Annotated in this window: 49 protein-coding genes (2 of these 49 running past the window's edge); 33 read left to right on the top strand and 16 right to left on the bottom strand. The window is 71.1% G+C overall.

Translation table 11 applies throughout. From position 1 onward, the window contains the following. Positions 1 to 587, bottom strand: partial view of a hypothetical protein gene (locus ACTWNK_RS19895; RefSeq protein WP_474305864.1) — the 5' portion only. The gene continues 319 nt to the left of window position 1, outside the view; only the first 587 of its 906 coding nucleotides appear in the window; the start codon lies at positions 585 to 587; its stop codon lies beyond the left edge, outside the window. 241 nt (positions 588 to 828) lie between these two features. Next, a complete protein-coding gene (locus tag ACTWNK_RS19900) occupies positions 829 to 1,215 on the bottom strand; it encodes a hypothetical protein (protein WP_474305865.1) in 387 nt (128 codons plus the stop codon). Between the two features lie 81 nt (positions 1,216 to 1,296). Here ACTWNK_RS19900 and ACTWNK_RS19905 point away from each other — a divergent pair, with 81 nt between their 5' ends. After that, positions 1,297 to 1,725 (top strand): MarR family winged helix-turn-helix transcriptional regulator, encoded by a 429-nt coding sequence (locus tag ACTWNK_RS19905; RefSeq protein WP_474305866.1) that lies wholly within the window; start codon positions 1,297 to 1,299, stop codon positions 1,723 to 1,725. 64 nt (positions 1,726 to 1,789) lie between these two features. Here ACTWNK_RS19905 and ACTWNK_RS19910 read toward each other — a convergent pair whose 3' ends face one another. The 3 genes from ACTWNK_RS19910 to ACTWNK_RS19920 all read right to left on the bottom strand — a co-directional run bounded on the left by ACTWNK_RS19910 (position 1,790) and on the right by ACTWNK_RS19920 (position 4,449). Continuing rightward, positions 1,790 to 2,662 carry a bile acid:sodium symporter family protein gene (locus tag ACTWNK_RS19910; RefSeq protein ID WP_474305867.1) on the bottom strand — a complete coding sequence of 291 codons (873 nt, stop codon included), beginning with the start codon at positions 2,660 to 2,662 and terminating at the stop codon, positions 1,790 to 1,792. A gap of 97 nt (positions 2,663 to 2,759) precedes the next feature. Next, complete coding sequence (locus ACTWNK_RS19915) at positions 2,760 to 3,911, bottom strand: alkaline phosphatase PhoX (protein ID WP_474305868.1); 1,152 nt, start codon at positions 3,909 to 3,911, stop codon at positions 2,760 to 2,762. Between the two features lie 88 nt (positions 3,912 to 3,999). Further along, positions 4,000 to 4,449, bottom strand: a complete 450-nt coding sequence (locus ACTWNK_RS19920) for a protein-tyrosine phosphatase family protein (protein ID WP_474305869.1) — start codon at positions 4,447 to 4,449, stop codon at positions 4,000 to 4,002. A 67-nt stretch (positions 4,450 to 4,516) separates the two neighbouring features. Between ACTWNK_RS19920 and ACTWNK_RS19925 the strand changes: the two genes are divergently transcribed. The 3 genes from ACTWNK_RS19925 (at position 4,517) to ACTWNK_RS19935 (ending at position 6,752) form a co-directional block, all read left to right on the top strand. Beyond that, positions 4,517 to 4,930 (top strand): YchJ family protein, encoded by a 414-nt coding sequence (locus ACTWNK_RS19925; protein WP_474305870.1) that lies wholly within the window; start codon positions 4,517 to 4,519, stop codon positions 4,928 to 4,930. Positions 4,931 to 5,059: 129 nt separating this feature from the next. Next, entirely contained in the window at positions 5,060 to 5,479 is a 420-nt protein-coding gene (locus tag ACTWNK_RS19930) for a YciI family protein (RefSeq protein WP_474305871.1), read from the top strand. After that, complete coding sequence (locus ACTWNK_RS19935) at positions 5,460 to 6,752, top strand: RNA polymerase sigma factor (protein WP_474305872.1); 1,293 nt, start codon at positions 5,460 to 5,462, stop codon at positions 6,750 to 6,752. Before ACTWNK_RS19930 ends, ACTWNK_RS19935 begins: the two co-directional genes overlap by 20 nt. On the opposite strand, the gene ACTWNK_RS19940 is transcribed toward ACTWNK_RS19935, so the two are convergent. The 3 genes from ACTWNK_RS19940 to ACTWNK_RS19950 all read right to left on the bottom strand — a co-directional run bounded on the left by ACTWNK_RS19940 (position 6,700) and on the right by ACTWNK_RS19950 (position 9,310). Continuing rightward, positions 6,700 to 7,206: a hemerythrin domain-containing protein gene (locus tag ACTWNK_RS19940; RefSeq protein ID WP_474305873.1), complete on the bottom strand. Its 507-nt coding sequence runs from the start codon at positions 7,204 to 7,206 to the stop codon at positions 6,700 to 6,702. The two genes, ACTWNK_RS19935 and ACTWNK_RS19940, sit on opposite strands and share 53 nt — an antisense overlap. 85 nt (positions 7,207 to 7,291) lie before the next feature. After that, the gene (locus tag ACTWNK_RS19945; protein WP_474305874.1) at positions 7,292 to 8,548 is read right to left on the bottom strand and encodes a cytochrome P450 family protein; all 1,257 of its coding nucleotides are present in this window, start codon (positions 8,546 to 8,548) and stop codon (positions 7,292 to 7,294) included. 21 nt (positions 8,549 to 8,569) lie between these two features. Next, positions 8,570 to 9,310 carry a TetR/AcrR family transcriptional regulator gene (locus ACTWNK_RS19950; protein WP_474305875.1) on the bottom strand — a complete coding sequence of 247 codons (741 nt, stop codon included), beginning with the start codon at positions 9,308 to 9,310 and terminating at the stop codon, positions 8,570 to 8,572. Positions 9,311 to 9,401: 91 nt separating this feature from the next. On the opposite strand from ACTWNK_RS19950, the gene ACTWNK_RS19955 reads away from it, so the two are divergent. The 11 genes from ACTWNK_RS19955 (at position 9,402) to ACTWNK_RS20005 (ending at position 19,987) form a co-directional block, all read left to right on the top strand. Further along, complete coding sequence (locus tag ACTWNK_RS19955) at positions 9,402 to 10,595, top strand: GNAT family N-acetyltransferase (protein WP_474305876.1); 1,194 nt, start codon at positions 9,402 to 9,404, stop codon at positions 10,593 to 10,595. A 67-nt stretch (positions 10,596 to 10,662) separates the two neighbouring features. Then, entirely contained in the window at positions 10,663 to 11,844 is a 1,182-nt protein-coding gene (locus ACTWNK_RS19960; protein WP_474305877.1) for a DUF5685 family protein, read from the top strand. Between the two features lie 574 nt (positions 11,845 to 12,418). Next, entirely contained in the window at positions 12,419 to 13,501 is a 1,083-nt protein-coding gene (locus ACTWNK_RS19965; RefSeq protein ID WP_474305878.1) for an ABC transporter substrate-binding protein, read from the top strand. Next, on the top strand, positions 13,498 to 14,253 hold the full coding sequence (locus ACTWNK_RS19970) for an ABC transporter permease (RefSeq protein WP_474305879.1): 756 nt from the start codon (positions 13,498 to 13,500) through the stop codon (positions 14,251 to 14,253). The genes ACTWNK_RS19965 and ACTWNK_RS19970 overlap by 4 nt, the downstream gene beginning before the upstream one ends. Beyond that, complete coding sequence (locus ACTWNK_RS19975) at positions 14,250 to 14,996, top strand: ABC transporter permease (protein ID WP_474305880.1); 747 nt, start codon at positions 14,250 to 14,252, stop codon at positions 14,994 to 14,996. The genes ACTWNK_RS19970 and ACTWNK_RS19975 overlap by 4 nt, the downstream gene beginning before the upstream one ends. After that, complete coding sequence (locus ACTWNK_RS19980; RefSeq protein WP_474305881.1) at positions 14,993 to 15,769, top strand: ABC transporter ATP-binding protein; 777 nt, start codon at positions 14,993 to 14,995, stop codon at positions 15,767 to 15,769. Before ACTWNK_RS19975 ends, ACTWNK_RS19980 begins: the two co-directional genes overlap by 4 nt. After that, the gene (locus ACTWNK_RS19985) at positions 15,753 to 17,114 is read left to right on the top strand and encodes an amidohydrolase family protein (RefSeq protein ID WP_474305882.1); all 1,362 of its coding nucleotides are present in this window, start codon (positions 15,753 to 15,755) and stop codon (positions 17,112 to 17,114) included. Before ACTWNK_RS19980 ends, ACTWNK_RS19985 begins: the two co-directional genes overlap by 17 nt. Next, entirely contained in the window at positions 17,099 to 17,899 is an 801-nt protein-coding gene (locus ACTWNK_RS19990) for an MBL fold metallo-hydrolase (RefSeq protein WP_474305883.1), read from the top strand. Before ACTWNK_RS19985 ends, ACTWNK_RS19990 begins: the two co-directional genes overlap by 16 nt. Continuing rightward, a complete protein-coding gene (locus ACTWNK_RS19995) occupies positions 17,884 to 18,735 on the top strand; it encodes a sulfurtransferase (RefSeq protein ID WP_474305884.1) in 852 nt (283 codons plus the stop codon). The genes ACTWNK_RS19990 and ACTWNK_RS19995 overlap by 16 nt, the downstream gene beginning before the upstream one ends. Beyond that, positions 18,732 to 19,298 carry a YceI family protein gene (locus tag ACTWNK_RS20000; protein WP_474305885.1) on the top strand — a complete coding sequence of 189 codons (567 nt, stop codon included), beginning with the start codon at positions 18,732 to 18,734 and terminating at the stop codon, positions 19,296 to 19,298. Before ACTWNK_RS19995 ends, ACTWNK_RS20000 begins: the two co-directional genes overlap by 4 nt. Then, positions 19,295 to 19,987, top strand: coding sequence for a GntR family transcriptional regulator (locus tag ACTWNK_RS20005; protein WP_474305886.1), 693 nt, complete (start codon positions 19,295 to 19,297; stop codon positions 19,985 to 19,987). Before ACTWNK_RS20000 ends, ACTWNK_RS20005 begins: the two co-directional genes overlap by 4 nt. A gap of 87 nt (positions 19,988 to 20,074) precedes the next feature. Here the strand turns inward: ACTWNK_RS20005 and pgi are convergent, their stop codons facing one another. From pgi to ACTWNK_RS20020, 3 genes are all read right to left on the bottom strand, one after another. Beyond that, the gene (gene pgi / locus ACTWNK_RS20010) at positions 20,075 to 21,715 is read right to left on the bottom strand and encodes a glucose-6-phosphate isomerase (protein WP_474305887.1); all 1,641 of its coding nucleotides are present in this window, start codon (positions 21,713 to 21,715) and stop codon (positions 20,075 to 20,077) included. Between the two features lie 12 nt (positions 21,716 to 21,727). Then, positions 21,728 to 22,924, bottom strand: coding sequence for a cytochrome P450 (locus ACTWNK_RS20015; RefSeq protein WP_474305888.1), 1,197 nt, complete (start codon positions 22,922 to 22,924; stop codon positions 21,728 to 21,730). Positions 22,925 to 23,078: 154 nt separating this feature from the next. Then, positions 23,079 to 24,020, bottom strand: coding sequence for a pirin family protein (locus ACTWNK_RS20020; RefSeq protein ID WP_474305889.1), 942 nt, complete (start codon positions 24,018 to 24,020; stop codon positions 23,079 to 23,081). A gap of 92 nt (positions 24,021 to 24,112) precedes the next feature. Between ACTWNK_RS20020 and ACTWNK_RS20025 the strand changes: the two genes are divergently transcribed. From ACTWNK_RS20025 to ACTWNK_RS20045, 5 genes are all read left to right on the top strand, one after another. After that, complete coding sequence (locus ACTWNK_RS20025) at positions 24,113 to 25,483, top strand: NtaA/DmoA family FMN-dependent monooxygenase (RefSeq protein WP_474305890.1); 1,371 nt, start codon at positions 24,113 to 24,115, stop codon at positions 25,481 to 25,483. A gap of 30 nt (positions 25,484 to 25,513) precedes the next feature. Continuing rightward, on the top strand, positions 25,514 to 26,683 hold the full coding sequence (locus ACTWNK_RS20030; protein WP_474305891.1) for an LLM class flavin-dependent oxidoreductase: 1,170 nt from the start codon (positions 25,514 to 25,516) through the stop codon (positions 26,681 to 26,683). Positions 26,684 to 26,754: 71 nt separating this feature from the next. Continuing rightward, the gene (locus tag ACTWNK_RS20035) at positions 26,755 to 27,195 is read left to right on the top strand and encodes a hypothetical protein (RefSeq protein ID WP_474305892.1); all 441 of its coding nucleotides are present in this window, start codon (positions 26,755 to 26,757) and stop codon (positions 27,193 to 27,195) included. Between the two features lie 107 nt (positions 27,196 to 27,302). Then, on the top strand, positions 27,303 to 29,369 hold the full coding sequence (locus ACTWNK_RS20040) for a phosphocholine-specific phospholipase C (protein ID WP_474305893.1): 2,067 nt from the start codon (positions 27,303 to 27,305) through the stop codon (positions 29,367 to 29,369). A 63-nt stretch (positions 29,370 to 29,432) separates the two neighbouring features. After that, on the top strand, positions 29,433 to 32,855 hold the full coding sequence (locus tag ACTWNK_RS20045) for a phosphodiester glycosidase family protein (protein ID WP_474305894.1): 3,423 nt from the start codon (positions 29,433 to 29,435) through the stop codon (positions 32,853 to 32,855). A gap of 73 nt (positions 32,856 to 32,928) precedes the next feature. Here ACTWNK_RS20045 and ACTWNK_RS20050 read toward each other — a convergent pair whose 3' ends face one another. The 3 genes from ACTWNK_RS20050 to ACTWNK_RS20060 form a co-directional block, all read right to left on the bottom strand. Next, positions 32,929 to 33,804, bottom strand: a complete 876-nt coding sequence (locus tag ACTWNK_RS20050) for a glycoside hydrolase family 16 protein (RefSeq protein WP_474305895.1) — start codon at positions 33,802 to 33,804, stop codon at positions 32,929 to 32,931. After that, complete coding sequence (locus ACTWNK_RS20055) at positions 33,801 to 35,699, bottom strand: acyltransferase family protein (RefSeq protein ID WP_474305896.1); 1,899 nt, start codon at positions 35,697 to 35,699, stop codon at positions 33,801 to 33,803. The genes ACTWNK_RS20050 and ACTWNK_RS20055 overlap by 4 nt, the downstream gene beginning before the upstream one ends. A gap of 97 nt (positions 35,700 to 35,796) precedes the next feature. Continuing rightward, positions 35,797 to 37,113 (bottom strand): glycosyltransferase family 2 protein, encoded by a 1,317-nt coding sequence (locus ACTWNK_RS20060; RefSeq protein ID WP_474305897.1) that lies wholly within the window; start codon positions 37,111 to 37,113, stop codon positions 35,797 to 35,799. Positions 37,114 to 37,591: 478 nt separating this feature from the next. Between ACTWNK_RS20060 and ACTWNK_RS20065 the strand changes: the two genes are divergently transcribed. The 10 genes from ACTWNK_RS20065 (at position 37,592) to ACTWNK_RS20110 (ending at position 50,971) form a co-directional block, all read left to right on the top strand. After that, positions 37,592 to 38,644: an FAD-dependent oxidoreductase gene (locus ACTWNK_RS20065; RefSeq protein ID WP_474305898.1), complete on the top strand. Its 1,053-nt coding sequence runs from the start codon at positions 37,592 to 37,594 to the stop codon at positions 38,642 to 38,644. 99 nt (positions 38,645 to 38,743) lie between these two features. Then, positions 38,744 to 40,606: a S9 family peptidase gene (locus ACTWNK_RS20070; protein ID WP_474305899.1), complete on the top strand. Its 1,863-nt coding sequence runs from the start codon at positions 38,744 to 38,746 to the stop codon at positions 40,604 to 40,606. Further along, a complete protein-coding gene (locus ACTWNK_RS20075) occupies positions 40,570 to 41,880 on the top strand; it encodes a serine hydrolase domain-containing protein (RefSeq protein WP_474305900.1) in 1,311 nt (436 codons plus the stop codon). The genes ACTWNK_RS20070 and ACTWNK_RS20075 overlap by 37 nt, the downstream gene beginning before the upstream one ends. Positions 41,881 to 41,889: 9 nt before the next feature. Next, positions 41,890 to 43,227: a serine hydrolase domain-containing protein gene (locus ACTWNK_RS20080; protein ID WP_474305901.1), complete on the top strand. Its 1,338-nt coding sequence runs from the start codon at positions 41,890 to 41,892 to the stop codon at positions 43,225 to 43,227. Next, complete coding sequence (locus tag ACTWNK_RS20085; RefSeq protein WP_474305902.1) at positions 43,220 to 44,068, top strand: serine hydrolase; 849 nt, start codon at positions 43,220 to 43,222, stop codon at positions 44,066 to 44,068. Before ACTWNK_RS20080 ends, ACTWNK_RS20085 begins: the two co-directional genes overlap by 8 nt. A 29-nt stretch (positions 44,069 to 44,097) precedes the next feature. After that, positions 44,098 to 45,726, top strand: coding sequence for a PucR family transcriptional regulator (locus tag ACTWNK_RS20090; protein WP_474305903.1), 1,629 nt, complete (start codon positions 44,098 to 44,100; stop codon positions 45,724 to 45,726). 187 nt (positions 45,727 to 45,913) lie between these two features. Next, positions 45,914 to 47,512, top strand: a complete 1,599-nt coding sequence (locus tag ACTWNK_RS20095) for an ABC transporter substrate-binding protein (protein ID WP_474305904.1) — start codon at positions 45,914 to 45,916, stop codon at positions 47,510 to 47,512. 2 nt (positions 47,513 to 47,514) lie between these two features. Next, positions 47,515 to 48,447 carry an ABC transporter permease gene (locus ACTWNK_RS20100; protein WP_474305905.1) on the top strand — a complete coding sequence of 311 codons (933 nt, stop codon included), beginning with the start codon at positions 47,515 to 47,517 and terminating at the stop codon, positions 48,445 to 48,447. Next, complete coding sequence (locus tag ACTWNK_RS20105) at positions 48,447 to 50,276, top strand: dipeptide/oligopeptide/nickel ABC transporter permease/ATP-binding protein (RefSeq protein ID WP_474305906.1); 1,830 nt, start codon at positions 48,447 to 48,449, stop codon at positions 50,274 to 50,276. The genes ACTWNK_RS20100 and ACTWNK_RS20105 overlap by 1 nt, the downstream gene beginning before the upstream one ends. Then, positions 50,273 to 50,971 (top strand): ABC transporter ATP-binding protein, encoded by a 699-nt coding sequence (locus ACTWNK_RS20110; protein WP_474305907.1) that lies wholly within the window; start codon positions 50,273 to 50,275, stop codon positions 50,969 to 50,971. Before ACTWNK_RS20105 ends, ACTWNK_RS20110 begins: the two co-directional genes overlap by 4 nt. 68 nt (positions 50,972 to 51,039) lie before the next feature. On the opposite strand, the gene menC is transcribed toward ACTWNK_RS20110, so the two are convergent. Together menC and ACTWNK_RS20120 are read right to left on the bottom strand one after the other, a co-directional pair. Further along, positions 51,040 to 52,140, bottom strand: coding sequence for an o-succinylbenzoate synthase (gene menC / locus ACTWNK_RS20115; RefSeq protein WP_474305908.1), 1,101 nt, complete (start codon positions 52,138 to 52,140; stop codon positions 51,040 to 51,042). Further along, a complete protein-coding gene (locus ACTWNK_RS20120; protein ID WP_474305909.1) occupies positions 52,137 to 52,904 on the bottom strand; it encodes a GNAT family N-acetyltransferase in 768 nt (255 codons plus the stop codon). The genes menC and ACTWNK_RS20120 overlap by 4 nt, the downstream gene beginning before the upstream one ends. A 235-nt stretch (positions 52,905 to 53,139) precedes the next feature. On the opposite strand from ACTWNK_RS20120, the gene ACTWNK_RS20125 reads away from it, so the two are divergent. The 3 genes in view from ACTWNK_RS20125 to ACTWNK_RS20135 are tightly spaced (at most 3 nt apart) and all read left to right on the top strand, a layout consistent with a single transcriptional unit that may run on beyond the window. Next, positions 53,140 to 54,954, top strand: a complete 1,815-nt coding sequence (locus ACTWNK_RS20125) for an ABC transporter substrate-binding protein (protein ID WP_474305910.1) — start codon at positions 53,140 to 53,142, stop codon at positions 54,952 to 54,954. A 3-nt stretch (positions 54,955 to 54,957) separates the two neighbouring features. Beyond that, positions 54,958 to 55,962, top strand: a complete 1,005-nt coding sequence (locus tag ACTWNK_RS20130) for an ABC transporter permease (protein ID WP_474305911.1) — start codon at positions 54,958 to 54,960, stop codon at positions 55,960 to 55,962. Continuing rightward, positions 55,962 to 56,647 carry the 5' portion of an ABC transporter permease gene (locus tag ACTWNK_RS20135; protein WP_474305912.1) on the top strand. 208 nt of this gene lie beyond the right edge of the window, so 686 of the gene's 894 nt are visible here — the first part of the coding sequence; its start codon is at positions 55,962 to 55,964; its stop codon lies off the right edge, out of view. The genes ACTWNK_RS20130 and ACTWNK_RS20135 overlap by 1 nt, the downstream gene beginning before the upstream one ends.

Below are 56,647 nucleotides of genomic sequence, written 5' to 3' on the forward strand. Positions count from 1 at the left end.
TGCCGGTTCAGCGGTGTGTTGGGGGTGATGGCGTAGCACTTCAGGTCGATGTGCCTGATGAGCCGCAGCACGTCGTCGGGCGGCGTCGCGTTGTTCTTGACGACCGGCACGCACAGTTGCTGCGGCGTGGTGAGCGAGACCTGAGTGCGCGGCAGGCTCTGCAGCAGCGGGTTGAGGTGGCTCAGCACCAGGCCGGTCGTCGCCGTGGCGCCGGAGATCTTGTAGCAGGCCAGGTCGATGAACTTGATGAAGTCGATCGCCGGGGACGGCGGCACCTGCGTGTTCTTGGAGACGGGCACGCACAGCTGCTCACGCTGGCCGAGTGTGACGGTCTCGGTGGGCAGGTTGGCGAGCACCGGGTTGAGGTGACGCAGCGTGAGCGTCGTGGCCGGAGGCTGGTACGGGCTGGTCTTGAAGCACTCGAGGTCGAGGTGGGCGGTGAGGTCCTTCGGCGTCGGCAGCGCGGGCGCCGCCGAGGCGGGCGGCACGCACAGGAACAGGAGGGACAGCACCGCGAAGGCAGTCGAGGCGAGGCGGAGGAACTTCGGTTTTCTACGACCGTGAATTCCGGTTACGGCTGGGTCCACTGGGGCTCCATAAAGCTGGGGGGTGGGCCTTCTTGACGCCGATTGTGTGCTGCCGTGACCGGACTTTCAATATTGCAGCAACATTTTTTGGAACGCGTTATTCGGATCGTCCTGACAGGGAATTATTGCCGTGTAGAAAAGTGTTGTCAGGGTGTTTGACAATCGAACTCCCGACATATTGCGATGTGCACAATACGACGACATGGACCCTGAGGTCAGGTCCGTGCACCGCCGCGCGCGATCAGCCTGGATCCCGCGCGGCGGTGCGCGCCTGCCGCAGGGCCGAGACGGCCAGCACGGCGACGGCCGCGGCGTCGAACAGTGCGCCCGGCGCCACGACCGGACCGGGCAGCGCCGCGACCAGCACCATGAACGCCGACTTGGTGACGATCGCCGCCACCCCCACCGGCACCCGTACGGCGGGCGCGAACGCCGACCAGACGACGGCCGCGCCGAGCACGCCCTGCAGCAGGCCCCTGTGCTGCAGCAGGGCGAGGAGCATGGGATCGGCGGGAACGGCCAGCCCGTACGCGGGCGTGAGCGTGCCCGGCCAGGCGAGCGCGAGTGCCGGCGTCATGGTCCCCACCCCGACGACCAGCAGGCTCGCCCGGATCACGCGCTCCCACATGCGCACCTCCACTGATAATCAGTAGTGCTGACAATCAGCCTAGCGAATTGAGTTGATCTGTAAAGGGCCTAGATTGGGTCCATGAGCAACCGGATCGACGGCCAGACCGGCTATCTGCTGGTCAAGCTGGGTGTGTCGGCAGGCGCGGTGTTCGAACACGCGCTGGCCCCGCTGGGACTGCGGGCCAAGCACATCCGTGTGCTCGGCTTCATCAGCGAACAGACCCTGTCGCAGCAGGACCTGTGCCTGCTGACCGGCCTCGACCGCACCACGATGGTGGCCGTCGTCGACGAGCTGGAGAAGCTCGGCCACGCCCGGCGCGAGCGCAGCGCCACCGACCGCCGCAAACACGTCGTCACCCTGACCGCCCAGGGCGGGCAGGCGCTCGGCGAGGCGATGGGACGGCTCGGCGAGGCGCAGGAGCAGTTCCTGGCCCCGCTCAGCCCGCCCGAACGCGACCAGCTGCACACCCTGGTGTCCAGGCTCTTCTCACCACACGCCCACGCCTGAACGACACGGGCGGGGCGTCAGGCGACGGCGCCACACACCCGCGCCTCAAGGACGCGGGCGTGCGTCAGGCGACGGCCGCGTCGCTCTCGCGCCCGGCCCTGGCCCGCAGCAGGAACCCGGCCCCGGCCGCGGTGAAGAACATCAGCACGCCGTACGCGGCGGCGGGCACGGCCATCTGCGTGTCGGCCAGCATGGAGACCGCCACCGTGATCGCGAGCGTCGCGTTGTGGATGCCGATCTCCATGCACGAGGCGATCGACTGTGCCCGCCCGACCCTGGCCAGGCGCGGCGCCCAGTACCCGACGGCCAGGCTGATCACACTGAACAGCAGCGCGATGAGCCCGACGGACTGGATGTAGCCGCCCAGATTGGCCCGCTCCTGCAGCAGCGCGCCCACGACGACCGCGACCAGGATGACCGCGGACAGGATCTTCACCGGCGTCGACATCCGGGCGGCGAAGCGGGGCAGCCAGGCCCTGATCGCCATGCCGACCGCCACCGGGACCAGCACGATGGCGACCACCCGCAGCGACTCGCCCGCGTGCAGCCCGAGCGGCGCGCCGTCGGCCGCGAAGTACCCGAGCGCGAAGTTCGTGATCAGCGGCAGCGTCAGCACGGCCAGGATGGAGTTGATCGCGGTCAGCGTCACGTTCAGCGCCACGTCGCCGCCGAACAGATGGCTGTAGAGGTTGGCCGTGGTCCCGCCGGGCGAGGCGGCCAGCACCATCATCCCGACCGCGAGCGCGGGCGCGAGATCGAAGGCGAGCACCAGGCCGAAGCAGACGACGGGCAGCAGCAGCGTCTGGCAGACCAGCGCGATCACGGTCGCCTTCGGATAGACCAGGACGCGGCGGAAGTCGGCGACGGTCAGGCTCAGGCCGAGGCCGAGCATGATGATCGCGAGGGCGAACGGCAGGACGGTGCTTGCGAGGTTCATGGGGGGTGAGTCCTCATTTCCTGGTGCTCGGGATGTTTCCTGGTGCTCGATCCTGGTGCCGGTGCCGCCCGGGCCGCAGGCGGAAAGGCGCAGGGGATCAGCGCCGGAAGGGGCCGCTGACCTCGTAGGTGATGCCGCCGGTGCCCGCCCGTTCGCCGCTGACGCCGCGCTGGGAGGAGAAATACAGGCGGGAGCCGTCGGGACTGAAGGCGGGCCCGGTGATCTCGGAGGCGTCGTGCCCGGTCAGGCGGACGACGGGAGCGATCACCCGGTCGGGCGTGATGATGTTGATCTCCATATTGCCGCCGTCCTCGGCGACGTACAGGTCTCCTGACGCGACTCCCGTGATGTTGTCGACCCCGTCGAGCGCCCCGTCGCCCGAGTAGATCGCGTTGACGGTCCTGAGCGAGGTGTCATAAGCCCACACCCGGCGATCGCCCTTGGCGGTGAAGTAGCAGACGCCGTCGGCGTAGTGGCAGCCCTCGCCGCCGTCGAAGTGCAGGGCGGCGTCCACCTGGTGCCTGGTCTGACGCCCACGCGGCCCGGGCATGGCGTCGGGCACCTGCTGCCACTGCACACGCTCGCCCTCCGTGCGGCAGAGCACCTCCAGCCGCCCGGACGACAGGTCGCCCCAGGCGTCGGGGATGAAACGGTAGAAGCAGCCGTCCTGCTCGTCCTCGGTCAGGTAGATCACCTGCCGGTCGGGATCGCACGCCGCCGCCTCGTGCTTGAACCTGCCCATCGCCGGACGCGGCACCGCCTGCTCGCGGCCGTAGGGGTCGCACTCGAAGACCCGGCCGCGGAAGATCTCCTCGCACGACAGCCAGGTCCGCCACGGCGTGCTGCCGCCCGCGCAGTTGACGTCGGTGCCGTCGAGGATGCGGTAGGCCCGTTCGATCCGCCCGTCCGACCCGAACCTGATCGCCGATGCGCCTCCCACCAGCGGCACCTCGGAGTTCGACACATAGATCCAGCCGTCGCCCGCACCGAAGCAGGCCCCGCCGTCGGGCGCCGGATGCCACACCGCCCCGCCGACGTACCGTCCCGACCTGGCCACCACCCTGCTCCGGAACCCGGCGGGCAGCGCCACCCCGTTGCCGTCGGGCGCGCCCAGCCGGCCGTAGGGCCCGGCTCCCGCCGCCACCCGGCCAGGAGCCGAGCCGATCGCCGCGCCCTGCCAGAGCGCACCCGCGAAGGCGACGGCCCCCACCCCCGCCGAAGCGGTCAGCAGGAACGTACGGCGATGCATGGCGGCTCCCACCCGTCGAGTGCGTCGTGTGCACACCATGCAGCTTTTCGCGCCGGATGGGAATCGGCCGGCCGGAAATTCCCGGCGACTACCCGGTACGGCGAGCGGCGAAGGCACGCACCCAGCGCCGCTGCCACGGCGTCTCGACCGCACGGGGACGGTGGTTGGCCCGCGTCCAGGCGACTGCCTCGTCGGCGCCGAGCCCGTCCATCGTGGCCAGACAGGCGATCACCGTGCCCGTCCTGCCGATGCCGCCCCCGCAGGCCACCTCGGCCCGTGTGCCCGCCGTGACCCGCTCGTGCAGGGCGACGACGGCCGCCTCGGCCGCCTGCCGGTCCGAAGGCAGCCAGAAGTCGGGCCACAGCAGCCATTCGTGCGCCCAGCCGATGCCCCCGTCGTGACGGCCGCGCAGCTTGGCCGAGCCGAGATAGAGCCCGAACTCGGGCTCCGGGCCTTGCGGCGGGCCGTCGCGCAGCCCACGCCCCCTGATCCAGCCGCCGCCGGGAAGGCGGAGGGCTCCCTCCAACATGATCGTCATGCGAGTCATTGTGCAGGACGGCCGCGCGTGCACAGGGCCGGAGGCGACCTCCTGACAGAATGACGACATGTCCCGACGCAGCACGCAACGGCCACGACCGCCGGGCCCCACCGCTCCCTGCCCGTGCGGCCTGCCCGCCGCCTACGCCGACTGCTGCGGCCGGTTGCACAGGGGAGAGGCCGGGGCGGTGACCGCCGAGCAGCTCATGCGCTCGCGTTTCACGGCCTTCAGCGTCGCCGACGAGCCGTACCTGCTGCGCAGCTGGCACGCCTCGACCAGGCCGCCGCGCGTGCCGTTCGAGCCGGGGCTGCGCTGGGAGCGCCTGGAGATCCTGGCGACCACCGACGGCAGCGCCTTCCACACCGAGGGCACGGTCCGCTTCAGGGCGCACTACGTCGAGGGCGGCAAGGCGGGCGCGATGGAGGAGCACAGCAGGTTCGTCAGGGCCGACGGCGCCTGGGTGTACGTCGGGCCGCTCTAGCGGGTAGGACGTCATCGCAGGTCAGAACGGTGCGAAAAAATCCCGCCGGATGTGTCGAAGGCGGCGGGACGGCTCCGACGTCTCCTGCGGGAAGGCGCCACACGGGCGCCGTCCGAAGGAGGGACACCGATGAAATACATGATCATGCTGTACGCCTCGCAGCGGGACTACGACGCGATGGCGGGCACGGCGGCGCCGGGCTCCACGCCGTGGACGGCCGACGACTTCGCCGCTATGGGGGAGTTCATGGAGGCCTTCCACAAGGAGCTGGTGGAGTCCGGCGAGCTGGTCGACGCCCAGGGGCTGGCCGCGCCCGTGCACTCCAGGCGGGTCGAGATGCGCGACGGCGTGTCCGTGGTGACCGACGGGCCCTACGCCGAGACGGTCGAGGTGCTGGCCGGGTACACGATCGTGGAGTGCTCCGGCTTCGACCGGGCCACCGAGATCGCCGCGGCCCTGGCGAACTGCCCGGCGCCGCCCGAGGTCAGGGCCAAGGCCCGGGCGGACGTGCGGCCGATCCTCGACGGACGTGGTGACCTCGACTCCTGACGAACCGGTCGAGAGCCTGCTGCGCGCACTGGCGCCGCATGCTCTCGGCGCGATCGTCCGCAGGTACGGGCACTTCGACACCGCCGAGGACGCCGTGCAGGAGGCGCTGATCGCGGCGGCGCTGCAGTGGCCGCGCGACGGCGTGCCCGGCCATCCCAAGGGCTGGCTGATCACGGTCGCCTCGCGCAGGCTCACCGACCTGCTGCGCGCCGAGCAGGCGCGGCGGCGCAGGGAGGACACGCTCGCCCAGTGGACGCTGCCGGGAGAGCGGCTCGCCCCCTCGGCCGACAGCCAGGAGGCCAGCACGGACGACACGCTCGTCCTGCTGTTCATGTGCTGCCATCCGGCGCTGAGCCCGGCCCTGCAGATCGCCCTCACCCTGCGCGCGGTGGGCGGCCTGACCACGGCGGAGATCGCCAGGGCCTTCCTGGTGCCGGAGTCGACGATGGGCCAGCGCATCAGCCGGGCCAAGCAGCGGGTCAGGGCCAGCGGCGTGCCGTTCCGCGCACCGGAGGGCGCCGAGCGGCGCGAACGGCTCGCGGCCGTCCTGCACGTGCTCTACCTGATCTTCACCGAGGGCTATGCCAGCACGTCGGGCCCCGCGCTGCTGCGCGCCGATCTCGCGGCCGAGGCGATCAGGCTGACCAGGACCGTACACGCGCTGCTGCCCCACGACGGCGAGGTGAGCGGCCTGCTGGCGCTCATGCTGCTCACCGACGCCAGGACCCCGGCCCGCACCGGCGGGAACGGCGCGCTGATCCCGCTGGCCGAGCAGGACCGCAACCTGTGGCGTGCTGGGCAGATCGCCGAGGGCGTCGCCCTGGTCACCGAGGCGCTGGCGCACGGCCCCACCGGCCCCTACCAGCTCCAGGCGGCGATCAACGCCGTGCACGACGAGGCGCCGAGCGCGGCGGCGACCGACTGGCCGCAGATCGCCGCCCTGTACGAGGTGCTGGTCCAGGTGTCGGGCAATCCGGTGGCCGCGCTGAACCACGCCGTGGCCGTGGCGATGGTGTCCGGCCCTCCGGCGGGCCTGGCCCGGCTGCAGGAGCTGGAGGCCGACCCCAGATTGGCGGCACACCACCGCCTGCATGCCGTACGGGGGCATCTGCTGGAGCTGGAGGGGCGCACGCGCGAGGCGGCGGGCAGTTACCGGCGGGCGGCGCGGCTGACCGGGAGCCTGCCCGAACGCGACTACCTCGACGCCAGGGCCGCGCGCCTCACGTCCGCAGGAACGCCGGGCCCGGCGGAAGGGACCACCGCGGCGGGCTGAGCTCGTCGAGCGCCGCCGCGATGCGTTTCTCCTCGTAGCGGAAGTGCGTGTGCAGCACGGCGGTGATGCCGTCGAGTTCGCGCCGCACGCGCAGGGCGGCGTCGGCGTCCGGTCGTTCGCCGAGGCCGTCGATCAGCTCTTGCAGGGTGCGCAGCGCGCCGGTGACGAAGGCGTGGTCGTGGGCGAGCTGTTCGATGACCGGGCGCAGCCGGGGGTCGTGCTCGGCCAGCAGGGGGAAGACGTCGTCGTCCTCGCCGGTGTGATGCCGGGTCAGCGCCGAGCAGAAGGCCAGGCAGTGCGCCCGCAGTTCCTTGGGCCTGACCCCGCCGCCGTCGAGGAAGGCGTCGAGGTCGTCGCTCAGGTCGGCCAGCTCGTCGCTGAGGTGGCGGTGCACGTCGATGAGTTGCGCCCCGAAGGCGGTGATCCGGTCGGGGGAGGTGCTTGAGTCGTTCACGCATGTCCAGAGGTACGGCGCCTCCATGCCCTCGGTGGTCTGTATGCCGGGTGCACTGCGACGCAGACCGGCGATTGCACCACCTTCATCGGTCGCTGTCAAGGCGCAACAGCAGTGCGGTCAGCCGCCAGGAGAAGGGCAGCAACTGGCGTTCGAGCTCGTCGGGCGCCACCGCGAGGGCCAGGCGCGGGAAGCGGCGCAGCAGGGACCCGAACGCCACCTCGCCCTCCTGCCTGGCCAGTGCGGCCCCCAGGCAGTAGTGCAGGCCGTACCCGAAGCCGACGTGCACCTCGCGCCTGCCGTCGGTCTCGCGGCCGATGTCGAAGCGCTCGGGGTCGTCGAACCTGCGCGGGTCGAAGTTCGCCGAGACCAGCACGGCGACCACCGCCTCGCCGCGGCGGACCAGCCGCCCGCCGATCTCCACGTCCTCGGCGGCGTAGCGCACCCGCGTCCCGTGCACGGGCCCGCTCCAGCGCATCAGCTCGTGCACCGCGAGCGGCAGCAGCCCGGGGTCCGCGCGCAGCCTGGCCAGCTCGCCGGGGTGGGTCAGCAGCGCGGCCGTGCCGTTGCCGATGAGGTGCGCGGTCGTCTCGTGCCCGGCCAGGACCAGGGTGAGCACCATCGTGATCAGTTCGGTGTCGCCGAGCCGGTCGCCGTCCTCGTCGTGCACCCTGATCAGGGCGCTGAGCAGCGCGTCGTCGGGCGCGGCGCGGCGTTCGACGATGAGCTCCCGGATGGAGGCGACCATCTGGCGCAGCGGCTCGACCATGGCGCCGGGCTCGAAGGAGAACAGCGCCTTCCCCCACCGGCGCCAGTGCGGCCGCTGCTCCTGCGGGATGCCGACCAGCTCGCAGATGACGGTGATCGGCAGCGGGTAGGCGAAGTGCTCCAGCAGGTCGACCACACCGTCGTCGGCCAGGCCTGGCAGCCCGTCGAGCAGCTCCTCGGTGATCGTCTCCACCCTGGGGCGCAGCTCGGCGATCCGCCTGACGGTGAAGGCGCGCGAGACGAGCCTGCGCAGCCTGACGTGGTCGGCGCCGTCGAGGTCGAGGATGCTGTCGAGGACGTACTTGGCGTGGTCGGCCGGGATGCCCCTGGCCTCGATCACCTTCTCGCGGATGTTGGTCACATCGGCGCCCACACCGGCCGGGTCGTTGCGGAACCTGGTGTCGCTCAGCACGGTCCTGACGTCGTCGTAGCGTGTGATCAGCCAGACGGGAGCGCCCTCGCCGGGGAAGATCGCGGGCGCCGCGCCGTCGCGCTCGCGCAGCCGCGAGAACGTGCGGAACGGGTCGGCCATCACCTCGGGGGCGAGCAGGTCGAGCGGTGCCTGTGTGCTCATGGTGCCTCCTTCGTGGATGCTTCAGATGAGCATGTGCCTGCCGATCTCCTCGTCGAGCCGGTCGAGCAGGCCCTGATAGAGCTCGATCACGTACGGCGCCGCCGCCTCGGCCGCGCCCGGCGCTGGAGCGCCCGGCGTCTCGAAGGCCGTGCGGACGACGTGGGCCAGCATCTCGGCGGTCTCGCCGATGCCCGGCATGTGGCCGGGCATGAGCGGCTCGATCGTCAGGAACCCGGTCAGCACGGCGACGAACGCATGCCGCTGCACGTCGGGCGAGGTCTCGGCGGTGACCAGGCCGTGCTCACGCAGCACGGCGAAGACCTGGTCGAACGTCCGCACCCGCTGGTCGAGCAGAGGGCCGAAAAGCCCGGCCGCGCTCCTGGCGAGGCTGCCGAGCGTCTCGGTCTCGCCCAGCACGACCGTGCGGACCACCGGGTCCTCGTGCACGGCAACATAGAACATGCCCGCCATGACACTGGGCAGCACGGCGGCCGGGTCGGCCCGCAGGGCGTTGACGAACGTGGTGAGCATCCGGCTCTGTGAGCGCATGAGCACCGAGATGAACAGCACCTCCTTGGTGGGGAAGTGCAGGTAGACCGTGCCCTTGCCGATGCCCGCCCGGCGGGCGACGTCGTCGACCGTCACCCGCCTGTAGCCCCACGCGACCAGCAGCTCGCCCGCCGCGTCGAGGATCCAGCCGGCCCGCCTGCCGCGCTCGGCCGCCCCTGCCGACTCTTTGACCGGATCGAGATTCTCAGTCATCTCGTCAACGCTAGGCGCGGCGGCGCGGACTGACAAGGGCGGGCGGAAAAGGGCTGGCCGCAACACCGGTCGTCTCTCTAGCCTGAAACACATGATCGTTGTCAGGGAGGTCGATGAGCGCGACCTCGGTCAGGTCTTCGACCTGGGCGACCTGGTCTTCCATGCCCGCACCGGCGACGAGGAGCGCGAACGGCGTTCCTATCTGCTGCGGCCCGCCGTACGCGTGGGGTGTTACGACGGGGAGCGGCTGGTCGGGTTCGCGGCGGCGCTGCCCAAGCGGCTGGGGGTGCCCGGGGGGTCGCTGGCGTGCGAGGCGCTCACGTATGTCATGGTGCAGCCCACCCATCGCAGGCGCGGGCTGCTCACCTCGATGATGCGATGGCTGTGGGAGCGGGCCGCCGCGCCGCTGACCGGGCTGTTCGCCTCCGAGGCGACGATCTACGGCAGGTACGGCTTCGGGCCCGCCGACCAGGCCGTCCACCTGGAGGTCGACGCGGACCGGCCGCTGGCGTTGCGCGTCACGCCCGACCCCGGGCCGTTGCGGCTGGTCGATCACGACGAGGCGCCCGGCGTGCTGGCGCCGATCTACGAGCGGGCGGCGGCCGGGCGCCCGGGGCAGTACGTGCGCGACGAGCGCTGGTGGCGCGAGCACGTGCTGTCGGCGCACGAGGACGCCGACGAGGACCTCGGACCCGCGCGTGTGGTCGTGCTGGGCGACGCCGGGTATGCCGTCTACCGCACCAAGGGCGGCCAGGACTCGGGCAGCGTGTACGTGGCCGAACTGGAGGCCGACAGCGCCGCCGCGCAGGCCGCGTTGTGGGTCTATCTGACCTCGATCGACCTGACCGCCCAGGTCACCAGCCTGGCCAGGCCGGTCGACGACCCGCTCCCGCTCATGGCCGCCGACCTCGACGCCGTCAGGGTCACCCGTACCTGGCCGGCCCTGTGGCTGCGGCTGGCCGATCTGAGGACGGCACTGGAAGGCCGGTCCTGGGCGCGCGACTGCGACCTGGTCCTGCGGGTGCACGACGGCGCGCTGCCCGCCAACGACGGGCTGTGGCGGCTGCGCACCGGCGGGTCCCGCGCCTCCTGCGAGCCGACGACGGCCGCTCCCGACCTCACGCTCGACACGCGTGACCTGGCCTCCCTCTACCTCGGCGGGATCGGCCCCGTCACCGCGATGGTCCGCGCCGGGCTGGTCGCCGAGCACACGCCGGGGGCGGGCGCACTGCTGGAGGAGGCGTTGCGGGTGCCGCTCGCACCGTTCACGGCGGACGAGTTCTGAGCTGCGGGGCGACACCCCATGGGCGGATATCTGTCACCCTTGGTGCCAGCCGTACCTAAGGGGTGCAATGTTTGGGATTGTCCGGCCGTGTCGGCATGGGCTGTGCGGGGGGCTGTTCAAGGAGTGGATGGCCCATCTGTGTGGGTTGTGCCTGGCGTTGCGTGATGAACACGGGCATGCCTCCCGGCTGGTGACGAACTACGACGGGCTGCTGGTCTCGGTGCTGACCGAGGCGCAGGCGCCCGCCTCCTCCCCGCACCGGCGGGCGGCGGCGTGCGCTCTGCGCGGGTTCAAGGGAGCGGACGTCGTCGAGGCCGAAGGGGTACGGCTGGCCGCCTCCGTCTCGCTCGTCCTGGCCGCGGGCAAGCTGCGCGACCACGTGGAGGACGGCGACGGCCTCTACCGCAGGCGCGTCGTCGCCGCGGCGGCCGGCCGGGTGGCGGACCGCTGGGCCGGGGCGGGCGAGCGCACGGCCGCGGCCGTCGGGTTCGACCCCTCGCCGCTCACCCGTGCGGTGACGGAGCAGACCAGGCTCGAACGCCTGCCCGGTGTGCGCCTGACCGAGCTGACCGCACCGACCGAGCAGGCGGTGGCGGCGGCGTTCGGCCACACGGCCGTCCTGGTCGGCAAGCCGCACAACGCCGATGCGCTGCGCGAGGCGGGCCTGCACTTCGGGCGGCTCGCCCATCTGCTGGACGCGGTGGAGGACCTGGCGGGCGACCGCGCGACGGGCGCGTTCAACCCGCTGGCGGCCACCGGCACCGGCCTGGCCGAGGCCCGCAAGCTGTGCGACGACGCGCTGCTCGGCCTGCGCCTGTCGATCGCCGACCTCGACCTCGAACGGCGCGCCCTGGTCAGAGCACTGCTCGTACGCGAGATCGGCCGTTCGGTCGACCGGACGTTCGAGGCGGCGGGCCGCCCGCCCGTACTCCCGCTCGCCGCACTCCCGCACACGCCGCACGAGCCCGGCCACGACGATCCGCACCGGCCGTCGCGCCGGGGCAAGAAGCGTCAAGGCCTGCCGCCCGACCCCGGGGGCCTGCTGTCGATGCTGTGCGCCGCCGCGACCTGTTGCAGCTGCGGCGTGTACCGGCCGCCGTGGGACGAGGAGAGCAGGCGCTCGTGCGCCGAGCGCTTCGACTGCAGCGGGTGCGAGGCCTGCGGCAACTGCGGTGACTGCTGCTCGTGCTGCGGCGAAGGCGGCTGCTGCGGAGGCGACGGCTGCTGCGGGTGCAGCTGCGACTGCTGAGGCGTCCTGGGCTTGCCGCGGCGCGGGGGATCGGGGTTGACGTCTCGGCATCGGCCTTGGGTGAGGCGTCTCGGTTGGTCCTGCGCAAGCCGTCCGGTGGTCTCGGTATCGGCTTTCCGGGCTCGTTCGGTCTGGATTCAACGCTGTTCCGGGTGCCCTCTTGTGGCCTGTATGGGCGCTTCCGGTGCTCGGGAGGCGCTCCTGGGCGGGTGTCGCCGCCTCCTGGCTGTGCCGGGTTTCTCGCCGTACGGCATAATCCCTGATCAGAGCACACGATCCTGCGCCGCGCCGCCGCGCCAGGCGCCATGTGACGCCCGGTCGAAAAGCCGATGAGATCAAGGTAAAACCTCAACGTCTCTTCAGGTCAAATTTCGACTTGTATGCAATCTGCTCATAACCTTTTGGCCACATTCCTGCCCTCATGCGCCCGATTTGTCTGTTTCGGCTGTGAAAGTTGCGACGGATGTGCCATATGTGGCATCTTAACCGCACTATCCCTACAAGCTTAGTGGGTAGTCAGGCCAACAACGGGCTTACCGTTGTATGCAATCCTGCGACCCCCCGGAGGTACCCGATGAGACGTCCAGCCGCCGCTGTCCTGATGACCGTGCTGCTGCTCGCGGGATGTGCGGACAACGCCGACAACGCCGCCACCACCCCCCAAGAAACCGCACAGGCCGCATCCAGCCCGGCCGCCAACTCCCCAGCCACCCTCGACGAGCTCAAGGCCAAGGTGCAGGGCAAGTCCCTGTCGATCGCCAGCGCGGCCTTCCCCAACCCCACCCTCACCGGTCTCTACAAGGTTCTCGAACTGCTCAAGAGCGACTTCGGCGTCCAGGCCGAGTTCAGGCTCATGGACTCCACCCCGCTCAACGCCGCGCTCATCGCCGGACAGGTACAGATCGGTCACGTCTCGCTCGGCGGCCTCGCGGCGGCCAAGGAGGCGGGCGCCGACCTGCTGGCCTTCGCCGGCAACGACCAGAAGAACCCGTTCCTTGTCGCGGGCAAGGGCTCGGCCAAGTCGCTGGCCGACCTCAAGGGCAAGCCGTTCGCCGTCTCCCAGAGCCTGACCTCGATCGTCGGCCAGACGGCCTCCCGATGCTTCGCCAAGGCGGGGCTCGACGTCACCAAGGACACCCAGCTGCTGCACCTGTCCAACATCGGGCAGATCGTCGAGTCGCTCGAAGCAGGCAAGATCGACGGCGGTATGTCGGCGACCTTCAGGCAGACCGAGCTCGACCTGGCCAAGCCCGGCGCCTACAGCGTGCTGTGCAAGGGCTGGGAGGCCAACCCCCAGCTCAACGACGTGTGGGCAGCCGACAAGAAGTGGCTCGACGCCAACAGCGACCTCGCCCTGGCCCTGGCCGTCTCCGAGATCAAGGCGGCGCGCTGGACGCACACCGACAAGGCCGGCTGGCTCGCCCTGGCCCAGGCCAACATCGAGGGCCTCACACCCGAGGCCGCCGAGCGCAACTACCAGACGCTCGTCGTGGAGCTCGACGACTGGCCGGTCAACGGCAGCCTCGACCAGACGATGTGCGACTACACCCTGGCCACCAGCAAGGAGTTCGGTGTCGTGAAGAACGACTACGCCTGCGCCGACGTGGTGACCTTCGACTACCAGAAGAAGGCCGTGGACTTCCTGGGCGTGCAATGAGCACGCCGGTACGCCACTGGCTGGTGCGAGGCGTCACGCTCGTCCTGCTGCTGACGATCTGGCAGCAGGCCGCGCAGCGGCTGCCCGCCGCGATCCTGCCCACCCCGGCGCGCGTCGGTGACGCGATCGTGCGCCTGGTGGGCGGGGGCGAGCTCGCCCAGGCCTGGGGAGAGACCGCGGTGCAGATCACGGTCGCCATGCTCGTCGCGATCGTGGCGGGCGTCGGGCTCGGTCTGCTCGTCGGGTGGTACCGCCGCCTCGACCAGCTCCTCTCACCGGTGCTCGGCGCGCTGTTCCTCACGCCGCGCATCGCACTCGTCCCGCTCATCGCCCTCTGGTTCGGCCTTCAGGACGTGGCCAAGATCGTGCTGATCCTGGCCTTCGGCTTCTTCGAGGTGTTCTTCACCGTGCGCGACGGCGTACGCGGCATGGAGCACTCCTACGTCGAACTGGCCAAGGCCTACGGCATCCCACCCGGCCGTATGTTGCGCCAGGTGGTGCTGCCCGCCGCCAGGCCGTACGTCCTGACCGGGTTGCGGCTCGGCCTGCTGCACGCGCTCGTCGGCGTGGTGCTGGCCGGGTTCTTCCTGGAGACCAGCGGGATCGGCGGGCTCATCTACAACCTGGGCGCCTCCTTCCGCACGGCCGAGCTGATCGCGGCCCTGCTGTCGGTGATGCTCGTCGGCCTGGCCGTCAACCTCGGGCTGCGCAGGCTCGAAGTGCGCATCACCCCCTGGCAGGTGACCCGATGAAGTTCAAGCCCCTGCAACTGGCCGGCATCGCCTTCCTGCTGGTGTCCTGGCAGCTCGCGGGCCTGCTCTGGCCCGACTTCACCTCCTCCCCGCTCCTGGTCGTCGAAGAGCTGGCACGGCTCACGCACGACGGCGACCTGATCGGGCTGGTCGGCTCCACCCTGGGCACGCTGCTGGCCGGATGGGCGGCGGCGGCCGTGATCGGCGTCGTCATCGGGTTCCTCGTCGGCAGGTACGAACTCGTCGCGGTCGCGCTCGAGCCGTACCTGGTGGCGCTGTACTCGGTGCCGCTCATCGCACTCGTGCCCCTGATGATCATCTGGTTCGGGATCGGGCAGGCCTTCCTGCTCGGCACCATCGTGCTGGCCACCGGCATCATGCTCGTCTTCCCCGCCGCCACCGGCACCAGGGAGAGCATGCGTGTCTACGACGAACTGGCCAGGGCCTACCAGGTGTCCGGGCGCAGGCTGCTGACCTCGATCGTGCTGCCGGGCGCACTGCCCTACATCGCGGCGGGGCTGCGCATCAGCGTGCAGCGGGCGCTGATGGCGGTGGTCGTCGGGCAGTTCCTCGTCGGCTACCCGGGCATCGGCACGCTGCTCAGCGACGCCAGGGCCAGGCTCGACGCCGACGAGGTGTTCGCGGTGGCGCTGGTGGCCCTGGTCGTCGGCGCGGTGCTCACCGGCCTGGTCGGCTGGGCCGACCGCAAACTGTCCGCTTGGCGCCCGGAGGTGGCCGCATGAGCACGATCGAGATCGACGGCGTCGGCAAGTCCTACACCGGCAAGAAGCAGAGCACCAAGGCGCTCGCCGGGGTCAACCTGACCATCGAGCAGGGCGGGTTCGTCAGCCTGCTCGGCCCGAGCGGATGCGGCAAGACGACCCTGCTCAAGGCCATCGACGGACTCGTCCCCATCACCGAGGGCGAGATCCGCATCGGCGGCGCCCCCGTCACCGGACCGGGACGCGACCGGGCCTTCGTCTTCCAGGACTTCAGACTGCTGCCCTGGCGGACCGTACTGGGCAATGTCACCTTCCCCCTGGAAGGCGTGATCCAGGACAAGGCCGAACGGGAGAAGATCGCCAGGCACCACCTGGACATGGTGGGCCTGTCGGACTTCGCCGGCCATCATCCGCACGAGCTGTCGGGCGGCATGCAGCAGCGCGTCGGCATCGCCAGGGCGCTGGCGGTCGACCCCGAAGTGCTGCTGATGGACGAGCCGTTCGGCGCGCTCGACGCCCAGACCCGCGAGCTCATGCAGGTCGAGCTGCTGCGGATCTGGGAGCTGACCAGGAAGACCGTCGTCTTCGTCACCCACAGCGTCGACGAGGCGATCTTCCTCTCCCAGAAGATCGCGGTCTTCTCCGCACGACCCGGGACCATCGCCGCCGAGTTCGAGGTCCCGTTCGCGCACCCGCGCGACGAGCACACCGTACGCGGCGACGCCCGCTTCACCGGACTGCGCCACGACATCTGGCGTCTGCTCAAGGGGGACACCCATGCCTTCTCCGAATGACCATCTGCTGATCAAGGGGGTGACCGCGCTCACCCCCGGCGCCGACCTGCACGGCGCCGACATCGAGGTACGCGACGGTGTCATCGCCGCGATCGGCCCTGACCTCCAGGCCCCCGGCGCCGAGGTGATCGACGCCACCGGCATGATCGCCATCGCCGGCTTCGCCGACTCGCACTGGCACCTGTGGGGCACGCTGCTGCGCGGCGTGATCGGCGACGGCCCCAAGAACGGCTGGTTCGCCCGCAAGGGCGCGCTCGCGCCGTACTTCACCCCCGAGGACACCCACCTCGGCGTACGGCTGGCAGCGGCCGAAGGCCTGGCGGCGGGTGTGACCACCGTGCACGACTGGGCGCACAACGTGCTCGGCCCCGAACACGCCGACGCCGATCTGCGGGCGTTGAAGGAGCTCGGCGTCCGCGCGCACTTCTCCTACGGCGCCCCGTCGGCGCACCCCTCGATGCCGGTCGAGGAGATGCGCCGGTTGATGGGCGACAGGGGCAAGGGCTTCGACGAGGCCATGGACTTCGACGACGTGGCCAGGCTGCGGTCCGAGCACGCCGGTCACCCGCTGATCTCCATCGGCGTCAACCTCAGAGGCCCGGCCCGCTCCTCGCGCCCGGTCTACCAGGAGGAGTTCAAGGCGGCCAGGTCGCTCGGCATCCCGCTGGCCATGCACTGCGCCGGTACCAAGGCGGAGGTCGAGCGCATCCACCAGGTGTCGCTGCTGGCCGACGACGACCTGCTCGGCCCCGACCTGTTGCTGGCGCACTGCCTGCACCTGCCGGACGCCGACCTGGCCCTGGTGGCCGAGCACGGCATCGCCATCACCGTCAGCCCGCTGTCGGAGCTGCGCCTGGCGATGGGCCTGCCCCCGCTGGTACGGCTGCGCGAGGCGGGAGTGAGCGTCAGCCTGTCGCTCGACACCACCGCCATCGCCGCGGGCGCCGACCCGTTCCAGGCCATGCGGGTGGCGCTCGGCCTGGCCAACACGGCCGTCGGCGACGCCGAGGCGGTGACGCCGCGCGAGATCCTGACGATGGCCACACTCGGCGGCGCCCAGGCGCTCGGGCTCGGCGACGTCACCGGGTCGCTGACCGTGGGCAAGCGCGCCGACATCGTCCTGATCAGGACCGACCGCCTGAACATGGCGCCCGTCGCCGACCCGGCGGTGGCCGTCGTGCACTCGGCCCAGCCGTCCGACGTCGACACCGTGCTCGTCGACGGGCAGGTGCGCAAGCGCGCGGGCCGCCTGACCGGCGTGGACGAGGCCGAACTGGTCGAAGCGTCCGAGCGGGCCCTCCGGGCGCTGTGCGATCGTGCGGGGTTCGCATGGCCTGGCGCGTGAAGGCGGGCCACGCCGAGATCTTCGCCCTGCGTGACGGCGAGCACCCTCTCAACCGCGACTGGCACTTCCCCGACGTGCCGGTCGAGGCCTGGGAGGGCCAGGACGAACGGCCGCTCAACTTCGGCGGCTTCCTCGTCCTCGTCGACGGCAAGGTCGTCCTCGTCGACACCGGCTGGGGGCCCTACCTGGGGCCCCCGGGCGGGCTGCACGAGCCCGCGGCCCTGCTGAACGAGCTCGCCTCGGCCGGGTTCCAGCCGGAGGACGTCGACCTGGTCGTCTTCACCCACCTGCACCCCGACCACATCGGCTGGAACCTGGTCCTCGACCCCGAACCGAGGCCGCGTTTCGGCAACGCGCGCTACCTGGTGCCGCGCCTGGACTGGCAGCACTACACGGCGCTGGCCACCAAGCACCCCAACATCGAGCAGCAGGCCATGCCGCTCGACGACCTGGGCGTGCTCGAACTCATCGACGACGGCCACCTCGTCACCCCCACGCTGCGCGCCACCGCCCTGCCGGGCCACACGCCGGGTCACACCGGCTACGTGGTCGGCGACCGCGACGCCTTCCTGCTCGGCGACCTCGCCCACCATCCGGTCGTACTGCAGGAGACCGGCTGGGTGCAGCGCTTCGACCACGACCCCGAGCAGGCCGTGGCCACCAGGGAGGCGGTGCTGCGTGAGGTCGAGCGCGACCGCACGCTGGTCGGCCTCGGGCACTTCCCGCATCCAGGACTCGGACACGTCATCAGAAAGGAGGGCCGCCGCGCATGGCAGCCCTGGTAGATCCGCAATGGCTGGCCGAACGGCTGGACGACCCCTCGACCGTCGTGATCGAGGTGCAGTACGAACCCGACATCGACGACTACTCCGCCGGCCACATCCCGGGGGCGCGTCACGTCTTCTGGAAGGACCTCACCTGGCACGAGGACGAGCGCGAGTTCCGCACGCCCGAGCAGGCGGCCGAGGTGCTCGGCTCGCTGGGCATCGGCCCCGACACCACGATCGTCCTGTACAGCGGCAGAGGGCAGTTCGCCGTCTACGCGTACTGGGTGTTCAAGGTGATGAACGGCCATGAGAACGTCCACGTGCTCAACGGCGGCAGAGGCGCCTGGGTCAGGGCGGGCCACGCCCTGACCACCGAGGTGCCCGACGTCAAGCCGGTGCCCTACGCCTCCAAGGGCGGCGAGCGCGACGACAGCAGCCGCATCCGCCGCGAGGAACTCCTCGGCCTGGTCGGCAGCCCCGGGACGCTGCTGCTCGACGGGCGCTACCCCGAGGAGTACCGGGGCGAGCGGGTCAAGCCGGGCGACGGCTTCGACCACGGCGCCGAACGCCACGGCCGCATCCCCGGCGCCGTGAACCTGTTCTTCAGGGACGTGCTGGACGAGAGCTTCACCATCCGCCCGGCCGACGAGCTGGAGCGGATCTTCCGTACGGCGGGCGCAGCGCCCGACCAGACCGAGCAGGTGGTGGCCTACTGCCGCCTCGGCCACCGGGCCAGCCTGCTCTGGTTCACCATGCACGAACTGCTCGGCTGGGACCACGTCCGCGTCTACGACGGCTCGTGGACCGAGTGGGGCAGCATCGTCGGATCACCGATCGAGAGGGAAGCACGATGACCACCGCCAATGGCTGGCCCGCCGCCGGAGTCTGGGAGCTGGACTCGCGTCACACCAGCGTGCACTTCACCATCCAGCACCTCGTGGTGGCCCGCGTGCGTGGCCGCTTCGACGGAGTGAGCGGCGAGTTCGAGGTCGGGGCCGAGCCGGAGAAGTCCAGGCTGACGGTCACCATCGACACCACCGCCGTCAACAGCGGCGTCGCCAGGCGCGACATGCACCTGCGCTCGGCCGACTTCCTCGACGTCGAGGCCCACCCGACCGCCACCTACGTCTCCACCGGCGTACGGCCGGGCGAGGACGGCTCCTTCGTGGTGGAGGGCGAGCTGACGCTGCGCGGAGTGAGCAGGCCGCTCGAACTGCAGGCGCACTACCTGGGCGCGCATGCCGACAACGGCGTCGCGCTGGTGGCGTTCAGCGGCAGTGCGCGGTTCGACCGTGAGGACTTCGGGATCACGTTCAACCGGGCGCTGGAGGCGGGCGGATTGGCCATCGGCAGCGAGGTGGAGATCGAGATCTTGGCGGAGGCGCTCCCGCAGGGCGCTGCCAGGCACGTCTCGTGACCCAAAGCCCACCACGTACCCCCACCGGCGAGGACGCCCTCGCCGGTGTGGTGGCGCGCTTGGCGGACGGCGCCCGCACGGTCGGGCAGCTGTCCTACGAAGTGATCCGCGAGTGCATCATCACCGGGGTCCTGACCCCCGGCACCCACCTGCGCCAGGAGGAGCTGGCCGAACGCATCGGCGTCTCCCGCATCCCCGTGCGTACGGCGCTGCTGCAACTGGAGTCGGAGGGCCTCGTCTCCTTCCACCCGCACAGGGGAGCGGTCGTGCGCACGCTCACGGTGGAGCAGGTGCGCGAGATCTACGAGCTGCGCACACTGGTGGAGGTGCACGCGCTGCGCAAGTCGATCGCCTCGATGACCTCGGCGCGTGCCGCCAGGCTGCGTGAGCTCGGCGAGGTCCTCGACGGGCCGCACGTGGCCGGAGGGCTGCGCGAGCAGCGGGTGGAGTTCTACCGCGAGCTGTACGACGGGGCGGGCAACTCCTTCACCATGGAGGTCATCGAGGACCTGCGCGACGTGGTGAACCGCTACCTGCTGGGCAGGCACGTCGCACACGGCCTGCGCTACCACCGTGAACTGGCCAGACTGGCCGCCAGAGGCGACGCCGACGAGGCCGAACGCGTCCTGCGCGGCTACCTGGAGGAGTACGGCAAACGCGTCGTCCAGACCGTGGCCGGCCAGGCCTGAACACCGCGTGCCCTTCCTCGTCGGCGGCGGGGAAGGGCACGCCCAGGCACAACGCCGGGTCCGCGGCGGATGAGGGCCGGGCCCGGGTCAGCGGCCGCGCAGTGTGCGGTAGCGGGCCACGAGGGCGGCCGTCGACGGGTCGGGGAGGTCGGTGGGGGGTTCGGGGGAGGTCAGGGCGGGGGCCAGGTGGCTGGCCATGACCTTGCCGAGTTCGACGCCCCACTGGTCGAAGGAGTCGATGCCCCACACGACGCCCTCGACGAACGTGGCGTGCTCGTACAGGGCGACGAGCTGGCCGAGTGTCGAAGGGGTGAGCTTCGGCGCGAGGATGGTCGAGGTGGGGCGGTTGCCGGGCATGACCTTGTGCGGGACGAGCGCGGGGTCGACGCCTTCGGCGGCGATCTGCTCGGCCGTGCGGCCGAGTGCCAGCACGGAGGTCTGGGCGAGCATGTTGGACATGAGCAGGTCGTGCATGCCCTCGACGTCGGCGTAGGGCTCGGCGAAGCCGATGAAGTCGGCGGGCACCAGACGGGTGCCCTGGTGCAGGAGCTGGTAGAAGGCGTGCTGGCCGTTGGTGCCCGGCTCGCCCCAGAAGATCTCGCCGGTCTTGACCGAGACGGGGGAGCCGTCCTCGCGCACCGACTTGCCGTTGCTCTCCATCGTGAGCTGCTGCAGGTAGGCGGGCAGGCGCGACAGACGCTGGCTGTAGGGCAGCACGGCCCTGGTCTCGGCGCCGAAGAAGTTGTTGTACCAGATGCCGAGCAGGCCGAGCAGCACCGGCATGTTGCGCTCGAACGGCGCGGTCCGGAAGTGCTCGTCGATCTCGTGGAACCCGGCCAGCATGTCGCCGAACGCCTCGCCGCCGATCGCGATCATCAGCGACAGGCCGATTGCCCCGTCGAAGGAGTAGCGCCCGCCGACCCAGTCCCAGAAGCCGAACATGTTGTCGGTGTCGATGCCGAAGGCGGCCACGCGCTCGGCGTTGGTCGAGACGGCGGCGAAGTGCCTGGCCACCGCCTTGTCGTCGCCGCCGAGCCCGTCGATCAGCCACTGGCGCGCCACCTTGGCGTTGGTCAGCGTCTCCTGGGTGCCGAACGTCTTGGAGGCGACGATGAACAGGGTGGTCGCCGGGTCGAGACCACGCAGTTTGCCCAGGAGGTCGGCGGGGTCGACATTGGAGACGAACCTGCACGAGATGCCGGCGTCGGCATAGTCGGCCAGTGCCTCGTAGGCCATCGCCGGGCCGAGGTCGGAGCCGCCGATGCCGATGTTGACGACGGTGGCGATCGGCTGGCCGGTGTGGCCGAGCCAGCGGTGGGTGCGTACCTCGTGGGCGAAGGCGGCCATCCGGGTGAGCACGTGGTGCACGTCGCCGGTGACGTCCTGGCCGTCGACGCGCAGCGGCAGGCTGCGCGGTGCGCGCAGGGCGACGTGCAGGACCGCGCGGTCCTCGCTGACATTGATGTGCTCGCCCGCGAACATCGCGGCGATCCGCTCGCGCACCCCGGCCTTCTCAGCGAGCGCGACCAGCAGCCGGAAGGTCTCGTCGGTGGCGCGGTGCTTGGAGTAGTCGAGGTACAGATCGCCCGCCGTCACGGCCATGCGCTCGCCGCGCCCGGGGTCGCCGGACAGCAGGTCGCGCAGGTGCTCGTGCTCGATGGCGGCGAAGTGCGCCGCCAGCGCCGCCCATTCAGTGGTGTCTCGAATATCTCCATGCATAGAGGCCATCTTCCCGTACCTTCACCAGATCAGGCGCAGCGACTCAGGTGAACGGTGGATGAGCGTCGCGAGCATCGAGGTGTCCGCATCGGCCAGGCGCAGGCCGGGCAGGCGCAGCGTGAGCAGTTCCAGTGTGATGCGCACCTGCTCGCGGCCCAGGTGGGAGCCGGGGCAGCCGTGCACGCCGTGCCCGAACCCGAGGCTCCTGGCCGCCTCGCGGGTGATGTCGAACGTGGCCGCCTCGCTCCATCGCCTCTCGTCGCGCCCGGCCGAGCCGTAGGCCACGAACAGCGTCGCCCCCGCGGGCAGGTCGGTGCCCGAGAGCGTCACGGGCCTGGTGACCGTACGGCGGAAGCCCTGCACGGCGGTGTCGTAGCGGACGACCTCGTCGATGGCGGCCGGGATGAGCTCGGGCCTGGCGCACAGCAGGTGCCACTGCTCGCGATGGGTGAGCAGGTGCAGCAGGCTGGTGCCGAGCAGGGCGCTGGTCGTCAGGTGCCCGGCGAGCAGCAGGTTCTGCAGGTTGGAGACCAGCTCGTCGCGCTGGGGCCTGGTCAGCTCGCCGTCGTCGGGCGCGAGGCCGCGTACGAGTTCGGAGGTGAGGTCGCCGGTGGGTTCGGCATGCCGTTTCCTGACATAGCCGTCGAGCATGTGCTGCAGCGCGACCACCTCGCGGGCCTTGGCGAGCTGCTCGTCCTCGGGCAGCTCCCTGAAGATCAGGTGTTCGGCGCTGTAGCTCCCGCTGATCGCCAGCGGCACGTCCGCGTCGTCGAACCCGAGCACCCGCCCTACGACCTCGCCGGGCAGCCGCCGCGCGAACCCCGCCATCCACTCCACAGCGCCGTCGCCCGCGAACCCGTCCACGAGCGCACGCGCCCGCTCGGTGATGTACGGCACGGCCGCGGCGACCCTGGCCGCCGACAGCCCGCGCACCAGCGGCCTGCGATAGCGCTGGTGCGCGGCGCCGTCGGAGGTGACCACGGTGGGCGACCCGCCGATCCCCTGGGCGAGCACGGCGAGCGCCGCCTGTCCCGGCATGACGTCGGGCCGCAGCGACCCGGCCGAGGAGTAGTCCTCCGGCCTGCCGAGCACCTCGCGCACGTCGGCGTAGCGGCTGACCAGCCAGGCGTCGAGCGCGGGGACGAAGGTGAGTCCCCGCGCGGCTCTGGCGCTCGCGTAGAGGGGGTAGGGATCACGTTGCAGAGCTTCAAGATCCATCCCCCCATAGTGCGGCGAACCGGGCGATCCGCGAAGTGGAATCTTGTTCGGCCCGGCGGCGCCCCAGAGGTGGTGGCCGGTCGTGGGATCGGCGTGCTCCCGCGACCGGCCCGTTCGTGGCCCGCGTGGCGGTGCGCCTCGCGGGAGCCCCGCGTCACCGGGGCAGGCGGCCCCTGGGCCGGAGCGGCGTGGTCGGCATCGGGGGCGCGGCCAGCCGGGGGCCGTCGAAGCCGACGACCTCGCCGAACGCCGAGCCCTCCTCCCACTCCTTCCTGAAGGCGAGGATCTCCTCGTGCGAGCGGCCGACGAAGTTCCACCACATGACGAGCTCCTCCTCCAACGGCGGGCCGCCGAGCAGCAGCACGCGGCCGGGCCCCCGCAGCACGATGCTCGCGCGGCCCATGCCCAGGTAGGCCATGCCGCCGGGCGTCACGGTCGTGCCGCCGACCGTGACCTCGCCCGACAGTGCGAGCACCGCGTACTCGTGGTGTTCGCGCAGCGGCGTGTCCACGGGGTTGCCGGGCAGGACGATCTCGGCCCCGACGAGTTCGGAGTAGGTGCGCGCGGGCGAGCGCGCGGAGTGGAACTCGCCGAGCAGCACCGTGACCTGGGCGCCGTCCAGGCCGAAGACGGGCAGGTCGTCGTGGTGCTCGAACGCGGGCGGGTCGTTGCGGCGCTCGTGGGGCAGTGCCACCCAGAGCTGGGCGCCGTGCAGGAGGCCGCCAGGCCGCGACTCCTCCGAGTGCGAGATGCCGCGCCCCGCGGTCATGAGGTTGAGCCCGCCCGGCCGTACCGGCTGGGCGTTGCCGAGGCTGTCGTGGTGCATGACCTCGCCCTCGACCAGCCAGCTCACGGTCTGCAGGCCGGTGTGCGGGTGCGGGGGCACGCGCATGGCGGTGCGCTCGGGGCCGTAGTGGTCGACGAAGCACCAGGCGGCGACCATGCGGCGGCCGCGCGTGGGCAGGGTGCGGGTGACGGTCATGCCGCGCGGGCCGCCGAGTGCGACCTGGTGCCCGGACAGGAGCTCAAGCTGCGGGCCCTCAGGCTCGCGGACGGCGCAGCGCGTCTCCTGGGGGTCGCGCTCCATGTTGCTCATGTGCCGACTCTACGTCGCACACCCGTTGACACTAATTCCTTCTTTTCCTACCCTTAAAATAGGTTTTAGGGCCGAGGTATGGGGAGACGGGCATGGCGGAGCGACCCTTGCGGCAGGTGCACCTGGCCGCGCACTTTCCCGGAGTGAACAACACCACGGTCTGGCACGACCCCCGATCGGGCAGTCAGATCGACTTCTCCTCCTTCGCGCACCTGGCGCGCACCGCCGAACGCGGCAAGTTCGACTTCTTCTTCCTGGCCGAAGGGCTGCGCCTGCGCGAGCTCAAGGGCCAGATCTACGACCTGGACGTCGTCGGCAGGCCGGAGTCGCTGACCGTGCTGGCCGCGCTGGCCGCCGTCACCGACCGCCTGGGCCTGGCCGCCACCGTCAGCGCCACCTTCAACGAACCGTACGAGATCGCCCGCCGCGTGGCCAGCCTGGACCACCTCAGCGACGGCCGGGCCGCCTGGAACGTCGTCACCACCTCCGACGCCTTCACCGGGATGAACTTCAGGCGCGGCGGCTTCCTCGAACGCGCCGACCGCTACACCAGGGCCGCCGAGTGCGTGCAGCTCGTCCGCACGCTGTGGGACACCTGGACGCCGGACGCGCTGGCGGCGCCGCAGGGCTCGTTCGTCCGCGAGGGCGGCATCCGGCCGTTCGAGCACTCGGGGCAGCACTTCGACGTCACGGGCCACTTCAACGTGCCACGCGCCCCGCAGGGCCACCCTGTGATCATCCAGGCGGGCGACTCCGACGAGGGCCGCGAGTTCGCCGCCGCCACCGCCGACGTCATCTTCACCATCCACAACACCCTGGAGGGCGGTCGCCGCTTCTACGCCGACGTCAAGGGCAGACTGGCCAGGTACGGCCGGACGCACGAGCAGCTCAAGATCCTGCCCGGGGCCGGATTCGTCCTGGGCGACACCGAGCAGGACGCCGTCGAGCGCGCGGCCGAGATCCGCAGGCAGCAGGTCAGCCCGCAGACCGCCATCGCCACCCTCGAACAGGTGTGGGGCCGCGACCTGTCCGCCTACGACCCCGAGGGCCCGCTGCCCGACGTCGAGCCGGACCCGGGCGAGGGCGTCTCCGAGGGACGTGTGCCGATCCCGGACCGGATCGCGGTGGCGGCCAAGTGGCGTGCGCTGGCCGAGGAGAAGGCGCTGACGATCCGCGAGCTGATCATCGAGGTGACCGGCAGGCAGTCGTTCGTCGGCACGCCCGCTTCGGTGGCGGCCAGGATCGACGAGTTCGTGCAGACCGAGGCGAGCGACGGCTTCATCCTCGCCCCGCACCTGACCCCCACCGGGCTCGACGACTTCGTCGACCAGGTGATCCCGCTGCTGCAGGAGCGCGGTGTGTACCGCACCGAGTACACGGGCGCCACCCTGCGCGAGCACCTCGGTCTCGGCGCACCCCAGCCCACCACGGTTCCCATCGACTGGGCCCGCGTCCGCCCCTGACCTGTCGTCCTCTCCCGTTTGGAGGCTCCCATGCCCTTCCCCACGCCGTCCTCGGCCTCGGGGCGGCCGCCCCTGCACCTGGCGGTCGCCCTCGAAGGCGCCGGATGGCACCCGGCGGCCTGGCGTTCAGGTCAGCGCGTGTTCGACGCGCGGTACTGGGCCGCGCTGGCGACCGAGGCCGAGAGCGGCCTGCTCGACTTCCTCACCATCGAGGACGGCCTCGGCCTGCAGTCCTCGCGCCCCTTCGACCTCGACGGCCGTCTCGACCAGGTCAGAGGCCGTTTCGACGCCGTGCTCGTCGCCTCTCGGCTCGCGCCGATCACCACGAGCATCGGCCTGGTCCCGACCGTCACCACCACGCACACCGAGCCCTTCCACGTGGCGATCGGCCTGGCCACCCTCGACCACATCAGCCTCGGCCGGGCCGGATGGCGCGCGCAGCTGTCGGGCAGGCCCGCCGAGGCGGGGCACTTCGGGCGCAGGAGCTTCCCCGACGAGCCGATCGACCTGTCCGGCGAGCACGTCCACAAGTTGTTCGCCGAGGCGGCCGACGTGGTGGAGGTCGTCCGCAGGCTCTGGGACAGCTGGGAGGACGGCGCCGAGATCCGCGACGCCGCCACCGGCCGTTTCATCGACAGGGACAAGCTCCACTACATCGACTTCTCCGGCCCCTTCTTCAGCGTGCGCGGCCCCTCCATCACCCCGCGCCCGCCGCAGGGCCAGCCGGTCGTCACGGCGCTCGCGCACGGCCAGTTGTCCTACGACTTCGCGGGGCCGTCGGCCGACGTCACCTATGTCACGCCGCACTCGCCCGAGGAGGCCGCCGAGATCATCGAACGGATCCCGGGCGAGGGGCACGTCTTCGCCGATCTCGTCGTCTTCCTCGACGCCGATCCCGCCGCGGCCAAGGCGCGCAAGGAGGAGCTCGACGCCCAGGACGGCGCCGAGCTGGTCTCGGACGCCCCCATCTTCACCGGGACCCCCGAGCAACTGGCCGACCTGCTGCTGACCTGGCGGGCGTCGGGCCTGACCGGCTTCCGGCTGCGGCCGGGCGTGCTGCCCGACGACCTGGAGGCCATCACCAGGGGAGTGGTCCCCGCCCTGCAGGCCCGAGGCGCCTTCCGGCGTGCCTACGAGGCCGACACGCTGCGCGGCCTGCTCGGGCTGCCCAGGCCGGCCAGCAGGTACGCGAAGGCGTGAGGGACGCGGGGGAGCGGGTGCGGCCGGGGGGTCTGCGCCCGCTCTCCCGCGGCGCATATCCTGCGAGGTCTATGTTTGACGAAAAGACGCAGGAGTCCCTGCGCCGGTTGCTCGATCTCGCCGAGCACCCGGCCACACCGCAGTCGGAGCGCACGCTGGCGGTCGCCAGGATCAGGTCGCTGGTGGGCGCGCCCGCCGAGCGGCGCAAGGAGGCGACCGGCTCGGGCCGCGACGCCGAACTGCTGCGCCGGGTACGACCGCTGACGGCGGCGGTGGACGAGGAGCTCGTCGACGCCGTGCACGCCGATCTGTATGCGTTCGGCACCAGGCACCGTGTGGTGGGCGAGGTGGCCGAAGAGCTGGCCCTGGTGCTCGAACAGTGGAGCACGGCCCCGGCGTCCAGGCGCCGCCGCCTGGACGAGACGGTCAAGGCGGCGGCGTGGCGGCTCTCGTACCTGCTGGAGCGCGGTGACGTGATGCGCAAACCGGCCTGGAAGCGGGCGGGCAGGTAGGCGGGTCGCCCTGCCGGGGTCATCCTGCGGACATCTGATGATCAGGGTCTGTCTTCTTTGTGGCGGGACGATGCGGTCCGTCTAAGAAAGACCCTGAAAGGCATCACATGTCCGCTGGATCCACTCGTCGTCGATTTCTCACCCTCGCGGGCGCCACGGCAGCCGCCTCGCTGCTGCCGCCCTCCGTGCACAGGGCGATGGCCATGTCCGTCCCCCGGGGCGGCCTGTCGGCGATCAAGCACGTCGTCTTCCTCATGCAGGAGAACCGCTCGTTCGACCACTACTTCGGCGCGATGCGCGGCGTGCGCGGGTTCGGCGACCGCAATGCGATCAGGCTGCCGGGCGGCGGCTCGGTGTTCGAGCAACCGCAGGGCACCGGCCGGGTGCTGCCCTTCCCCGTACGGGAGGCCGCCGGGCTGGTCGGCAAGGACCTGCAGTGGATCTCGGCCCTGGCCCACGGCTGGAACGACGGTCAGGCCGCCGCGGCCATGGGCTGGCACAACGGCTGGATCCCGGCCAAGTCGCCCGCGACCATGACCTACTACGGGCGCGAGGACATCCCGCTGCAGTACGAACTGGCCGACGCCTTCACCGTGTGCGACGCCTACCACTGCTCGGTGCTCTCCTCCACCAGCCCGAACCGCAACTACCACGTCAGCGGCCACACCGGATACGAGCCCGGCACCACCAAGCGGGCCATCGACAACGCCGCCTACAGCGAGAACACCCACGCGGGCTACTCCTGGGGCAATGCGGGCGAGATCCTCCAGGCCGCCGGGCACACCTGGCGGGTCTACCACGAATGGGACAACTACCAGGACAACAACCTGGAGTTCTTCGCCACCTTCCGCCAGATCGCGCGCAAGGCTCTGCAGGGCGACTTCAAGAGCATGGACGCCTTCTACGCCGCCGTCAGAGGCGCGAACGAGACCCGTCGCAAGGAGCTGCTCGACCGGCTGGAGCAGGGCGTGGCGACGCTGAGCGAGCACGAGCGCGCGCTGTTCGACCGGGCGCTGCGCCGGGTGCCGGCCAAGACGCTGGCCTCGGCCTTCCGCGCCGACGTCGAGGCGGGCACGCTGCCCGCCGTCAGCTACATCGTGCCGTCGGCCGCCGACTCCGAGCACCCCAGCGCCTCCTCGCCGATCCAGAGCGCGCGCATCACCTACGACATCCTGGACGCCATCGCCTCCACCCCCGAGGTGTGGAACTCCACCGCGCTGTTCATCACCTACGACGAGAACGACGGCTTCTTCGACCACGTGCCGCCCCCGCTGCCGCCCGCCGACCAGGTCGACGACTGGTACAACGGCAAGCCGATCGGCCTGGGCATCCGCGTGCCGATGACGATCGTGTCGCCGTGGACGGTCGGCGGGTACACCTGCTCGCAGATCTTCGACCACAGCTCGACCGTGCGCTTCCTGGAGACCTGGCTCGGCGTGCGCTTCCCCGACATCACCCCCTGGCGCAGGACGGTCGCGGGCGACCTCACCTCGGCGTTCGACTTCTCCGGCGGCGGTCCCCGTCCGGTTCCGGCGCGGCCCGGCCCCGTGCCCGCCTTCTCCGGGCGCTGGAAGCCCGCGCCTCCCGCCGAGCAGCGCATGCCTGAGCAGGAGCCGGGCACGCGCCCGGCCAGGCCGCTGCCGTACCAGCTCAACGGCTGGGCGCGCATCCTCGGGCCGAACCTGGAGGTGAGCGCGGCCAACACGGGGGCGGCCAGCGCGCACATGACGTTGTACCCGTACGCGGGGGAGTTCGCGACGCCGTTGCACCTGGATGTGCGGGGGGTGCTCGCGCGGAGTGTGCCGATCAAGGAGGGGCGCTACGACCTGGTGCTGACCGGGCCCAACGGGTTCAGGCGCGAGTTCGCCGGATCGCTTTCCGGCAAGGCGGCGAAGGTGCAGGTCAATGTGGTGCTCGACCTCGATCCCCGCAAGGTCAGGGTGGAGATCGTCAACCTCGGCGAGCGGCGTCTCACGCTGACGGTCGAGTCCCTGGCCCATGCGGGCGAGGCGGAACGCCTGACGCTGCCCGCCTGGCAGTACCGTCAGGTCGTGCGGCCGATCGAGCAGGCGCACGGCTGGTACGACCTGAAGATCACCTGCGCCGAGGACCCGGGCTTCGTCCGGCGGCTGGCCGGGCACGTGGAGAACGGGCGGCCCAGCATCACGGGGTGAAGTTTTCCTTCAGTTAACGAAGAATCTTGAAAAATACTACCGAGACACGATTTAGTCGACTACGTGCGATCTAGTCACCGAATCGCGGCCGCCGCCGCGCTGGCCCCGCTCCTCGCCCTCGGCGTGACGGGGCCGGCCATGGCCGACCCGCCCCCCGCTCCAGCACCGCTCGTGGAGGACGCGCCCAGCGCCTCCTCCTACCAGGCCGACTCCACCCTCCTGGTGGCGCCGACGGCCAAGCACCTGCAGACCGCGACCACCTCACGGCCGCTCGCGCCGGGAGTCACGCTCACCTCCTTCGACCGCTACGACGCCGCCGGATGGCTGCGCGCCGACGCCGTCGCGGCCGACCTGACCGGTGGTGTCACCGCCGGGTACCTCAACTCGGGCGAGGTCACCAGGACCGAGGCGCTGTCCGGCCCGGCCGGTCGCGCCAGGGCCGTCGCCGCCGTCAACGGCGACTTCTTCGACATCAACCGCTCGGGCGCGGCGCTCGGCGTCGGCGTCAAGGACGGCGAGCTCGTCCAGTCGCCGACCGGCGGCTGGCACCAGGCCGCGGCCGTCGACGCGAGCGGCGTCGGCCGGATCGTCTCCATGCACTTCGAGGGCACGGCCACCCCGCAGGGCGGCACGCCCATCGCGCTCAGCGCCTTCAACCAGCTCCTGGACGCGGGCGGCGTCGGCCTCTACACCTCGCTGTGGGGCTCCTACGACCGCGCCAAGATCGTCGGCACCGCCACCGAGCTCACCGAGGTCCTCGTCACCGGCGGCGTCGTCACCGAGGTACGGCGCGGCGCGGGCTCAGGCCCGATCCCCGCAGGCGTCTCGGTCCTGCTCGGACGTGACGCGGGAGCCGCCAAGCTCGCCGCGCTGAAGAGCGGCGACCGGATCGACCTGACCTACCGGCCCAAGGCGGGCGACGGCGGCGCCGCGCCCCGCACCGCGATCGGCGGCAGCGCCGTACTGGTCAGGAACGGCGTCGCCCAGACCTTCGACGACCCGGCCGCGCACCCGCGCACCGGTGTCGGCTTCTCCGCCGACGGCCGCAAGATGTACCTCGTCACGGTCGACGGCAGGCAGAGCGACAGCAGGGGCGTCACACTCGGCGAGATGGCCGCGCTGATGGCCGAACTCGGCGCGGCCGACGCGCTCAACCTCGACGGCGGCGGCTCCTCCACGCTGCTGGCCCGCGAGCCGGGCTCGGCGCGGGTCCAGCTGGAGAACCAGCCCTCCGACGGCTCCGAGCGGCCCGTGCCCAACGGCATCGCCCTGTACGCGCCGCAGGGCAGCGGCAAGCTCAAGGGCTTCTGGGTGGAGACCGCCTCCGACCCGGCCAAGGCGCCGGGCGTCGGCCCCGTGCGCGGCGGCCGGCCGGACCGCGTCTTCCCCGGCCTGACCAGGAAGCTCAGCGCCGCCGGGTACGACGAGACCTACGGCCCGGCCAAGGGCGAGCCGAACTGGCGCTCCACCCAGGCCGTGCACGGCTACGTCGCCCGCGACGTCTTCAGGGCGCTGCTGCCCGGCCAGACCAAGGTCGTGGCCGCCAAGGGCAGCGCCAAGGGCGAACTCGACCTGACCGTGCTGCAGCCGCTGACCCGCCTCGGCGCGACCGTCGACCGGGTCGGCCTGGCCGGGGCCGACGCCACCGGCTCCTTCGGCGTCGTGGGCTACGACCGCAACGGCAACTCCGCGCCGATCGAGCCCGCCGACGTCAAGCTCGGCTACGACGACGACCTGCTCACCGTCACACCCGCCGAGCACGGCTTCTTCACCGTCAAGGCCGACAGGCCGCTCGGCTCGGCGCTGGTCACCGTCCAGGTCGGCGCGTACAGGACGGTCGTGCCGGTCACGGTCGGCTACGAGGACGTCGGTGTCGCCGACTTCGAGAACGCCGCCTCCTGGACGTTCGCCTCGGCCCGCGCCACCGGCTCGCTCGCCGCCGGGCCGGGCCGCAGCGGCGGCGGGCTCAAGCTCGCCTACGACTTCACCCAGTCGAGCGCCACCCGCGCCGCCTACGCCAGCCCGCCCGCCCAGATCGCGGTCGCCGGCCAGCCGCAGGCGTTCGGCCTGTGGGTGGAGTCGACGGGCAAGGGCGAATGGCCGAGCCTGGAGTTCTACGACGCCCAGGGCCAGTCGCTCATCCTGCGCGGCGCGCATCTCACCCAGCAGGGCTGGACGTTCGTCGACTTCACCGTGCCGCCCGGCGTGGCCTACCCGCTCAAGCTGCGGCGCTTCTACGTCGCCGAGACCAGGGCCGACGCCGCCTACACCAACACGCTGACCATCGACGGCCTGGTCGCCAAGGTGCCGCCCTCGGTGCAGCCGCCCGCCGCGGCCAAGATCGCCGATCCGGTCGTGGCCTCGGGCGAGGCCGTGGCCAAGGCGCCGTGGCGTTTCGCGGTCATCTCCGACGCCCAGTTCGTGGCGCGTGCGCCCGACAGCGACATCGTGCGCAACGCCCGCCGTACGCTGCGTGAGATCAAGGCGGCCGGGCCCGACTTCGTGGTGATCAACGGTGACTTCGTCGACGAGGCCTCGCCCGAGGACTTCGCGCTGGCCAAGCGCATTCTGGACGAGGAGCTCAAGGGGGAGCTGCCCTACACCTACGTGCCGGGCAACCACGAGGTGATGGGCGGCAGGATCGACAACTTCCGTGCCGTGTTCGGCGAGACCTCACGGGTGTTCGACCACAAGGGCACCAGGTTCGTCACCCTCGACACCTCCAGGCTGAACCTGCGTGGCGGCGGCTTCGAGCAGGTCGCCACCCTGCGCGCCGAGCTCGACGAGGCGGCGCGCGATCCGAAGATCGGCTCGGTCGTCGTGCTGTTCCACGTGCCGCCGCGCGACCCCACGCCGGAGAAGGGCAGCCAGCTCGGCGACCGCAAGGAGGCCGCGCTGGTCGAAGGCTGGCTGGCCGACTTCCAGCGGGCCACCGGCAAGGGCGCGGCCTATGTCGGCTCGCACGTCGGCACCTTCCACGCCTCGCGCGTCGACGCCGTGCCGTACTTCGTCAACGGGAACTCGGGCAAGAACCCGGCCACGGCGGCCGACGACGGCGGCTTCACCGGCTGGACGCTCTGGGGCGTCGACCCGGTCACCGAGCGAGAGGCGGCGCACGTGCGGCGCAACTGGTTCGTGGACGCGCCGAGCTGGATCGGCGCCCAGGTACGGCCGCATGTCGACGAGCTGACCCTCACCGCGCCCGCGACGCTGGCCACCGGCCGCAGTGCCCAGGTCGGCGCGTCCGTCAAGCAGGCCGGGCGCACGGTCCCCGTCGCCTACCCGGTCTCGGCCGACTGGTCGGGCTCGCCCAACCTGTTCGTCGGCCCCCGGCACGCCGCCAGGCCGTGGCACGCCGCCGTCCTGGACCCGGCGAGCGGCACCCTGACCGCGCTGCGCCCGTCGGGCCAGGTCACGGTGGCCGTCACCGTCAACGGCGTCACCCGTCAGGCGGTCGTCGCATTGACGGCCAAGGCAGCCGCCTGACCCTCAGGAAATCAGCGGGCGCGGACCCGGGCACACGTGCCCCGGACCCGCGCCCGCCCCCGATTCCCCCGAGTCAGCCGCCCTCGCGGACGCTGACGCTCACGTGGTCGACCAGCATGGGCCGACCGGGTACGGTGGCCGGCGTCGGGCCGCCGCCGAAGGCGCCGGGCAGGCCGCCGCCCATCGCCACGTTCAGGATGAGGAAGAAGCCGTGGCCGGTGGCCTTGCGCCAGGTCCCGGCCCCCACCTTCGCCGCCGTGACCGTGTGGAAGAGCACGCCGTCGAGGTACCAGCGCACCTCGCGCTCGTCCAGTTCGATCGCGTAGTCGTGGAAGGACCCGTGACACGTGGGACACGGCCGCTCGCCCGACGACAGGCCGGTCGGCTCGTTGCACGGCCCGACGGGCAGCGTCCCGCAGTGCATGGCGCCGAACACGGCCGGTCTGCCGTTGACCGCCTCCAGCACGTCGATCTCGCCGATGGCGGGCCAGCCGGTGTAGCCCTCCCGCATCGGCGCGCCGAGCATCCAGAACGCGGGCCAGTACCCCGCCGCCTGCTCGCCCGCGACGTCGGGCAGCGCGATCCTGGCCGCCACCCGTACGACACCGCCGGGCGGCGGCCTGAAGTCGGCACGGCGCGTCTCGATACGGCCGGACGTCCACGCCTGGCCCTCGCGCAGCGGGGTGATCGCCAGCCGGCCGGAGCCGTCGAGCGCCACATTGTCCACCGAGTCGGTCATCGTCTCGACCTCGCCGGTGCCCCACTGGGGAGCCGGGCAGCCCGGATAGCAGGTGCCGATGTCGTGCAGCCAGCGCTCGGCCGAGACCGGTGTGCGGGCCGGGCCGTCGAAGTCGTCGCGGAACACCTCGCGCCAGCCGCCTTCGCCCTGCGCCGGAACGCATGCGCACAGCGCCGCCGCCAGCAGCGCCAGTGCGATGAGCCGCCTCACAGGACCGTGGGGATCAGGTCGAGGTCTTCCAGGTCCTGCTCGATCCTCGGCGCCAGCCGTACCACGAGGGTGTTGGTGAGGTGGGCGTCGTCGCGGTAGAGGACGACGCCGTCGCGTACGGCCGGGCAGGAGGCGGTCGGGCAGACCAGATCGGTCACGTCGAGACGCCACATACCGGGCCTGCGCCTGGCCGCGATCTCTTCGGCCAGCCGGTCGCGCCCGAGCCCGACGGCACGCGGGAACGCGCACGCCTCGCCCTTCGACAGGCAGGCGGGCACGTCGAAACCGGGTATCGGCGTGTCACGCAGGTACACCAGCGGAGCGCCGAGCCGCGAGAGCCGCCCGAGTGTGGCCTCCCACCCCTCCCGCACCGCATCCGCGTCACCGGTGTAGGCGTTGAGCGAGGCCAGGATGACCAGCCGTGGGGGAGAGGAGGCGGCCAGCCGGTCCAGGGTGTTCTCGCGCCAGGCGTCGCACTCGGCGTAGCGGCGGCCGAGCCTGGGGTCGACCACGGTCAGCCTGGCCAGCGGGCAGCCGGGCTTGGTCAGCACCTCAAGGGCCCAGCCCCGGCGCGCGGCGATCCGCTCGGCCATGGCGAACCACTGGCCGGCGTGCGAGTCGCCGATCAGGACGATGCGGTCCTTGCTCGCCGTGTCGCCGAACAGGCACGGCGGGCTCGTCGTCGCGGTCAGCTCGATCTCGCAGCCCTGGGAGTGCGGGTAGTCCGACCTGGCGGCGACCGCGTCGACGCCGACCTCCTTGACGACCGCCTGGGCGGGCGCGGTGTCGGGCACGGCCGCGCCGCCGAGCACCAGGGCGAACGTCACGGGAAGCGTCATCGCCGCCAGGCCGACGGCCAGACCGCGTCTGGGCAGCTCGGCCGCCACCGCGGAACGCCGTACCGGGTTCTCCACCAGGACCAGCGTCAGCCACGCGGGAAGCGCGCAGCCCAGCACCAGCGCCAGCCGGAGCGGCCAGGCCAGCTCGCCCGTCACCGCCTCGGTGAGCACGAGCACCGGCCAGTGCCACAGGTACCAGGAGAACGACAGCCGTCCCATCGCCCGCATCCACGGCAGCGCCAGCAGCGCCGAGACCGGGGAGCGGAACAGGATGACGGCCGCCGTGCCCAGTGTGGGCGCCAGCGCGGTCAGGTCGGGATAGGACCCGGCCCCGTCGAGCACGACCATCGCCCACCCCAGCGCCGCCGCCCCCGCGAGACCGAGCCCGGCCGAGGTCAGCCGCCCGGCCTTGGCCGCGTACGGCAGCGCCAGCGCGGCCAGCGCGCCGACGCCGAACTGCCAGGCACGGCTGGGCGAGGCCAGATAGGCCAGCGGCCCGGTCCAGGTCAGCGCCAGCCACAACGAGCCCGCGGTCATCAGGGCGGCGAGCGCCGCGACGGCCTTGCGCCGGTGACGCCGGGCCAGCAGCGCCGCCAGCAGCAACAGCGGCGCCCAGAGCAGGTAGAACTGCTCCTCGACCGCCAGCGACCAGAAGTGCAGCAGCGGCGAAGGGTCGCGGTCGGCCGCCAGGTAGTCGGTCTGGGCGGCGATGAAGCGCCAGTTGGCCAGGTACAGCGCCGAGGCGACCACGTCGGCCGCCACGTCGCTCGCCCGCAGCGCGCCGAGCACCAGCCAGGAGCCGAGCGCCGTGGCCACCAGCACCACGCCCGCCGCGGGCAGCAGCCGCCTGGCCCGGCGCGCGTAGAACTCCATGAGCGAGAAACGCTCCTGGCCGACCAGCAGCCCGGTGATGAGGAACCCGGAGATGACGAAGAAGACGTCGACGCCCGCGAACCCGCCGCCGAGCCCCGGCACGCTCGCATGGAACAGCAGCACGGCCAGGACCGCGACCGCGCGCAGCCCCTCGACGTCGGCCCTGAACGGCAGCGCGCTCATGGCGTCAGCGGGGGAAGCACGGCCCACCCGGTGGCCACGACGACGGCGAGCAGGAGCAACGTGCTGATGGCCAGGGCCTCTGGCCATCGCAGCCGGTTCATCGGGCGAACCTCCACAGGTCACGGACGAGCGGCAGGGCGATGTAGGTGCTGGCCGCGGCGAAGGCGGTCAGCGCCCAGTAGTGGTGCCAGCCGTACACGGGGGCCTTGAGCGCGATGCCGATCCACACGGCGGCGGTGGTCGAGGCCAGCCAGGCGACGGCGATCCTGCTGATCAGCGAGACGAGCCCGGATCTGGTCGCGCCCGCGCCGCTCGGCACCCAGGCCGACACGTGGGCCCTGGACCCGTGCCAGATGGCGAACAGATGGCAGTAGGCGTAGAGCGTCTGGGCCCTGATCACCTCGAAGCGCCAGCGGCTGACCGACATGGCGGGCAGCAGCACCAGCGCCACCCACAGCGGCCCGACGAACGGGATCATGTGCCAGGCCCGCACGTCCTGCGGGTAGAAGTAGAGCATGATCAGCCCCGGCAGCGGCACGGCGGCGATGTTGAGCGCGGAGACGAAGTAGCTGAGGAACCCGCTCCAGTACGACACGCGCACGCGCCAGGCCATCGGCGTGCGGTGGAAGTCGCGGCTGAACAGCAGGCTCATGCAGCCCATCGCCCAGCGGTACTGCTGGGCGATGTAGGTGCCGACGTTGTCCGGCGAAAGCCCCTTGGCCAGCAGGACGGGCACGTACTTGGTGCGGTAGCCCTGCTTCATCAGCGCGACGCTGGTGTAGATGTCCTCGCTGTGGTCGATCTTGGGGAAGCCGCCGACCGCGTCCAGCGTGGCGCGGCGGTACACGACGTTGGTGCCGACGCAGATCGCACCGCCGTCGGCGTCGCGCGAGGGCTGCAGCCAGCGGTAGAACATCTCCTGGGCCGCGCCCGCCGTGCGCTGGATCCAGGGCAGGTCGGCGCCGGTGTCGAAGTACTGCGGCGACTGGGCGATGCCGACCTGGGGGTCCTCCAGGTAGGGCACGAGGTGCTCAAGGAAGTCGGGCCTGGGGCAGAAGTCGGCGTCGAACACCGCGACGAGTTCGGCGTCGCTGATGGACAGGCCGTGGTTGAGGTTGCCCGCCTTCTTCAGGTGGCCCCGGTCCGGGCGTGAGCTGTAGCGGAAGCCGTACTCGCCGGCGAGGTCGGCGACCTCCTCGCGGGCGGCGTCGTCGAGCACCCAGACGATGACGGGAGCGTTCCACCTGAGGGCGGCCACATGGGTGAAGGTGTTGCGCAGGATCTCCAGAGGCTCACCTCTGGTCGGCAGGAAGACGTCCACGTCGGGCGCTTTCTCCGGCCGCCAGGAACGCACCAGCAGTTGGTGCGCCTCCCAAGTCGTGGCCCGTTGCCGTTGTCCGTCGATATATGACATGACCCAACCGGCCAGGTTCAGTACGAGCGCCAGCAGAAAGGGCAGCAGAACGGGATGGCGTAAAGAGAACAGAAACAGAGTGCCTGCGGTGAATGTCAGCGACAAGGGAACGGCGAGCAACACCCAGCGGTGTTGCGCACCGAAATAGAGTGATATTTCGGTGTCGTCGGGCGGCTCCGGAAGGTACGTCTGGAGCTGCTCCTGCGGCGGTCTTGACCGTGGTCTGGTGAGTGTGGCAGGCATGCCGGGAACCCCGATTCTCAGCAGCGAACAGGATAACTGTTAAGAAACTTATCCAATGCCATCCCCGGCCGTGCGGGCGGGTGGGCGAATAATGGGTTAACAGAATCGAGTTCGGCCCTGCGAAATGCCCCGTCGCCATTCCGTGAAGTGTTGAGTGTCCGGTTTTTGGGCCCCCCTTCCTGTGGTGGGAATCACATTCCGGAATGCGGACACGTGCGCCTCGGTTGCATCGTCTGTGGACGAGGTCGACGTCGTGGTCATCGGGGCGGGACAGGCGGGGCTGTCCAGCGCCTACTTCCTGCGCAGGTTCGGTCATGAGCCGCTGGTGCTGGACGCCGGTGCGGGGCCGGGAGGGGCGTGGCGGCATCGGTCGCCGAGCCTGACGATGGACAAGGTGCACGGTGTGTTCGACCTGCCGGGGGTCAGGCGGCGGGCCGAGCCCGACCTCGCCGGGGCCGCCGCGCTCGTCGTCCCGGCCTACTTCGCCGCCTACGAGGCCGAGATCGGGCTGCGGGTGGAGCGGCCGGTCGCGGTCCGGGCGGTGCGCAGGGGCGAGGGCAGGCTGGTGGTCGACGAGCGGTGGGCGGCGCGTGCCGTGGTCAACGCCACCGGCACCTGGAGCAGGCCGTACTGGCCCTACTATCCGGGGGCGCGTGACTTCGGGGGGCGGCAGCTGCACTACGCCTCCTACCGGGGGCCGCGGGAGTTCGCGGGCAGGCGGGTGGTCGTGGTCGGCGGCGGGGCGTCGGCGGCGCACGTGCTGGCCGAGGTCGCGGGCGTGGCCGCCGACACCCTGTGGACGACCAGGCGCGAGCCGGTGCTGCGCGAGGAGGAGTTCGACGAACAGGCGCGCAGACAGGCCGTCGCCCGGGTCGAGGAACGGGTGCGTCTCGGGCTGCCGCCGCAGAGCGTGGTCGGCGTGACCGGGCTCGGCGTCCGCACGCCGCTCGTCAGACGTGCGCTGGAGCTCGGCGCGCTGCGCAGGCTGCCGATGTTCGAGCGCATCACGCCCGGGGGGCCGGTGTGGGCCGACGGCACCACGCGCGAGGCCGACGTCATCGTGTGGGCGACCGGGTTCCGCTCGGCCCTCGACCACCTGACGCCGCTGCGCCTGCGCGAGCCCGGCGGCGGCATCCGCGTCGACGGCACCGCGGTCGCGGCCGAACCCCGCCTGCGCCTCGTCGGCTACGGGCCGTCGGCCAGCACGATCGGCGCCAACCGGGCGGGCCGCGACGCGGCACTCGGCGTCACCCGCCTCCTGGCGGCCGAGGACGCCACCACCGCCTGAGCCTCCGTCGCCCCCCTTTGGTCACACGGACAACCGGACCCCGGTGTGTTCGTCGTCACGTCCGAAGAAGAGCGGTGAGAAGCCGCCTACGGTTCGGGCATGGCCCGCCTTGACCTGGACGACCTCTATCGTCTCGCCACCCCTTCCGATCCTCGGTTGCGCCCCGACGGAGGCGCCGTCGCCTATGTGCGCACGACGGCCGACAGAGAATCCGACGAGAACCGGTCCGAGATCTGGCTCGCCGCGGCGCCCGCGGCGCAGCCCAGGCGGCTGACGGGTGGCCGGCGCGACTCCTCCCCGCGCTGGTCACCCGACGGCCGTCAGCTGGCCTTCGTCCGGCCGGTCGACGGCAAGGCGCAGGTGCACGTGCTGCCCATGGACGGCGGCGAGCCCCGTGTGCTGACCTCCGCCGCGCTCGGCGCCGGCACGCCGGTGTGGTCGCCCGACGGCACCAGGATCGCCTTCGCCGCGCCGGTCGGGGACCTCGACCCGCACCGCCCTGTCGTCGCCGACACGCTGGAGTACAAGGCCGACGGCACCGGCCTGCTGCGTGGCCTCACCGTCCACCTGTTCGTCACCGACGTGGCCACCGGCGAGAGCACCCAGCTCACCAAGGGCGAGTACCACGTGAGCGAGCCCTCCTGGTCGGCCGACGGGCGCGAACTGCTCTTCACCACCAACACCGACCCGGACCGCGACCTCAAGGTCGGCGGCTCGGCCTACAGCGTCGACGCGGGCGGCGGCGAGCCCAGACGCCTGACCGACGACGAGGTGATCTGCGCCGGAGCCTGGTGGTACGGCGAGCGCCTGATCCTGGCCGGCCTCTCGGGCGACCCCGTCGGCCACGTCCGCCTGTTCGAGCTCGGCCCCGGCGGCCTGAGCGAGATCGAGACCGGCCTGGACCGCAATGTGATGGTCGGCGCGCCCGGCTACCCCGGCGCCGTCCCCGTGCTCGACGGCTCCGACCTGCTGTTCTGCGCACGCGACGGCGGATTCACCCATCTGTACCGGCTGGCCGAGGGCTCGGCGCGTGCGGTCAAGGTGGTCGGCGGCGACCTCAACGTCTCCGGCGTCAGCATCGCCGCAGGCCACATCGCCTATGTCGCCGCGTCCCCGCACTCGGCGGGCGAGGTGTACCTGGACGACGAGGCCCTGACCGACCACCGGCTCGACGGCGTCGAGCTGTTCACCGCCCGCAGCCAGATCTTCACCGCTCCCGACGGCACCCCGATCGAGGGCTTCGTCCTGCGCGACGAATCGCGCACCGAGCCGGGCCCGCTGCTGCTGGACGCGCACGGCGGACCGCACAACGCCTGGACACCGGTGTTCGACGGCGTGCACCTCTACCACCAGGTGCTGGCCGCGCGCGGCTGGACGGTGCTCACCGTCAACCCGAGGGCCAGCGACGGCTACGGCGAGGCCTTCTACACCGCCGCGCTCGGCGCCTGGGGCGTGGCCGACACCGGCGACTTCCTCAGCCCGATCGACACGCTGGTGGCCGAAGGCGTGGCCGACCCCGACCGGCTCGGCCTGACCGGCTACAGCTACGGCGGCTACGTCTCGTGCTGGCTGCCCACGCAGACCGACCGGTTCAAGGCCGCGATCCCCGGCGGCTGCGTCAGCGACCTGACCAGCATGGGCGGCACCTCCGACGCGGGGTACTACCTGAAGATGTACGAGTGCGGCGGGCAGGACATCGCCGCCCAGTCGCCGCTCACCCACGTCGCCGAGGTCAGCACACCCACCCTGCTGCTGCACGGCGAGAACGACGACAGATGCCCGGTCGGCCAGGCCGAGCAGTGGTTCGCCGCACTCCGCGAGCGCGGGGTGCCCGCACGCCTGGTCCGCTATCCCGGCGGATCCCACCTTTTCATTTTGAACGGCCGACCTTCGCACAGGTTCGACTACAACGAGAGGATCATCGCGTGGCTGGAGCAATGGGTCACAGGCTCGCCGAGCTGATCGCCGCATACGAGGTGCCGGGAGCGGCCCTCGCGTACTACCACGACGGCGAGCTGCACGAGTTCGCCGCCGGCGTGCTCAACAAGGGCACCGGTGTGGAGGTGACCACCGACTCCCTCTTCCAGATCGGCTCGGTCACCAAGGTCTGGACCACCACGCAGATCATGCAGCTCGTGGAGGAGGGCCGCCTCACGCTGGAGACCCCGGTCAAGGAGGTGCTGCCCGAGTTCGAGGTGGCCGACGCGGAGCTGACGGAGCAGGTGACGATCTGGCACCTGCTCACCCACACCTCCGGCATCGACGGCGACCTCTTCCTCGACACCGGGCGCGGCGACGACTGCATCGAGAAGTACGTCGCCGCCTGTGCCGACCTGGCCAAGAACCACCCGCTCGGCGCCACCCAGTCCTACTGCAACTCCGGTTTCATCGTCGCCGGGCGCGTCATCGAGCGGCTGACCGGCAAGACGTGGGACCAGGCGCTGCGCGAGCAGATCATCGAGCCGCTCGGCCTGACCCACACCTGGACGCTGCCCGAGGACGTCATCCGCTTCCGTGCCGCCACCGGCCACGACGACGGCGCCCCCGTCACGACGTGGAGCCTCATGCGCTCGTGCGGCCCGGCCGGGCTGATCAGCGCCAGGCCCGCCGACGTGGTCGCCTTCGGCCGCGCCCATCTGGAGGGCAGGCTGCTGAAGAACCCCGAGGCGCTGTGGCAGCCGCAGGTCGCCATCCCCAACCCGCACGCGCTCGGCGGCCACTGGGGCATCGGCTGGATCCTGGACGAGTGGGAGGGCCGCACGGTCGTCAACCACGGCGGCAACACCATCGGCCAGTCGGCCATGCTGTGGATGCTTCCCGACTCGGGCACGGTCGTGTGCGCGCTGGTCAACGGCGGGCACAGCGGCGCCTTCTTCTCGGCCCTGGCGACCGAGCTGTTCGCCGAGCTGGAGAACCTCGCCGTCACCCCGACGCTCGGCCCGCCCGACGAGCCGGTCGAGGTCGACGTGCGACCGTACGCGGGCGTGTACGAGCGTGCGGGCTCGCGGATGACCTTCACCGAGGACGACGGCGTGCTCAGCGTGCTGATGGAGGCGACGGGCGCGCTCGCCGCCGCGATGAAGCCGATGAGCTTCGAGCTGATCCCGGTGGACGACTCCACCTTCGTCGGCCGCCCCGAAGGCTCGCCCGCGTGGCTTTCGGCCGTCTTCTACCGGCTCGACGACGGCTCCCCCTACGTCCACATCGGCGTGCGCGCCACCCCCAAGATCGCCTGAGGAGTGACGATGGAACTGCAGAAGCGTCTGGACGAGGCCCTCGCCAAGCACAACGTGCCCGGCGCCGCCATCGCCGTGTGGACCGGCACCGAGCTGCTGGAGGCGGGCTCGGGCGTGGTCAACCGCGAGAGCGGCGTCGAGACCACCCCCGACAGCCTGTTCCAGGTCGGCTCCACGACCAAGATCTGGACCGCCACGCTCATCATGCGCCTGGTCGACGAGGGGCTGATCGACCTCGACGAGCCGGTGCGCACCTACCTGCCCGACTTCGCGGTCGCCGACGAGCAGACCAGTCGTACCGTGACGATCCGCAACCTGCTCACCCACACCGGCGGCTTCGACGGCGACCTGTTCGAGGACACCGGCAGGGGCGACGACTGCGTCGAGCTGTATGTGAGGTTCCTGCACGACGCCGCCCAGGTGCACGACGTCGGTGAGCTGATGTCGTACTGCAACTCCGGCTATGTCGTGCTCGGCGCGGTCGCGGCCAAGGTGCACGGCGGCACGTGGGAGCAGGCCATGAAGGAGCGGCTGCTCGACCCGCTCGGCGTCACGCACGTGGGCCTGCTGCCGGAGGAGGCCATCCTGTTCCGCACGGCGGCCGGGCATCTCGGCCCGGACAACGTGCTCAACCGCAACTGGCAGATGCCGCGCTCCAACGCGCCCGCCGGTTCGACCATGTGCCTGGCCCCGCGCGAGCTGGTGCGGTTCGGCCGTATGTTCCTCGACGGCGGCGTCACCGCCGACGGCACCAGGCTGCTGAAGGCCGAGACCGTCCAGGCCATGACCACCCCGCAGGTCGACGTGCCCGGCGTGCGCGACCTGCTGGCCGACCAGTGGGGGCTCGGCTTCGAGCTGTTCGACTGGGGCGGCCAGGTCTACGGCCACGACGGCGGCACGGTGGGGCAGAGCACGTTCTGGCGCATCCTGCCGGGTGCGGGCGCCTCGATCGCCATCAGCGTCAACGGCGGCGACTTCCTCGGTGTGATCCAGGACCTGGTGCTGCCGATCATCGGCGAGCTGACCGACCTGGACATCCCCACCCTGCCGACCCCGCCCGAGCACCCCGAGGACGTCGACCCCGCGCCGTACACGGGGGCCTACGCCGCCGTGACCGCGCGCTACGAGGTGACGGCGGCCGACGGCGGTCTGGACGTCACGCTGGTGCCTGGCGAGTTCATGCGGCAGGCGGGCGTCAGCGGCAAGACCGACAGGTACCTCCACCTGAGCGGGCACTCCTTCATCCAGGCCGAGCCCGAGGGCGGCGGCCATGCGGTGATCACCTTCGTGCTCAAGGACGGCGTGGCCGCCTACCTGCACAACAGCAGGGCGGTGCGGCGTGCGTGAGCTGTTCGAGGCCGCGGGCGCCGAGGGGTTCGTGCACGTCAGGGAGATCGACGGCGACGGCGAGGTGAGCCACAACGGGGACGACCCGGTCGTGCTCGCCTCCGTGTTCAAGATCCCCGTCCTGCTGGAGTACGCCCGCCAGGCCGAGGCGGGCGTGCTGTCCAGGACCGAGCGGCTGCCCGTCACCCCGGCGCACCGCGACGGCGGCATCGGCACCTCCGGCTGCGACGACGCGATCGAGCTGTCCCTGCGCGACCTGGCCCACTTCATGATGTCGATGAGCGACAACGCCGCCACCGACGTGCTGATGGAGAAGGTGGGGGTGGACAACATCAACGCCACCCTCGCCGGGCTCGGCCTCAAGCACACCCGCCTGATCGGCGACTGCCGTACCCTCCTGGGCTCGGTGCTGTCCGATCTCGGGGTGAGCTCGGAGGAGGAGCTCGAAGGCGTCGACCCGGAGCGTTTCCGCGACCTGTCGTGCCGTGACCCGCTGCGGACCTCGGGCTCGACCCCGCGCGAGGTCACCTCGATGCTGGCCGCCATCTGGCGCGACGAGGCGGGACCCGCCGAGGCGTGCGCGGAGGTCAGGCAGGTCATGAGCCGTCAGATCTGGCCGCACCGGCTGTCGTCCGGCTTCGGCGACGAGGTGAAGATCTCGGCCAAGACCGGAACCCTGTTCGGGGTGCGCAACGAGGCGGGCGTCCTGGAGTACCCCGACGGCAGGCGTTACGCCGCCGCGGTCTTCGTGCGCACCGAGTCGCTGGGCATGCGCCAGCCCAAGGCGGACGCCGTCATCGGCGCGGCGGCCCGCAGGGCCATAGACGACCTGCGCGGCTGATGTCGCTGTTCACCCACTATCGTGAGGAGATGACGACTCGGCCTCGGGCCAGTCTCCGTCGGATCCTCGACGACCTGGGCAGCACTGTCCTCGACGTGGCCGCCTCGCCCGGCGGTCTGGATGCCGAGGTGACAGGCGTGCACATCTACGACCCCCTCGACGAGCTGCTGCTGCCCTCGGGCGGCCTGCTGCTCGGCGTGGGGGTCGACAGCGCCGAGCGCATCTGCGCCCTGCTGGAGGCGGCGCCCTCGGGCTCCGGCATCGTGATCAAGCAACCCGTCGCGGTCGACGAGCGGGTGCGGGCCAAGGTGCTGGAGACCGGGGTCGCCGTGCTCGGCCTGACCAGGGCCGCCTCCTGGTCGCAGGTGGCTGCGCTGCTGCGGTCCTTGCTGGCCGAAGGCGACCTCACCGAGCCGGGCGAGGCGCCGCCCGACGATCTGTTCTCGCTGGCCAACGCCCTGTGCGCGCTGCTCGACGCGCCGGTCACGATCGAGGACCGCTCCTCGCGCGTGCTGGCCTACTCCGGCCGCCAGGACGAGGCCGACCCCGGCCGGGTGGAGACCGTGCTCGGCCGCCAGGTGCCCGAGCGCTACCAGCGCATGCTGGACGAGCGGGGCTGGTTCAGGCAGCTGTACCAGAGCGCGGGCCCGGTTTTCATGGACATCCCGGACGGCCTGCCCCGGGTCGCCATGGCCGTCAGGTCGGGCGACGAGATCCTCGGCTCCATCTGGGCCGCCGTGCACGAGCCGCTCAGCGAGCAGCGCGAGCGTGCGCTGGCCGACGCGGCGAAGATCGTCGCCCTGCAGCTCCTGCGCCAGCGCGCCGGGGCCGACACCCGCAGACGGCTGCGCGCCGACCTGCTGTCGACCGTACTCGAGGGCGGCAGGGACGCCGCCGAGGCCGCCGGTCGCCTCGGCGTCGCCAGCGAACGCCTGTGCGTCCTGGCCGCCCAGCTCAGCACCGTCCCGTACGGCGAGCCCGGCCGGGGCGCGCGCGAGAGCGCCGAGGCCTATGCCGACTCCGCGCAGAACGAGTCGGACAGGCAGCGCTTCTGCGACGCGCTGTCGCTGCACGTCGGGGCCATCCATCCCAAGGCCGCGGCGGCGCTCGTCGGCTCGGTCGCCTACGCCGTGCTCCCGCTGCATGCCAGCGGCGAGGAGGAGGCCAGGGCGGTGCGGGTGGCGCAGAGCTTCCTGTCCAGGGTCGGGCCGCGCCATCCGGCCAACATCGGCGTGGGCAGGCTCGCGGCCAATCTGTCGGAGGTGGCCAGGTCCAGGGCCGACGCCGACAGGGCACTGCGCGTGCTGCGCTCACGCGGCGACGCGGGCGCGGTGGCGGGCTACAGCGACGTGCACTTCGAGTCGCTGCTGCTGCAACTGGGCGACCTGGCCTCGGCGGAGGAGCAGACGCCGAGCGGCCCCTACCTGCGGCTGATCCAGCACGACGCCGAGCACGGCACCGAACTCGTCGCCACGCTGCGCGCCTACCTCGACAGCTTCGGCGACGTCAACGCGGCGGCGTCGGCCGTGCACGTGCACTCCAACACCTTCCGCTACCGGCTGCGCAGGCTGGCGGAGATCAGCGGGCTCGAACTGGCCGACCCGGAGGCCAGGCTGGCCGCCATGTTGCAGATGCGTATCTTCGGCCGCGTGCACTGAGCCCGGTCGTCGCCGTCAGAGGCCTCTCCGGGGCGGGTGACACCGCCCGGGTGAGGCCTTTCGCATGCGGGCGGGGGGTCGTTGGGTCTTCCGCACCAACGCCTCGCACCCTTTTGTCGTAGTGGACGAAGAATCGGGCCAGGCCAAAAGGGAGGGTGGGGGCCACCCCCACCAGCCTGGAGTCCTCATGAACAGAACCACAACGGCGGCGGTCCTCGCCGCGACAGGACTGCTCGCCACCGCCTGCGGTGGCGGTTCGACCGGTTCGAGCGGGTCGGCGCAGGGTGGCGTCGCGGAGAACGCCACCTTCACAGCGGCGATCAACGCCGATCCCGGCGCGCTCGATCCGGCGCAGGCAGTGCTGTCGGTCACCAACAACGTCCTGACCTACGCCTACGACACCCTGGTCGCCTCCAAGGCCGACGGGACGATCATCCCGAGGGTCGCCGAGAAGTGGGACGTCAAGCCCGACTCGGTCACCTTCACCGTGCGACGCGACGTCACGTGCAACGACGGCTCCAAGGTGACGCCGTCCGACGTGGCCGCCAACTTCAACCACGTCGCGGACCCGGCCTCGAAGTCGCCGCTGTACGGGGTGTTCGTACCGGTGGGGCTCAAGGCCACGGCCGACGACGCGGCGGGCACGGTCACCCTGTCGACGCCCGAGCCGTTCGCCTTCATCCTGCAGAGCGCCCGTGACGTCTTCCTGGTGTGCGGCAAGGGGCTGAAGGACCGTTCCGTGCTGGCCAGGCAGACGTCCGGGTCGGGGCTGTTCCAGCTGTCGGAGGCCGTGCCCGGCGACCACTACACGCTGACCCGGCGCAAGGACTACCTGTGGGGGGCCGAGGGCGTCACCGACAAGACGCCTGGCCTGCCGGCCAAGGTCACATTGAAGATCGTGCCCAACGAGCAGACCGCGGCCAACCTGCTGCTGTCGGGCGGGCTGAACAGCGCCGTCATCATGGGCGCCGACCGGCCGCGCGTCGAGGCCGCTCCCGGGATGAACATCAACGTCACCGGCGCGGGCAACGGCCAGTTCTTCTACCACCAGGGCGATGACCGGCCCGCCAAGGACCCGGCCGTGCGCAAGGCGCTCACCCAGGCGGTCAATCTGAAGGAGCTGGCCGGCATCGCCACCGGCGGCACCGGCCGTCCCGTCACCAGCCTCGTCATGGAGCCGCGCCCCTGCCAGGGCGACAGCGTCACCGGCCACGTGCCCGCCTACGACGTCGCCTCGGCCACCGCCGCGCTGGACGCCGCAGGCTGGACGCTCGGCGCCGACGGCTTCCGGGCCAAGGACGGCAAGCGCTTCACGTTGCGCTACCTGTTCGTGACGACCAGGGGGCCGGGCATCCTGGCCGCTGCGGAGTACCTCGCGGCCGAGTGGAAGAAGATCGGCGTCGAGGTCAAGCTCAACGGCGTCATCGACACCAAGCTGCCCGAACTGCTCAATGTGACCGGCGACTGGGACGTCGTCTGGCTGCCGATCGGCGTCGCACTGCCCTCGCAGCTCACCGGCTTCCTGTCCGGTCCGGGAGCGCCCAAGGGCGCCAACTTCGCCCTCCTCGACAACAAGCGCTACAGCGAGCTGATCGCCAAGGCCGCGACGATCCCCGGCCCGGAGGGCTGCAAGCTCTGGGTGGAGTCGGAGTCGGCCCTGTTCGAGGCCGCCGACCTCGTGCCCGTCGCCGAGAACACCGCGATCGTCGCCGCCAAGGGCGCGAAGCTGCAGCTGCTGTCCGGCCTCGTGGTGCCCACCTCGATCCGGATGACGGAGGCGAGCTGACCTTGTTCCTGCTGCGCCGGCTGGCCAGGTTCGTCGCGGGGCTGGCCGCCCTGATGGTCGCCACCTTCGCGATGATCCACCTCATCCCCGGCGACCCTGTCAGGGCGGCGCTCGGCCCCACGGCCCCGCCCGAACTGGTCGCCGTGCGCAGGGCGGCGCTCGGTCTCGACGACCCGCTGCCGCTGCAGTTCCTGAACTACCTCAAGGGTGTGTTCACCGGGAACTTCGGCGTGTCCTTCCTCAACGGGGAGCCGGTGGGCGAGGTCATCGCCACCCGGCTGCCCAACACCCTCAGCCTGGCGCTCCTGGCCACGGCGCTCGCCCTGGTCGTGGCCGTGCCTCTCGGCATGTGGGCCGCGATCCGCACCGAGAACGGCCGCAACCGGGGCACCGAGACCGCGTTCGTCACGGGGACGGGCACCGCGGTCGCCGTTCCGGAGTTCCTGTACTCGATCATCCTGGTGGTGATCTTCGCCATCACGCTCGGCTGGTTCCCGCCCGCGGGCAAGGACGGGCCGCTGTCGTACGTGCTGCCCGTCCTCGCGCTGGCGATCGGGCCGATCGCGCTCATCGCCCGCCTGACCAGGGTCGAGACGATGCGCGAACTCGGCGCCGACTACGTGCGCCTGGCGCGGGCCAAGCGGCTGCCCGCCGTCCGGGTCAACCTGCGGCACGTGCTGCCCAACGCGCTCAACGCCACGCTGACCACGGGCGGACTGCTGCTCGGCGGGCTCATCGCGGGCAGTGTGCTGGTCGAGTTCGTCTTCAACTGGCCGGGACTCGGCCAGCGCATGACCGAGGCGATCACGCAGAAGGACTACCCGGTGGCCCAGGGCGTGATCCTCGTGTACGGCGCGATCGTGCTCGTCGTCAACCTGGCCGTCGACCTGCTGCTGGGCGTGCTCGACCCCAAGTCGACCATCAAGGAGAGCTGATGCGGACCCCCTCCGGGCTTGCCGGTCTCGCCATCGTCGTGGTCATGCTGGTGCTGGCCGTCGTCGTGCCGCCCATCTGGGGGGATCAGGCCACCGCGATGAACCCCTCGGCCATTCTGCAGGGCTCGTCGGCCGAGCATCTGTTCGGCACCGACAACCTGGGCCGCGACGTCATGGCCAGGGTGCTGGTGGCCACCAGGTTCTCGCTGATCCTGGCCTCGATCGCCACCCTCGTCGGCGCGTTCATCGGCGTGGTGCTCGGCACGCTGCCCTCGGTGCTGCCGCGCCGGGCCGGACGGCTCGTCACCGGCGCCGTCAACGCGCTGGTCGCCTTCCCCGGGCTGCTGCTGGCCATGTTCACGGCCGTCGTCGCCGGGCTCGGGGCGAGGGGGGCGGTGCTCGGCATCGGCGTGGCCATCGCGCCGGGATTCGCCAGGCTCACCCAGAACCTCGCCGCATCGGTCGCGGGCTCCGACTACGTGGCCGCCGCACGGCTCCTGCGGGTGCCCAAGTACAAGATCGTCACCAGGCACGTGCTGCCGAACATCGCCGAGCCGCTCATCCTCAACCTGACCACGATGATCGGCGGCTGCCTGCTCGGCCTGGCCGGGATGTCCTTCCTCGGCCTCGGCGTGCAGCCACCCGACTACGACTGGGGCAGGCTGCTGTTCGACGGCATCGGGCGCATCTATGTGGACCCGGCCGTGGCGATCGGCCCGGCGGTGATGGTGGCGCTGGCCGGCATCGGGTTCAACCTGGTGGGGGAGGCGCTGGCCAGGTCGGCCTCGCGCACCGCCGTACGGCCGGTCAAGGGTGAGCGGGTCGCGGCTCCGGTCGTGGACGCGGGCGACGCCGAGCCCGCCCGTGAGGGCGCCGTGCTGGAGGTGCGCGACATGAGCGTCACCTTCCCCGGCGGCATCACGCCCGTGCGTGACGTCTCGCTGACCGTGATGCCGGGCGAGATCGTCGGTGTGGTCGGCGAGTCGGGAAGCGGCAAGAGCCTGACCGCCTACGCCATCGGCGGGCTGGTGCCGTACCCGGGTGTGGTGGGCGGGCGGCCGATGCGGCTGTGCGGGCAGGAGGTCGACGCGTTGCCGCCGGCCGAGCGCAGGAAGGTGCTCGGCACCCGGATGGCCATGGTCTTCCAGGACCCGATGGCCTCGCTCAACCCGGCCCTCAAGGTCGGCGGCCAGTTGGCCGAGGTGGCGATCGTGCACCAGAAGGCCACCAAGCAGGAGGGCTGGCGCAGGGCCGTCGACCGGCTCGCGCACGTGCGCATCCCCGAACCCGGCAGGCGGGCCAAGCAGCATCCGCACGAGTTCTCCGGCGGTATGCGCCAGCGCGCGGTCATCGCGATGGGCCTCATGGGCAATCCCCAGCTGATCATCGCGGACGAGCCCACGACCGCGCTCGACGTCACCGTGCAGCGCCAGATCCTGGCCCTCCTGCGCGAGGTGAGCGACGAGAGCGGCGCGGGCGTGCTGTTCATCTCGCACGACATCGCCGTGGTGGGCGAGCTGTGCCATCGGATCGTGGTCATGTACGCGGGCCGTGTCGTGGAGGAACTGCCGGTCTCCGAGCTCACGAACGCGGCACATCCCTACACCAGGGCCCTGGTCGCCTCGCTGCCCGCCATGGACACCGACAGGTCGCTCCCGCTGGCCAGCATCCCCGGCCGTCAGCCCTCGCCCGCCGAGGTCGGCGCACTCGGCGACGGCTGCGCCTTCGCCCCGCGCTGCGCGCTGGCCACCCCCACGTGCTCGGCCCGGCGCCCCGAACTGTCCGAGTACGGCAAGCAGCACCGCGTGGCGTGCTGGGAGGCTTCATGATCATCGATTCGCTCAGCGTGCGATTCGGCGACTTCACCGCGGTCGACGACCTCACCCTGGAGATCGCGCCCGGCTCGATCGTCGGCCTGGTCGGCGAGTCCGGCTCCGGCAAGTCCACCGTGGCCAAGGCGGTGTGCGGCCTGGTCAAGGGCCAGAAGGGCTCGATCTCCGGTGTGGACCCGGCCAGGGTCCAGATGGTGTTCCAGGACCCCTACGCCTCGCTGAACCCCCGGATGACGGTCGGCGCCTCCATCGCCGAAGGGGTGCGGGCGGCCACCCGCCAGGCCAGGACGGCCGAGGTGGAGCGGCTGCTGGGCCTCGTCTCGCTGCCCGCCGCGGTGGCCGGGCGCTATCCCAGGGAGCTGTCGGGCGGCATGCGTCAGCGCATCGCCATCGCCAGGGCGCTGGGCGCCGATCCGCAGTTGCTCATCGCCGACGAGATCACCTCGGCGCTGGACGTGTCGGTGCAGGGCGCCGTGCTGAACCTGATCAGGTCGCTGCGCGAGACGCTCGGGCTGTCGATGCTGTTCATCTCGCACAATCTGGCCGTGGTCCGCTACGTGTCCGACGTCATCGCGGTGATGCACAAGGGGCGGCTGGTGGAGGTCGGCCTGGCGGAGAGCGTGGTGGGCGATCCGCAGCACGAGTACACGCGTTCGCTGCTGGAGGCGGTGCCAAGGCTGGGCGCCTCCTAGGCGCCGCGACCGGCGCAAGACGCGAAGGGCCGAGTCCGGCGTGGACTCGGCCCTTCGCGTCCGCGTCTCTACGACAGGGTGATCCACTCTTTGGACGTGGTCACCTCGTCCAGGATGGAGGCGATGGGGTCGACGCCGAGGCCGGGGCCCCGCGGCACGACGAGGTGGCCGTCGGACAGCTCGAACGGCTCGGTGATGTCGGTGGCGTAGTACCGGCGTGAGCCGGAGGTGTCGCCGGGCAGGGTGAAGCCGGGCAGGGCGGCCAGGGCGACGTTGGCGGCGCGGCCGAGCCCGGTCTCCAGCATGCCGCCGCACCACACGGCCACACCGTGCGCGCGGGCCAGGTCGTGGATGCGCTTGGCCTCCAGGTAGCCGCCGACGCGTCCGGGCTTGATGTTGATGATCTCGCACGAGCCGAGCGTGATCGCCGCCGCGGCGTGCGCGGCCGAGTCGATGGACTCGTCGAGGCAGATCGGCGTGCGCAGCTTGCGGGCCAGGGCGGCGTGCTGGACGAAGTCGTCGTTGGCCAGCGGCTGTTCGATGAGCAGCAGGTCGAAGTCGTCGAGCCTGGCCAGCTGGGGCGCGTCGACGAGCGTGTAGGCGGCGTTGGCGTCGACCTGCAGCAGGATGTCGCCGAAGCGCTCACGCACCGCGCGCACGGCGGCGACGTCCCAGCCGGGCTCGATCTTGAGCTTGATCCGCACGTACCCCTCGTCGAGGAAGCCCTCGACGACGTCGAGCAGTTCGGGGATGGAGTCCATGATGCCCACCGAGACGCCGCACGGCACGCGATCGGCCGCCGCGCCGAAGTAGGAGGCGAACGACTCGCCGGACGCCCTGAGCTGGGCGTCGAGCACGGCGGTCTCCAGGGCGGCCTTGGCCATCTTGTGCCCGGTGATCGGCTCCATGGCCCGGCCGGCCGACTCGGCGTCCACGTCGCCGGGCAGCAGCGGGATCAGGAACTTGCGGATCACCTCGGCCGCGCCGTCGACGTACTCGGCGGAGTAGCGCGGCTCCGACATGGCCACGCACTCGCCCCAGCCCTCCGACTCCGGCGTGACGACCCGGACCAGGAGGATGTCCCTGGCGGTCTCGGTGCCGAAGGAGGTGCGGAAGGGCGCGCGCAGCGGCATGGCGATGCGTCGCAGCTCGACGGCACTGATCTTCATTGTGTCTCCACCACGTAGTAGGTCTTCTCATGAAACCCTGTGACCCGCCCGCCACGCTCCAGGAGCCCGCCCAGCACGTCGCGTACGGCGTGTCGCCAGGCCATGGCGGCGGCGGGGTCGTGCCTGCGCAGTCCTTCGATGTCGGCGGGCAGGGCGACGAGCACGACGGGCGCGTCGGTCGCGCAGGTCACCGGCAGGCCGCCCGCGTCGGCGAGCCCGACGACGGCGTCGGCGGGCACGCGGGGCCGCCACTGCTCGCCCTTGACCGCGGCCTCGACGTGCGGGGCGGCGAGCTGCCAGGCCGCGAGCATGCGGTCGGACTCGTCACCGGCGTTGATGGAGTCGTCCATCGGCCCGTAGAAGCTCTGCAGGTAGGCCTCGGGCAGTGCGCCGAGCTTGGCCAGGTTGAAGTGCGCGTTGCGCCGTACCAGCGGGTCGTAGGTCCACGTGATGCGGTCGAGGCCGCGGCGCAGGGCCCAGGCGCGCTGGTGCAGTTTGAGGGCGAGGCCGACGCCCTGGCCGGGTTCGGTGCCCGTGACGTGGGAGTGCAGCGCCCTGCCGATCGGCGCGGCTAGGAAGCCGACGGAGGCGCCGACCAGCCGCTCGCCCTCGAACGCGCCTGCCACGTAGTTGCCTGCGTGCGCGAGGGCGCGTAGCAGTTCGACGGTCACCGGTCCGGTGCCGCCCTTCCAGATGCCGTCGAACAGGCGGTGCACGAGTTCGAGCTCGTCCACCCTCCCGATCTCGCGAAGATCTACGGACACTGACCAACCCTTCACGACGTCTTTACGGCTGACGTTAGTCAGGGCGACGGGGAGCTCGATTCGTCGACAAGCCCCAACTGGACCGGGGTTCTTCGTCGTGGCGGCCAACGGCGTGACGATGAAGGAAAGTTACAGGAGCCTCACAACTTGTGGAGATAATTGACGCACGCCTTGGTTGACCATAGGGTCCGGTCAAATCCCTGATTCGAATTTCCGGCCCCCACGGAGCGGTTTCATGAAACGACTGGCAGCCGTAGTCGCGTTGCTCGGCCTCGCCGCAGCCACGGCTTGCAGCAGCGCCGATCCCAGCAAGCCCGCCGCGGGCGGCGGTGGCGGCGGTGGTCTCTACACCACGGTCGACGGTCTCAAGCCCGGCCTCGACGTCAACGGGCCGATCAACCCTTGGAACCCCAAGGGCAACATGTTCCAGGGCTACAACGCCATGAAGCTCGGCTGGACCAAGAACCACCTCACCGACCCCAACCAGTTCTACCCGGGCATCGCGGCCACGTGGGAGATCGCACCCGACAACTCCGCGATCACGCTGCACCTGCAGCCGGACAACAAGTGGTCCGACGGCACGCCGGTCACCGCCGAGGACGTCAAGCTCTCCATCGCCCTGGCCTACACGCAGGGCAGCACCGCCTTCTCCATCACCCCGGGAGCGGCGGGCGCGGCCTCGGAGGTCGAGGTCGTCGACGACAAGACCGTCAAGATCACGCAGGACATGAAGAACCCCAGCGTGACCTTCGTCCGGGGCGTCATGGACAGCCTCGTCGTCCCGGCCCACATCTGGAAGGACGTCGTCCCGGCCGACTTCTGGGACAAGCTCAAGGCCGCGCGCGGCGAGGACGCCGCCGCCGAGACGGCGCGCGGCGAGATCACCGCACTGGCCGAGAAGGTGCTCGCCTTCGCCCCGGCCAAGGACGTCTCGGCCGGGCCGTTCGTACTGCAGCGGATGAACCCGGGCGAGGCCCTGCTGGTCAAGAACAAGAACTTCTACAACGCCGCCAAGGTCGGCCCCGACCAGGTGAAGCTGCTCAACTACACCGGCAACGAGCAGATCTGGAACTACCTGATCTCCGGCAAGCTCGACAACGCGCCGTTCACCGCGGTGCCCGCCGACGTCATGAAGCGCATCACCACGGCTCCCGGCAACGCCGTCGTCAAGGGCTTCTCGCCCGTCGCGCTCGGCCTGGCGTTCAACCAGACCAAGAAGCCCTACGACAACGTGCACGTGCGCAAGGGCCTGGCCTACCTGCTCAACCGCGAGGAGCTCACCAGGATCGCCTCGCCCGAGGGCGGCGTCGCCGCCGTCACCACCTCCGGCATCCACCAGAAGCCGGCGCAGGAATGGCTGGGCGCCGAGCTCGGCAAGCTTGAGCCCTACGCCAACGACCCGGCCAAGGCCGAGGAGGAGTTCAAGGCGGCCGGGCTGAAGAAGGAGGGCGGCAAGTGGCTGCTGCCCGACGGCACGCCGTGGAAGTTCTCCATCAACGTGCCCGCCCCCTTCTCCGACTGGGTCTCCGGCGCCAAGGCGCTGACCAGCCAGCTGAACGAGGCGGGCGTCGAGGCCGAGGTGCTCACCACCGCCGACTACCCCCTCTACCTGGAGGAGCTGGCCGCGGGCAAGTACGACGTCGGCTTCTGGCTCGTCGCACTCGGCCCCGCGCCGTACAACATCTTCCAGCGCCTGTACGGCCCGGCCAACGGCTGGGTGAACCTCGGCGGCAAGGTCAAGCACTCGGCGGCGGGCAAGGACGGCAACTGGATGGGCGGTCCCGAGACCATCGAGGTCGACGGGCAGAAGATCAACCCCGGTGAGCTCACCGCCAAGCTGAACTCGGCCCCCGAGGCCGAGCAGAAGGCGATCGTCGCCCAGCTCGCCAAGGCGGCCAACCAGGACCTGCCGATCATCCAGATGTGGGACTACGTCAACACGCAGTTCGTCAACACCTCTCGCTTCACCGGCTTCCCCGAGGCCGACAGCGACCTGCTGCGGCAGACGTCGGGCGTCTGGATCCAGCTCGGCATGCTCACGAAGAAGTAGTACATGACGGTCATCGCGCGGCGACTCGCGGGCCACCTGGCCCGCGGGTTCGTCATGATCCTCGTTGTCACCACGATCAGTTTCCTGATCATCAGGAACATCCCGGGTGACCCGATGCTGGCCAAGTACGAGAAGCTGGTCGAGCAGGGCATGTCGCCCGAGGCGGCCCAGCAGGCGGTCAACGCCCTGTACGGCTTCATGCCGGACGGCAGCATGTGGCAGCAGTACGTCGACTACATGTCGGGGCTGTTCCAGCTCGACCTCGGCCAGTCGCTGACCGTGCCCGGCGTCGGGGTGTCGACCGTGCTGTTCTCGGCGGCCAAGTGGACCGTTCTACCGGTGCTCGCCGGGACGCTGCTGAGCTTCCTCGTCGGCATCGTCATGGGCGTGTACGCGGCCATCAGGCGCGACGGCAGGCTCGGCGACGCACTGGCGATCTCCGGGTCGCTGCTGCACGGCGTGCCGCAGTACGTGCTGGCGCTGCTGCTGATGGCGATCTTCTCCACGCTGCTCGCGGTGCTCCCGCCGGGCGGCACGGCCGACATCATCGTCGAGCCGGGGTTCAACGCCGCCTACATCGGCTCGCTGATCGAGTACGCCACGCTGCCGGTCCTCACCTACGCGCTGGCCAGCTACGGCGGGTGGATCCTGGCGATGAAGTCGAGTGTGGTGACCGTGCTCGGCGACGACTTCATCCTGGCGGCCGAGCTGCGCGGGATGAAGCGGTCGATCGTCTTCCGCTACATCGCGCGCAACGCGATCCTGCCGCTGTTCACGATCCTGGCGCTCTCGCTCGGCATGCTGTTCGGCGGTGCGATCTTCATCGAGCGCATCTTCAACTATCCCGGGCTCGGGCTGATGCTGTTCAGCAGTGTGACCGAGCGCGACTACGCGCTGATGGGCGGGGCATTCCTGTTGCTCACCTTCGCCATCATCGTCGCCAACATCGTGGCCGACCTGTTCTACACGGTCATCGACCCCCGGGTGCGCGACGGAGCTGAGGCCTGATGAGCGCTGTGACGAGCAATCCCCGTTCGCTGCAGCGCCGCAGCTTCTGGCGTGGCGTCTGGCGCGTGATGCGGCGCAAGCCCGGCAGGATCGCCGGTGCGGTGATCCTGGCCGGATTCGCCTTCATGGCGATCTTCGGGCCGATGTTCTACCCCGACCGGCTGCCCCGCGATCCGGAGGCGCTCTACGCGCCGATGAGCTGGGCGCATCCCTTCGGCACCGACTTCGAGGGCACCGACGTGTTCGCGCTGCTGGTGACCGGGTCGACGTACGTGCTGCTCACCGCGGTCGTCACCGCGCTCATCACGGTGGTGCTCGGCACGGGCATCGGGCTGCTGTCGGGCTTCAAGCGCGGCCGGTGGGACACCGTGCTGATGCGGGTGACCGACATGAAGCTCACCATTCCCGGCCTGCCGCTGCTGCTGGTGCTCTCGACGGTGTGGAAGTTCGGCAGCGCGATCGAGATGGGCCTGGTGCTCGGGCTGCTCGGCTGGGGCGGTGTGGCCCGTGCGGTGCGCTCGCAGACGTTGTCGCTGCGCGAGCGCGGCTTCATCGAGGCGGCCAGGGGTCTCGGGCTGTCCACGACGCATATCGTCGGGCGCGAACTGCTGCCCAGCATGGCTCCCTACATCGCGATGAACATGCTCATCGCCGTCACCGGGGCCGTCTACGCGCAGGTCGGGCT

The organism is Nonomuraea sp. IBHARD001 (assembly GCF_056106265.1).

Excerpts from the sequence above, each read along its gene's own strand:
- pgi (WP_474305887.1), bottom strand. The coding sequence starts at position 21,715 with ATGGCCTCTATGCATGGAGATATTCGAGACACCACTGAATGGGCGGCG.
- ACTWNK_RS19985 (WP_474305882.1), top strand. The coding sequence starts at position 15,753 with ATGCCTTCTCCGAATGACCATCTGCTGATCAAGGGGGTGACCGCGCTC.
- ACTWNK_RS20015 (WP_474305888.1), bottom strand. The coding sequence starts at position 22,924 with ATGGATCTTGAAGCTCTGCAACGTGATCCCTACCCCCTCTACGCGAGC.
- ACTWNK_RS19980 (WP_474305881.1), top strand. The coding sequence starts at position 14,993 with ATGAGCACGATCGAGATCGACGGCGTCGGCAAGTCCTACACCGGCAAG.
- ACTWNK_RS20040 (WP_474305893.1), top strand. The coding sequence starts at position 27,303 with ATGTCCGCTGGATCCACTCGTCGTCGATTTCTCACCCTCGCGGGCGCC.
- ACTWNK_RS19900 (WP_474305865.1), bottom strand. The coding sequence starts at position 1,215 with ATGTGGGAGCGCGTGATCCGGGCGAGCCTGCTGGTCGTCGGGGTGGGG.
- ACTWNK_RS20035 (WP_474305892.1), top strand. The coding sequence starts at position 26,755 with ATGTTTGACGAAAAGACGCAGGAGTCCCTGCGCCGGTTGCTCGATCTC.
- ACTWNK_RS20080 (WP_474305901.1), top strand. The coding sequence starts at position 41,890 with ATGGAACTGCAGAAGCGTCTGGACGAGGCCCTCGCCAAGCACAACGTG.
- ACTWNK_RS19970 (WP_474305879.1), top strand. The coding sequence starts at position 13,498 with ATGAGCACGCCGGTACGCCACTGGCTGGTGCGAGGCGTCACGCTCGTC.
- ACTWNK_RS19945 (WP_474305874.1), bottom strand. The coding sequence starts at position 8,548 with ATGAGCACACAGGCACCGCTCGACCTGCTCGCCCCCGAGGTGATGGCC.
- ACTWNK_RS19965 (WP_474305878.1), top strand. The coding sequence starts at position 12,419 with ATGAGACGTCCAGCCGCCGCTGTCCTGATGACCGTGCTGCTGCTCGCG.
- ACTWNK_RS20090 (WP_474305903.1), top strand. The coding sequence starts at position 44,098 with ATGACGACTCGGCCTCGGGCCAGTCTCCGTCGGATCCTCGACGACCTG.
- ACTWNK_RS19925 (WP_474305870.1), top strand. The coding sequence starts at position 4,517 with ATGTCCCGACGCAGCACGCAACGGCCACGACCGCCGGGCCCCACCGCT.
- ACTWNK_RS20060 (WP_474305897.1), bottom strand. The coding sequence starts at position 37,113 with ATGTCATATATCGACGGACAACGGCAACGGGCCACGACTTGGGAGGCG.
- ACTWNK_RS19975 (WP_474305880.1), top strand. The coding sequence starts at position 14,250 with ATGAAGTTCAAGCCCCTGCAACTGGCCGGCATCGCCTTCCTGCTGGTG.
- ACTWNK_RS20110 (WP_474305907.1), top strand. The coding sequence starts at position 50,273 with ATGATCATCGATTCGCTCAGCGTGCGATTCGGCGACTTCACCGCGGTC.
- ACTWNK_RS20055 (WP_474305896.1), bottom strand. The coding sequence starts at position 35,699 with ATGAGCGCGCTGCCGTTCAGGGCCGACGTCGAGGGGCTGCGCGCGGTC.
- ACTWNK_RS20070 (WP_474305899.1), top strand. The coding sequence starts at position 38,744 with ATGGCCCGCCTTGACCTGGACGACCTCTATCGTCTCGCCACCCCTTCC.
- menC (WP_474305908.1), bottom strand. The coding sequence starts at position 52,140 with ATGAAGATCAGTGCCGTCGAGCTGCGACGCATCGCCATGCCGCTGCGC.
- ACTWNK_RS19920 (WP_474305869.1), bottom strand. The coding sequence starts at position 4,449 with ATGACGATCATGTTGGAGGGAGCCCTCCGCCTTCCCGGCGGCGGCTGG.
- ACTWNK_RS19930 (WP_474305871.1), top strand. The coding sequence starts at position 5,060 with ATGAAATACATGATCATGCTGTACGCCTCGCAGCGGGACTACGACGCG.
- ACTWNK_RS19950 (WP_474305875.1), bottom strand. The coding sequence starts at position 9,310 with ATGACTGAGAATCTCGATCCGGTCAAAGAGTCGGCAGGGGCGGCCGAG.
- ACTWNK_RS20000 (WP_474305885.1), top strand. The coding sequence starts at position 18,732 with ATGACCACCGCCAATGGCTGGCCCGCCGCCGGAGTCTGGGAGCTGGAC.
- ACTWNK_RS20030 (WP_474305891.1), top strand. The coding sequence starts at position 25,514 with ATGCCCTTCCCCACGCCGTCCTCGGCCTCGGGGCGGCCGCCCCTGCAC.
- ACTWNK_RS20020 (WP_474305889.1), bottom strand. The coding sequence starts at position 24,020 with ATGAGCAACATGGAGCGCGACCCCCAGGAGACGCGCTGCGCCGTCCGC.
- ACTWNK_RS20130 (WP_474305911.1), top strand. The coding sequence starts at position 54,958 with ATGACGGTCATCGCGCGGCGACTCGCGGGCCACCTGGCCCGCGGGTTC.
- ACTWNK_RS20095 (WP_474305904.1), top strand. The coding sequence starts at position 45,914 with ATGAACAGAACCACAACGGCGGCGGTCCTCGCCGCGACAGGACTGCTC.
- ACTWNK_RS19955 (WP_474305876.1), top strand. The coding sequence starts at position 9,402 with ATGATCGTTGTCAGGGAGGTCGATGAGCGCGACCTCGGTCAGGTCTTC.
- ACTWNK_RS19995 (WP_474305884.1), top strand. The coding sequence starts at position 17,884 with ATGGCAGCCCTGGTAGATCCGCAATGGCTGGCCGAACGGCTGGACGAC.
- ACTWNK_RS20105 (WP_474305906.1), top strand. The coding sequence starts at position 48,447 with ATGCGGACCCCCTCCGGGCTTGCCGGTCTCGCCATCGTCGTGGTCATG.
- ACTWNK_RS19915 (WP_474305868.1), bottom strand. The coding sequence starts at position 3,911 with ATGCATCGCCGTACGTTCCTGCTGACCGCTTCGGCGGGGGTGGGGGCC.
- ACTWNK_RS19990 (WP_474305883.1), top strand. The coding sequence starts at position 17,099 with ATGGCCTGGCGCGTGAAGGCGGGCCACGCCGAGATCTTCGCCCTGCGT.
- ACTWNK_RS19910 (WP_474305867.1), bottom strand. The coding sequence starts at position 2,662 with ATGAACCTCGCAAGCACCGTCCTGCCGTTCGCCCTCGCGATCATCATG.
- ACTWNK_RS19960 (WP_474305877.1), top strand. The coding sequence starts at position 10,663 with ATGTTTGGGATTGTCCGGCCGTGTCGGCATGGGCTGTGCGGGGGGCTG.
- ACTWNK_RS20025 (WP_474305890.1), top strand. The coding sequence starts at position 24,113 with ATGGCGGAGCGACCCTTGCGGCAGGTGCACCTGGCCGCGCACTTTCCC.
- ACTWNK_RS20125 (WP_474305910.1), top strand. The coding sequence starts at position 53,140 with ATGAAACGACTGGCAGCCGTAGTCGCGTTGCTCGGCCTCGCCGCAGCC.
- ACTWNK_RS19905 (WP_474305866.1), top strand. The coding sequence starts at position 1,297 with ATGAGCAACCGGATCGACGGCCAGACCGGCTATCTGCTGGTCAAGCTG.